The organism is Nonomuraea sp. NPDC051298, from assembly GCF_055586305.1.
Map to the genome: position 1 here is coordinate 1 of NZ_JBVJIM010000039.1, position 53123 is coordinate 53123.

Annotated in this window: 50 protein-coding genes and 1 pseudogene; 26 read left to right on the plus strand and 25 right to left on the minus strand. The window is 67.3% G+C overall.

Features of this window, described 5'->3' with window-relative positions:
- Positions 1-295: 295 nt before the first annotated feature.
- The 4 genes from ACZ6S0_RS49795 (at position 296) to ACZ6S0_RS49810 (ending at position 2486) form a co-directional block, all read left to right on the plus strand.
- Positions 296-1021: a hypothetical protein gene (locus tag ACZ6S0_RS49795; RefSeq protein ID WP_465927623.1), complete on the plus strand. Its 726-nt coding sequence runs from the start codon at positions 296-298 to the stop codon at positions 1019-1021.
- A gap of 22 nt (positions 1022-1043) precedes the next feature.
- Entirely contained in the window at positions 1044-1367 is a 324-nt protein-coding gene (locus ACZ6S0_RS49800) for a hypothetical protein (protein ID WP_465927625.1), read from the plus strand.
- Between the two features lie 9 nt (positions 1368-1376).
- The gene (locus ACZ6S0_RS49805; protein ID WP_465927627.1) at positions 1377-1841 is read left to right on the plus strand and encodes a hypothetical protein; all 465 of its coding nucleotides are present in this window, start codon (positions 1377-1379) and stop codon (positions 1839-1841) included.
- A 237-nt stretch (positions 1842-2078) separates the two neighbouring features.
- Positions 2079-2486, plus strand: coding sequence for a GNAT family N-acetyltransferase (locus ACZ6S0_RS49810; RefSeq protein WP_465927629.1), 408 nt, complete (start codon positions 2079-2081; stop codon positions 2484-2486).
- 21 nt (positions 2487-2507) lie between these two features.
- On the opposite strand, the gene ACZ6S0_RS49815 is transcribed toward ACZ6S0_RS49810, so the two are convergent.
- The 15 genes from ACZ6S0_RS49815 to ACZ6S0_RS49885 form a co-directional block, all read right to left on the minus strand.
- On the minus strand, positions 2508-3743 hold the full coding sequence (locus ACZ6S0_RS49815; protein WP_465927631.1) for an MFS transporter: 1236 nt from the start codon (positions 3741-3743) through the stop codon (positions 2508-2510).
- Positions 3740-4975, minus strand: a complete 1236-nt coding sequence (locus ACZ6S0_RS49820; RefSeq protein ID WP_465927633.1) for a BTAD domain-containing putative transcriptional regulator — start codon at positions 4973-4975, stop codon at positions 3740-3742. Before ACZ6S0_RS49820 ends, ACZ6S0_RS49815 begins: the two co-directional genes overlap by 4 nt.
- The gene (locus ACZ6S0_RS49825) at positions 4968-6203 is read right to left on the minus strand and encodes an FxsB family cyclophane-forming radical SAM/SPASM peptide maturase (RefSeq protein WP_465927635.1); all 1236 of its coding nucleotides are present in this window, start codon (positions 6201-6203) and stop codon (positions 4968-4970) included. Before ACZ6S0_RS49825 ends, ACZ6S0_RS49820 begins: the two co-directional genes overlap by 8 nt.
- A gap of 72 nt (positions 6204-6275) precedes the next feature.
- A complete protein-coding gene (locus tag ACZ6S0_RS49830) occupies positions 6276-6431 on the minus strand; it encodes a hypothetical protein (RefSeq protein WP_465927637.1) in 156 nt (51 codons plus the stop codon).
- Positions 6432-6596: 165 nt separating this feature from the next.
- On the minus strand, positions 6597-7298 hold the full coding sequence (locus ACZ6S0_RS49835) for an integrase core domain-containing protein (protein WP_465927639.1): 702 nt from the start codon (positions 7296-7298) through the stop codon (positions 6597-6599).
- A 189-nt stretch (positions 7299-7487) separates the two neighbouring features.
- A complete protein-coding gene (locus ACZ6S0_RS49840; RefSeq protein WP_465927641.1) occupies positions 7488-8225 on the minus strand; it encodes an integrase core domain-containing protein in 738 nt (245 codons plus the stop codon).
- Positions 8226-8560: 335 nt separating this feature from the next.
- Positions 8561-8977: a right-handed parallel beta-helix repeat-containing protein gene (locus tag ACZ6S0_RS49845; protein ID WP_465927643.1), complete on the minus strand. Its 417-nt coding sequence runs from the start codon at positions 8975-8977 to the stop codon at positions 8561-8563.
- Complete coding sequence (locus ACZ6S0_RS49850; protein ID WP_465927645.1) at positions 8974-9522, minus strand: right-handed parallel beta-helix repeat-containing protein; 549 nt, start codon at positions 9520-9522, stop codon at positions 8974-8976. Before ACZ6S0_RS49850 ends, ACZ6S0_RS49845 begins: the two co-directional genes overlap by 4 nt.
- A 5-nt stretch (positions 9523-9527) precedes the next feature.
- Positions 9528-9947 (minus strand): hypothetical protein, encoded by a 420-nt coding sequence (locus ACZ6S0_RS49855; RefSeq protein WP_465927647.1) that lies wholly within the window; start codon positions 9945-9947, stop codon positions 9528-9530.
- Positions 9948-10055: 108 nt separating this feature from the next.
- Complete coding sequence (locus tag ACZ6S0_RS49860) at positions 10056-11822, minus strand: alpha-amylase family protein (RefSeq protein WP_465927649.1); 1767 nt, start codon at positions 11820-11822, stop codon at positions 10056-10058.
- A gap of 11 nt (positions 11823-11833) precedes the next feature.
- Positions 11834-12697 carry a carbohydrate ABC transporter permease gene (locus ACZ6S0_RS49865; RefSeq protein WP_465927713.1) on the minus strand — a complete coding sequence of 288 codons (864 nt, stop codon included), beginning with the start codon at positions 12695-12697 and terminating at the stop codon, positions 11834-11836.
- Positions 12687-13748, minus strand: a complete 1062-nt coding sequence (locus ACZ6S0_RS49870; RefSeq protein WP_357753710.1) for a carbohydrate ABC transporter permease — start codon at positions 13746-13748, stop codon at positions 12687-12689. The genes ACZ6S0_RS49865 and ACZ6S0_RS49870 overlap by 11 nt, the downstream gene beginning before the upstream one ends.
- Positions 13749-13785: 37 nt before the next feature.
- Positions 13786-15036 carry an ABC transporter substrate-binding protein gene (locus tag ACZ6S0_RS49875; protein ID WP_357753712.1) on the minus strand — a complete coding sequence of 417 codons (1251 nt, stop codon included), beginning with the start codon at positions 15034-15036 and terminating at the stop codon, positions 13786-13788.
- Positions 15037-15059: 23 nt separating this feature from the next.
- On the minus strand, positions 15060-16436 hold the full coding sequence (locus ACZ6S0_RS49880; protein ID WP_465927652.1) for a hypothetical protein: 1377 nt from the start codon (positions 16434-16436) through the stop codon (positions 15060-15062).
- Between the two features lie 330 nt (positions 16437-16766).
- On the minus strand, positions 16767-17762 hold the full coding sequence (locus ACZ6S0_RS49885) for a LacI family DNA-binding transcriptional regulator (protein WP_465927654.1): 996 nt from the start codon (positions 17760-17762) through the stop codon (positions 16767-16769).
- A gap of 720 nt (positions 17763-18482) precedes the next feature.
- Between ACZ6S0_RS49885 and ACZ6S0_RS49890 the strand changes: the two genes are divergently transcribed.
- Together ACZ6S0_RS49890 and ACZ6S0_RS49895 are read left to right on the plus strand one after the other, a co-directional pair.
- Positions 18483-18653, plus strand: a complete 171-nt coding sequence (locus tag ACZ6S0_RS49890; RefSeq protein ID WP_465927656.1) for a hypothetical protein — start codon at positions 18483-18485, stop codon at positions 18651-18653.
- Positions 18654-18804: 151 nt separating this feature from the next.
- A complete protein-coding gene (locus ACZ6S0_RS49895; RefSeq protein ID WP_465927715.1) occupies positions 18805-19257 on the plus strand; it encodes an ISAs1 family transposase in 453 nt (150 codons plus the stop codon).
- On the opposite strand, the gene ACZ6S0_RS49900 is transcribed toward ACZ6S0_RS49895, so the two are convergent.
- The 6 genes and pseudogenes from ACZ6S0_RS49900 to ACZ6S0_RS49925 all read right to left on the minus strand — a co-directional run bounded on the left by ACZ6S0_RS49900 (position 19233) and on the right by ACZ6S0_RS49925 (position 24888).
- A complete protein-coding gene (locus tag ACZ6S0_RS49900; protein WP_465927658.1) occupies positions 19233-19538 on the minus strand; it encodes a 2-phosphosulfolactate phosphatase in 306 nt (101 codons plus the stop codon). The genes ACZ6S0_RS49895 and ACZ6S0_RS49900 overlap by 25 nt on opposite strands.
- A 46-nt stretch (positions 19539-19584) precedes the next feature.
- Positions 19585-19875 (minus strand): annotated as a pseudogene (locus ACZ6S0_RS49905) (2-phosphosulfolactate phosphatase); the annotation flags it as partial.
- A 411-nt stretch (positions 19876-20286) separates the two neighbouring features.
- Positions 20287-20661, minus strand: coding sequence for a peptidase inhibitor family I36 protein (locus ACZ6S0_RS49910; RefSeq protein ID WP_465927660.1), 375 nt, complete (start codon positions 20659-20661; stop codon positions 20287-20289).
- 372 nt (positions 20662-21033) lie between these two features.
- On the minus strand, positions 21034-21633 hold the full coding sequence (locus tag ACZ6S0_RS49915; protein WP_465927662.1) for a hypothetical protein: 600 nt from the start codon (positions 21631-21633) through the stop codon (positions 21034-21036).
- 648 nt (positions 21634-22281) lie between these two features.
- Positions 22282-23529, minus strand: a complete 1248-nt coding sequence (locus ACZ6S0_RS49920) for a cytochrome P450 (protein WP_465927664.1) — start codon at positions 23527-23529, stop codon at positions 22282-22284.
- 21 nt (positions 23530-23550) lie between these two features.
- Positions 23551-24888: a glutamine synthetase family protein gene (locus ACZ6S0_RS49925; protein WP_465927666.1), complete on the minus strand. Its 1338-nt coding sequence runs from the start codon at positions 24886-24888 to the stop codon at positions 23551-23553.
- A 159-nt stretch (positions 24889-25047) separates the two neighbouring features.
- On the opposite strand from ACZ6S0_RS49925, the gene ACZ6S0_RS49930 reads away from it, so the two are divergent.
- Both ACZ6S0_RS49930 and ACZ6S0_RS49935 read left to right on the plus strand, forming a co-directional pair.
- A complete protein-coding gene (locus tag ACZ6S0_RS49930; RefSeq protein WP_465927668.1) occupies positions 25048-25884 on the plus strand; it encodes an acetoacetate decarboxylase family protein in 837 nt (278 codons plus the stop codon).
- Positions 25885-26006: 122 nt separating this feature from the next.
- Entirely contained in the window at positions 26007-26579 is a 573-nt protein-coding gene (locus ACZ6S0_RS49935) for a MarR family winged helix-turn-helix transcriptional regulator (RefSeq protein ID WP_465927670.1), read from the plus strand.
- Between the two features lie 6 nt (positions 26580-26585).
- Here ACZ6S0_RS49935 and ACZ6S0_RS49940 read toward each other — a convergent pair whose 3' ends face one another.
- A complete protein-coding gene (locus tag ACZ6S0_RS49940; protein WP_465927672.1) occupies positions 26586-27281 on the minus strand; it encodes a gamma-glutamyl-gamma-aminobutyrate hydrolase family protein in 696 nt (231 codons plus the stop codon).
- 128 nt (positions 27282-27409) lie between these two features.
- On the opposite strand from ACZ6S0_RS49940, the gene ACZ6S0_RS49945 reads away from it, so the two are divergent.
- Genes ACZ6S0_RS49945 through ACZ6S0_RS49970 form a run of 6 tightly spaced genes read left to right on the plus strand, consistent with a single transcriptional unit; the run spans position 27410 to position 33466 of the window.
- Positions 27410-28864: an aldehyde dehydrogenase gene (locus ACZ6S0_RS49945; protein ID WP_465927674.1), complete on the plus strand. Its 1455-nt coding sequence runs from the start codon at positions 27410-27412 to the stop codon at positions 28862-28864.
- The gene (locus ACZ6S0_RS49950) at positions 28857-29804 is read left to right on the plus strand and encodes a DODA-type extradiol aromatic ring-opening family dioxygenase (protein ID WP_465927676.1); all 948 of its coding nucleotides are present in this window, start codon (positions 28857-28859) and stop codon (positions 29802-29804) included. The genes ACZ6S0_RS49945 and ACZ6S0_RS49950 overlap by 8 nt, the downstream gene beginning before the upstream one ends.
- Entirely contained in the window at positions 29797-30657 is an 861-nt protein-coding gene (locus ACZ6S0_RS49955; RefSeq protein ID WP_465927677.1) for a fumarylacetoacetate hydrolase family protein, read from the plus strand. Before ACZ6S0_RS49950 ends, ACZ6S0_RS49955 begins: the two co-directional genes overlap by 8 nt.
- Positions 30658-30661: 4 nt before the next feature.
- The gene (locus ACZ6S0_RS49960; RefSeq protein ID WP_465927678.1) at positions 30662-30850 is read left to right on the plus strand and encodes a ferredoxin; all 189 of its coding nucleotides are present in this window, start codon (positions 30662-30664) and stop codon (positions 30848-30850) included.
- Between the two features lie 6 nt (positions 30851-30856).
- Positions 30857-32041 (plus strand): NAD(P)/FAD-dependent oxidoreductase, encoded by a 1185-nt coding sequence (locus ACZ6S0_RS49965; protein ID WP_465927679.1) that lies wholly within the window; start codon positions 30857-30859, stop codon positions 32039-32041.
- Positions 32042-32050: 9 nt separating this feature from the next.
- On the plus strand, positions 32051-33466 hold the full coding sequence (locus ACZ6S0_RS49970; RefSeq protein WP_465927681.1) for an aminobutyraldehyde dehydrogenase: 1416 nt from the start codon (positions 32051-32053) through the stop codon (positions 33464-33466).
- Positions 33467-33491: 25 nt separating this feature from the next.
- Here ACZ6S0_RS49970 and ACZ6S0_RS49975 read toward each other — a convergent pair whose 3' ends face one another.
- Positions 33492-34244 (minus strand): SDR family NAD(P)-dependent oxidoreductase, encoded by a 753-nt coding sequence (locus ACZ6S0_RS49975; RefSeq protein WP_465927684.1) that lies wholly within the window; start codon positions 34242-34244, stop codon positions 33492-33494.
- 97 nt (positions 34245-34341) lie between these two features.
- Positions 34342-35040 carry a GntR family transcriptional regulator gene (locus ACZ6S0_RS49980; protein ID WP_465927686.1) on the minus strand — a complete coding sequence of 233 codons (699 nt, stop codon included), beginning with the start codon at positions 35038-35040 and terminating at the stop codon, positions 34342-34344.
- 336 nt (positions 35041-35376) lie between these two features.
- On the opposite strand from ACZ6S0_RS49980, the gene ACZ6S0_RS49985 reads away from it, so the two are divergent.
- The 8 genes from ACZ6S0_RS49985 to ACZ6S0_RS50020 all read left to right on the plus strand — a co-directional run bounded on the left by ACZ6S0_RS49985 (position 35377) and on the right by ACZ6S0_RS50020 (position 45623).
- A complete protein-coding gene (locus tag ACZ6S0_RS49985) occupies positions 35377-36453 on the plus strand; it encodes an ABC transporter substrate-binding protein (RefSeq protein ID WP_465927688.1) in 1077 nt (358 codons plus the stop codon).
- The gene (locus tag ACZ6S0_RS49990) at positions 36438-37298 is read left to right on the plus strand and encodes an ABC transporter permease (RefSeq protein ID WP_465927690.1); all 861 of its coding nucleotides are present in this window, start codon (positions 36438-36440) and stop codon (positions 37296-37298) included. Before ACZ6S0_RS49985 ends, ACZ6S0_RS49990 begins: the two co-directional genes overlap by 16 nt.
- Complete coding sequence (locus tag ACZ6S0_RS49995; protein WP_465927692.1) at positions 37295-38086, plus strand: ABC transporter permease; 792 nt, start codon at positions 37295-37297, stop codon at positions 38084-38086. The genes ACZ6S0_RS49990 and ACZ6S0_RS49995 overlap by 4 nt, the downstream gene beginning before the upstream one ends.
- Positions 38087-38097: 11 nt before the next feature.
- Positions 38098-39234, plus strand: coding sequence for an ABC transporter ATP-binding protein (locus ACZ6S0_RS50000; RefSeq protein WP_465927694.1), 1137 nt, complete (start codon positions 38098-38100; stop codon positions 39232-39234).
- A complete protein-coding gene (locus ACZ6S0_RS50005; protein WP_465927696.1) occupies positions 39231-40034 on the plus strand; it encodes an SDR family NAD(P)-dependent oxidoreductase in 804 nt (267 codons plus the stop codon). The genes ACZ6S0_RS50000 and ACZ6S0_RS50005 overlap by 4 nt, the downstream gene beginning before the upstream one ends.
- Positions 40031-42280: a N,N-dimethylformamidase beta subunit family domain-containing protein gene (locus tag ACZ6S0_RS50010; RefSeq protein ID WP_465927698.1), complete on the plus strand. Its 2250-nt coding sequence runs from the start codon at positions 40031-40033 to the stop codon at positions 42278-42280. Before ACZ6S0_RS50005 ends, ACZ6S0_RS50010 begins: the two co-directional genes overlap by 4 nt.
- A 206-nt stretch (positions 42281-42486) precedes the next feature.
- A complete protein-coding gene (locus ACZ6S0_RS50015) occupies positions 42487-44175 on the plus strand; it encodes a thiamine pyrophosphate-binding protein (RefSeq protein WP_465927700.1) in 1689 nt (562 codons plus the stop codon).
- Positions 44176-44210: 35 nt separating this feature from the next.
- Positions 44211-45623: a diaminopimelate decarboxylase family protein gene (locus ACZ6S0_RS50020; RefSeq protein WP_465927702.1), complete on the plus strand. Its 1413-nt coding sequence runs from the start codon at positions 44211-44213 to the stop codon at positions 45621-45623.
- A 166-nt stretch (positions 45624-45789) separates the two neighbouring features.
- On the opposite strand, the gene ACZ6S0_RS50025 is transcribed toward ACZ6S0_RS50020, so the two are convergent.
- Positions 45790-46032, minus strand: coding sequence for a hypothetical protein (locus ACZ6S0_RS50025; RefSeq protein ID WP_465927704.1), 243 nt, complete (start codon positions 46030-46032; stop codon positions 45790-45792).
- A 16-nt stretch (positions 46033-46048) separates the two neighbouring features.
- Here ACZ6S0_RS50025 and ACZ6S0_RS50030 point away from each other — a divergent pair, with 16 nt between their 5' ends.
- From ACZ6S0_RS50030 to ACZ6S0_RS50045, 4 genes are all read left to right on the plus strand, one after another.
- Entirely contained in the window at positions 46049-46957 is a 909-nt protein-coding gene (locus ACZ6S0_RS50030; RefSeq protein WP_465927706.1) for a hypothetical protein, read from the plus strand.
- Positions 46958-47338: 381 nt separating this feature from the next.
- Positions 47339-52129 carry an HD domain-containing protein gene (locus ACZ6S0_RS50035; RefSeq protein WP_465927708.1) on the plus strand — a complete coding sequence of 1597 codons (4791 nt, stop codon included), beginning with the start codon at positions 47339-47341 and terminating at the stop codon, positions 52127-52129.
- Positions 52122-52442, plus strand: coding sequence for a hypothetical protein (locus tag ACZ6S0_RS50040; RefSeq protein ID WP_465927710.1), 321 nt, complete (start codon positions 52122-52124; stop codon positions 52440-52442). Before ACZ6S0_RS50035 ends, ACZ6S0_RS50040 begins: the two co-directional genes overlap by 8 nt.
- Positions 52439-53035 carry a hypothetical protein gene (locus ACZ6S0_RS50045; protein WP_465927711.1) on the plus strand — a complete coding sequence of 199 codons (597 nt, stop codon included), beginning with the start codon at positions 52439-52441 and terminating at the stop codon, positions 53033-53035. The genes ACZ6S0_RS50040 and ACZ6S0_RS50045 overlap by 4 nt, the downstream gene beginning before the upstream one ends.
- The last annotated feature ends 88 nt before the right edge of the window (positions 53036-53123 follow it).

The following is a 53123-nucleotide window of genomic DNA, read 5'->3' on the forward strand; positions in this document are numbered from 1 at the left end:
AGATCAAACCAGGCGTCTACACCGCCGACCCGATCTCCGCAACGCTCTTGCCAGCAGCTCAGAAACCTTAACTACCTGGCCTTGGAGGAACGCCCGCTTATCGACCGAACACCGACATTGTGATCATCCTGTGGCCAGGACATTCGTCGGGGGGGCTGGAACGGTTCAGTACGGCCGATGCTATCGTCGTCGACGATCACGAGGTAACCTCGTTTCTTATCACGATCTTGGATGTGATCCCTCGCGATGCGTTGCCGGGATCAACGCAGTTTCAGGGCTGGGGGCACGAGTTCGGATGCGCGGCATCGGCGAGTCAGACCGCATCCGGGCGGTCGTCACCGATGGGCAGTTGACCTCGGTGGCCTTGGACGCGCGGTCGTTGCGCCTCACTTCGGAGAAGCTGGCCGTTCACGTCTTGGTGGCCGTGAACGCGGCCTTGGACGACTTCTTCGCTCAGTCCGCTGGGCTGGATCCCCTTCCGGCAATTGACCCGCTGGCTGTAGCCCGGCAGATGCGCGAACTCCGTGACGAAATCGGTGTGCGGATGACGGCCATCACGAACTCGATGCGGGCGAGCGCGGACAAGCTTCGGCAAGAGGCGGAAGTGGCCTCCGATGTGCCGGCCTTGGACTTGCGGCATGCGTTCGACCAGGTGGCCGACCTCTTGGAGACGATCGGTGGCGTGCCTGACGGCGAGGCGAGGGAACTGCTCGGCGAGGGGTCTGCCGCCCGGGGCATGGTCCGGGCGACCTGTGGGCCCGGACCGCGGCTCACGGCCATGATGATCGACGAGCGGGCGATGCGTACGACGCCGGAGTTGAGCGGACGTCTGGTGAAGGCGGTCAACCGCGCCATGGACGAGTTCGCGGCGAAGCTACGCGAGCATCGTAGAGCCGCAGGTGCCGACCCTGACCTGGTCGAGGCTCGGATCCACGAACTCAAGGAATCGGGGATCGCTCAGATGCGGTCGTTCGGGGAAAGGCTGAGTTCGTTCATGGAAAGCGTGCGTCCCCGTGAGTGAGGGCGATGAGACAGGAGCGCTCATGGCAGGCGAGCTGGAGCTGGACTACGCGCAATGCCGCAGATCGGGTACGGGCCTGGCCGACACCCATGCACAGGCATCGGCGCAGGTTCAGGCGTTCTTTGAGGAAGTGAAGTCCTACGGCCAGCCGTGGGGAATGAACAATGCCGTTGGTCAGGCGATAGGTATGTGCTACGACATGGCATTCGGGCTGATTAATGACTGCTTTCAGAGCAATCTGGATGACTACAGCGGCTACCCGGTGGGCCTGCAGGTCATGACCGCCGACTACGAGTCGGCCGAAACGGAGTCCGTTGCCGTCATCGACAAAAGCGGGAAGGTGTAGTGACGAACAATGGGTCTTGAGCCTCCGCACGGAGAACTGGCTGCAGTTGAGAGTTTCCTGGGTTGTGTTTTCCCGGACGGCGACGAGAGCGCCTGCATGGCCTTGGGCAGGGCCCACGATGTGCAGGCCGCCCGGCTCCACGAGCCACTGACCGACGGGGGCGGCCACGTGCAGGCTCTTGCCTCCACCAGCCGTGGGGAAGGCATCACCGCCTTTACCCAGGACTTCTCTTCTCCGGAAGGGTCGAGCAACAACCTCATCGACGCCACTACGGGAGTGCGCGTTGCCGGTCTGGGGCTTCATGCCGGTGCGCAACTCGTACTCGCGCACAAAGGGCTCACGCTTTACTACTACGGCTTGGCCGCCGCTGCGCTCGCGTCTGGAGGGGCCATGGCCGCGCCCGCGGTCCAGACGGTCTTCCGACTTGCTATCGACAGGATGACCAACACCGCGGCCAACGCCATCTTAACCTGACCCCACGTCACCCGTCCGGGTCGGCAGGGTGAATCCAACTGGTGAGCGTTGATACCGATGTCTACGATTCTAGGTCCTCTCTTCAAGGCCGTCGGAAGGTTTCTGCGTGCGCCCGCGAAGGCACGTGAACGCGCTACGACCGGAGTGCGGATAAGCCCGGTACGGCCCGATGACGCGACAGGTATATTGCGCGTCCACTTGGCCGCCTTTCAAGACACCTACGCCAGGGTGCCAGGGGTGGACGGCAAAGTTCTCGCCAGGTTCGTCAGAGATGACCTCGCGCCCCGCAAGAAGCTTGAATGGGAAGCAAAGGCGCGCGGTGAGGGCTTGTTCGTGGCTCGATCTGGCAAGGAGATCGTCGGGTTCTGCGAGGTTCTGCGCAACAAAGCCGGGGCAACGATCGGCGGCTTGTACATCCTGCCCGGCAGCCAATCCCGCGGGCTCGGACGGCAACTGATGGAAAGGGCCATGAACGACCTTCCCCGCCCTGCGACCGTAACTCTTCATGTGGCACAGGACACGCCCGCGGTCGGGTTCTACGAGAAGCTCGGTTTCAACGCCACCGAGATCATCCCGACTCCGCAACCGCTACGCAACGCAGGTGTCAATCTCCCGCTGATCGGCATGAAACTCGAACTACCGTAAGGTGACGTATGCGATCGCCGCTCAGACGGTGGATTCGGCCGGGGAGACCGGCGGCCGACGAACGGCGGGAATGGTGCTGGCCCAGCCGGCGAGGAGAAGCATTCCTGCGAACAGGATCAGCACGGTGATGTCGATGCCCACGCGCTCCGTGAGAAGACCGCCGCAGAGAGGTCCTACCGCGTTGCCGACGAACAGGGCCATGAGCGTGACGCTGGATACCCGACCCAGCAGGTGTGGGGGCGTCTGCTGCACCAGGTAGGTGTTCATGGCCACGTTTCCCACAGAGCCGACGAATCCGACGATCAGCAGGGTGACCATCATCGGGAGGATGTCGACGCCCACCAGTGGGATGGCCAGCGCGCCGGCCCAACTCCACATTTGTGCGAGGACCAGCGAGAAGTCGAAGCGCCGGAAGAACGGGGCCGCGACGACTCCGCCGATCACCCCTCCGATTCCCGGCATCGACAGCGTCACACCGATCAAAAACGGTGACGTCCCGTTCTGCTGCGCACTTGCCATGAAGGTAAGAATCAGGGCGTGCACGAGGATGCCCACACCCACCGTCGTAACGAGGCAGGCTCTGAGGAACGGATTGCGTCCCACCCAGGTGAGCCCTTCGACCATTTCCCGCAGAACATGCCGTCGCTCGTGAGCCGGCCGCCTGGTGGTCACCACCCGCATGGACAGCAGCGTCCCGACCGAGACGGCATAGGTGATCGCGTCGACGACGAAGGGGACGGCTCGTCCGAGGCTGAAAAGAAGGCCGCCCAGCGACCGGCCCAACAGCATGGCGGACTGGGCGCGTGTCTCGTTCCCTGCCATGGCGCTCACGACCTGGTCGGCGGGCACGATCGATGGGACGGAGAGCCGCTCGGCCAGGCGGTAGAAAACGCCAAGGGCTCCTTCGACAAAGGAGACCGCGATGATGAGGGCGATGCCCGGAGTCCCGAAGACCAAGGAGATGACAAGGGCGCAGATGGCCAGCCCCCGCCCGAGTTCGGACAGCAGCATCACCCTCCGCCAGTCCCACCGGTCGACGAAGGGACCCGCCGGAACGTAGAGCAGGAGATCGGGGAGCACCCCAGCCAACGCCACCCAACCCGCCTGCACGGGCGAACCGGTCAGTGCCAGAACGAGCAGGGGAAGCGCGACGCTGGAGGCCCGGCTGCCGAGGATGGTCACCCCGGATCCGATCCAGAGAAGGACGAAGTTCCTGTTCCGCCACAGGGAAGGGGACTCCTGGTGGTCTGTCGTCATTTCTGGAGGGTTTTCAGCCGCTCGTCCACCAGCTCGGCTGTGGGATCAACGCGTTGAGACAGCAGGTAATGGTCACGAGCGAGATCCGGCTTGCCCTGCTGTTCGTAGACCCAGCCCAGGTAGAAGGCCGCTTCGGCGACCGCGATGCCTCCTAATGGCAGCATGTGCTCGAACGCGTACAGCGCCTCGTCGATGCGCCCCGCAGCCGCGAGGGCCTGCCCGCGCGCGCTCCATGTTCTGCGATCGTTCGGCTCGAGTTCGACCAATCGGTCCGTCGCAGCGACGGCCTGCTCTGGTTGGCCGAAGACGAGGTGGGTTTTTGTCAGTGTCTCGTACAAGGGCATGGCGTGGTCTTCCCAGGCCAGGAGGTGCAACGCCTCTTGGGAGGGCCGTGCGAGAGTGAGACACTCCTCAGCGCGGTCGAGCACCGCGAGCGTGGCCTTGGAGTCCGCCTTGAGGAAGGGGAGGTAGGCCACCGCGCGCAGCCAGGTGTGCTCGGCGAGAAGTGCGGCCGATTCCGTGTCGTCGATGGAAGCCAGCGCCCTTTTGCCCAGTTCCCCCGCCTGGTGCGCCTGCGGGGTGTCGGCCCCTCTTTTGCCGTGGCGTACCACGACGAAGTTCGCCAGCATGAGACGCGCGTACGGGTCGATTTTCTCGTCCGCTGCCACGTTCAGCGCGATCTGGTCAAGCTCGGCCGCGCCAGCGTGAAGTCTGAGGAGAACGGACATCTCCTGCCGGGCCAGCTGCGGGCTGAAGCGATGAGCGCTGGCCTTCGTCTCGGACATGCCGAGGATCTTGGCCGCCCGTTTCGGATACCCCAAGCGGAGCAGCAGATCACCAGCGGCCCGCAGTTCAGGAGTCGTGAGGGAGCCGCTGCCATGACACACTTGATCGACCTGGAACCAGAGATCCGACGCCAGATCGGCGGGCATATCGCCGAACTCCTCGGCGCAGGCGTCCAGGCGGTTCCAACTGGCGGCGGTGAGAATGCGTACATCGCCGGGCGGCCAGGTGTTGAAGGCCGGCAACGCGGCGGCGTTCCCCTCCACCAGGTGCTTAGCGATGGCGTGCGTAATGATCGCGACCGTGCTGGAGAGCGGCCGGGGGGCCGCGAGGCCGACGTGCACGGGGCAGGCGGCGGGCTGGTTCGCGGACATCAGCGCGCGCAGGCGACGAGCGAACGGCTGCACTCCCCCCGAATTCCGATACCTGGGAATGAGGAGCTCAGGCATCTGACGCTGCACTGTCCGCAAGAAGTTCTCGTCTCATGTCCTGCCGAATATGCGTAATCAGCCGCAGCAGATCGGCACAATAAACTGATGGGTTGAGGAAACCTGACCCGCGGCGATATCTGTGTGTGTAGAATCCGCCGCCACAGGTGTCTCTGACTGTGCATTCTTGACACGTCGCGCTGAGGCCCGAGACGCCTATCTGCCTGGCGATGACCGCTGGATGAGCCAGGGCGGTGTCGAAGTCGTGCTCGAATACATTCAGCCCGGTCTCGGGTGCTCCTGGGAAGGCCGATTTGAGCGAATCGCCCTGCTGCAGAGTGCCGTCGGTGTCGATGACGATGATCCGGACCGGCAGGAGTCCAATGGATTCCAGGGTGCTGGGCCCGCCCAGCAGCAGCCGGAAAATGTTTTGGAAGAGACGTATCTTGGTCTTCTGCGAGCTCCCCCGCCAGTGTTCGTAGAGCTGGATCAACCAGTCCGCGTACGGTGTGGGACCGGAACCGTTCTGGGCAGGTGGCGGGGTCGTCCAGTTCGCGTGCGGGAGCAGGAAGTCAATGATTGGCGGCGAAAATTCAGCCAGCGCCTCATAGCACTCTATCGGGTCGTTTCTCAGGTCGATGGTGCAGAGGATGCCGCCGAAGGACGACCGGAACCGGTCGGAGCGCAGAAGCTCCACCGCGCGCGCCACGTCCGAATAGCTGCCCCGGCCATTGCGGTATCTACGACTCCGGTCGTTCGCCTCCATGCCGCCGTCCAGGCTGACCCCGACGCGAACACCGTGAGCGAGCAACATGTCGAGCATTCGCTCGTCAAGTAGCAGACCGTTCGTCTGCACGGTGAAGCGCACATCGGCCCTGCCCGCGACGGCGCCACGCACGGTACGCACGAAACGGTCGATCATGTCAGGGCCGGCCATCAGCGGCTCGCCCCCATGAAGGAGAAGGTCAACGGTACGCAAGTCGTGTGCATCGACGTGCTCGGAAATTCGCCTGGCGAGCGTCTCGACTGTTTCATCGGCCATGGTCATAGGCCGCCCGCGCCATGACTGGTCCGCCATTTCATACATGTAGCAGTATTTACACGCCAGATTGCAGCGTTCATGAATTTTGACGACAAACTGGCTGAACGGCAGCGGCCGCCAGCCCTCGGCGCGCAGCGCTGCCACGTCAAGGCCGTTTTCTGGCCACTCTTTGCGTCGCGGCTCTTCAATTTGAATCAGTTTCGACACGCCTTATCCTCCACCATTATGACAGTATCCCTCTCCCTAACGAAAGGCGGAGGGATACTGTGGTTTCAGCTACTAGACGCCGGCGTTAAAGCCGGTGCCATACGCGCAGCTGGCAAAACCTGCGGCGAGCTGCTCCAACTCGTCCACGAAAGGCGTGTCGAGCACCCTCTCGGAACCATTCGCCGTCTTCATGCTGTTCTTGATCCGAGCAATCTCCGCTGGATTCATAAACGCCTCCACAGACTATTACGGATGGACCCTAACCCTCCTTTTCGGAGGGCCATTCATCACCAACCGTACGATTAGTGATCACGACTGTCAATAGAGCTGATCCAACTCGCACGAAAGCGCTCGTGGCGGCTCTGCGCCTGCCGAAAACTACGTCCATCCAGCTCAAGCGGCATGTGAGTATTCGTGGAGAACTCCGCCGAATCGATCTCGCCGACGTATGTCCAGGTCGTCCAGTCGCTTCGGATCGATGATCGGATCCGGGACGGTACGCAGCGGTGCCGCTTGAGCCCGGGCCTGGTGGGCTCGGTGCTCGTTGTAGAACCGTTCGTACTCGCGTAGGGCGTGCCGCAGGTGGCGCTCGTTCCAGATCAGGCAGCGGTCCAGAAGTTCTCGGCGGCACGACTGCACCCATCGCTCCATGACCGCGTTCATGCGTGGCATCCGGATACCGGTGAGCACGGTCTCGATGCCGGCATCGGACAGGATCGTGTTCACACAGGCCGGGAACTTGGCATCCCGGTCACGGATCAGGTAGCGCGCCCGGCAGCCCGCATCCTCTAGATCCATCACGAGATTCCTGACCGCCTGGATGACCCAGCTCGCGTTCGGGTGCGCGGTGGTGCCCAGCACGCGCACACGCCTGGTGGCGTGCTCAATGACCGCCAAGATGTACTGGCGCTGCCCGTTCAACATGATGGTCTCGATGAAATCGCAGGCCAGCAGGGCATCAGCTTGAGAGCGCAGGAAGGCGGCCCACGTGGTGGATGCCCTCTCGGGTGCTGGATCGAGCCCTTCCTGCTGGAGGATCTCCCAGACCGTGGATGGTGCGATCTTGATGCCGAGCGTGGTGAGTTCACCGTGCACCCGCCGGTATCCCCACGCCGGGTTCTCGCGAACCAGTCGCAGGATGAGGACACGGATCGAGCGGACCGTGGGCGGGCGACCTCGCCTGTTCGGCCGGCAGCCACGGGCGTGACGCCGTTTCAACAGATCGCGGTGCCAGCGCAAGACGGTGTGCCGCTCGAATATTGAGTTACGTGTCCTGAGCTGCGGTTACGCGGCGTGGCGGTATTCGCTGATCATGCCTGCGACGACGGGTTTTCGGTGGATGGATCGCAGGTCGTTGAGGTCGGTCACGTCGCGGGCGGCCTGCGTTGCGGTGTCCGGGGGCCGTTGGTGCCGGGACTGGTGCGGCCGGTGCCCGTTGTAGTGGATCAGATACTCCTGGAGCACGAGGGCCAGGTGGCGTTCATTGAGGATCAGAATCCGGTCCAGAAGTTCACGGCGCAGGGTGCCGATGGCCCGCTCGCAGATGGCGTTCATCCTCGGCGTCCGCGGCAGGATGGTGATGGTCCGTAGCCCTTCTGCTGTGAAGACCTCCCGAAAAGCCACGGTGAAGAGCGGGGCCCGATCGTGGATCAAGAACCGTAGCCCGGCGATGCACTCCCCCAGGCCCATCACCAGGTTGCGGGCCTGCTGCACCATCCACGCCCCGGTCGGGTGCGCGCTCACCCCACCCAGATGCAGTCGCCGGGTACCGTGCTCGATGAAGACCAGCACATACAGCCGTTTGAGCAGCAGCGTCTCGACCACCAGGAAGTCACACGCGATGATCGCATGGGCCTGAGCGGCCAGGAACTGCCGCCAACTCGGCCCAGCCCGGCGGGGCGCCGGATCGATACCGGCCGCGCCCAGGATCTCCCACACCGTGGAGGCCGCGATCGGGAACCCCAGCCGGGCCAACTCGCCCTGGATTCTCCTGTGCCCCCAGGTCGGGTTCTCCCGCGCCATCCGAACAATCAGTGCCTTGACAGGCCGGCGGGTGCAGGGCCGCCCCGGGCTCCGCCTCCCGGTGAAGGTCCACTTCCGCGCCACAAGGTTGCGATGCCAGCGCAAGATTGTCGCCGGGGTGACTGGGAACACCTCCGCCCACCGGCGGCGCTGGACCAGCCGTGACAACGCCGCAAGCCAGAGCCTGTCGGCGTGACCCCGCTGCGGCCGGACACCGAGCTGACGTCGAAGCACCTGGTTCTCGTGACGCAGCACTAGTAGCTCAGCTTCCTTGGACAAATCAGAGCGGACCAGCACCGCCACAAGGCTGCACAAGCACCGAACCACCCTGTAGATCAGCGACAACGACACCCCGCGATGGTGACAGCCGCCGCACTGATCGCGCAGCAGAACCCCAGCTCAGAGCCCGAAACCGTGTTTTCGAGCGGGACAGCGTCGCCTGAGACGTAGATCGCGGCCATTCCCGGGCGTTCGAACCGGTTGTCCTCGATGACCACCGGACGCCGCGTGGTCACGAGCACGGCGCGCGTGGGCACGTTTCGGAAGACGTTGCGGGCGATGTGCACGGCGGGCGTCCGGGTCACGTTCTCCACCGCGGCCCGCCCGGTGGGGTCGCCGGGAAGCTCGGAGCCGACGGTCAGGACGATGCCCCTGAGCGGGTGGGCGCGGTCCCGCCCGCTCGGCTGCCGTACGCGCTCCACCGTCGCGGTCGCGATCGCCTGGAGCGTCTCCCGCTCGACGATCTCGATCATGTCGTCGGGCGAGAACTGCGGGAGTCGTGCGGCCCGTCAAAGAGGCACTCGCGAACGGCCGCGACTCCCGAGCATCCGGAGAACTGGACGAAGTCGACGAAACCCGCCGTGTGCCGCCCGCTGCCCGGTGGGCTTCGGAACTCACAGCCCTCGATCGTGACGTCACGGCTCGCCTGTGCCACGACGCCGAAGCCGTGCAGGAACCGGAAACGCAGCCCGAACAGCGTCACACCGGAGCTGTCGAGCACGAGCGCGCCGGGATGATCACGTGTCGTCAGGCGCATCTGATAGACGACACCGAGGTCGGCCGGTTCCTCGCTGCGGTCGTAGTCGATCCGGATCTCGCGGTCCCCTACCGCCTTGATCGACCAGACGTCGTCGAAGAGCGGGTTCGGGCCGCGCCGCGTCCTGTGGCCGGACGGATCACGGATCTGCGTGTACTCGAGCGCATCACGGCCCTCCCAGGCGACGGCGCCCGAGCCGAGGGCCTCACCGTGCCAACAGATCGAGCGTCCTTCGACGGAGAACAGCGTGACCTCGGGCACCCGGATCACCCGGTACGCCCGCCCGCTTCGACGCCCCCGTCCACGACAGTGGCGTCGACGACCGTCGGCACCGCGAAATCAAACTCGAGTCCCTCGACGCGCACCCGCCGCGAGTCGATGACGGCGAAGGTCGTCTGGAGCCCATGAAGGAGGATGCGGGCGCCCTCCCCCGAGATGAGGAGATCGTCGACCCCCTCGACGAGTACGGCGATCGTCTTCTCGCGGTACCGCGGATCGTCCCCCACCGTGTTGGCTACGTAAAGCTCACGACGTTGAGCGCCATCCGGCCAGAAGTGATAGTCGCCCGGAGGGAATCGGAGGACCACCGGTCCCGCCACGGCGCCGGCGGCCCGGAGGGACGCCGCGACCGCGGGCGCGGCATCGGAGCGGCTGCCGGGAGCCGTCCCGAAGTCGGTGACGTCCACCGTCGCCGGCACCGGGCTAGACCCCCTCGCCGGCGAAATCGAGCACAAGCCGTGCGTGCCGGGGAGGGCCGGGGGAATCGTCTGTGAACGTCGTCGCGCAGACCTCCGTCATGTCGAGGGCATCGACGAACGGGCCCGGCGCAACCGGGCGAGCCCGCCGGAGGGAATGGCCAGCGCGTGCGGCCCGGAGGCCAGCACGATGTCCCCGTCGACGACCAGTCGCCCCCTGGCGTCCCAGACCTCCAGGCCGACGCTGACCTCGTCCCCCTCGTTCAGCAGGATCGGGGAGCTGTCGTCGGCATTCGCGACCAGCAGTTCCGTCCAGTCACCGGCCGGAATCAGGATGGAGTGCGGCGCGTACCTCGCGACGAAGTGCCGGCCGCCGTCGTGAACGCGGACCACCGGGTACATCAGTTCGGGGCGCTCGGGCACCAGCCGACCGTGCAGCAGCAGGTCGCGGTGCTCGCGCCAGACACTGAGCCAGAACGTGAGCGCCTCGGACTGGTCACCGGGAAGCCGCGTCAGGTCCACGGACACCTGCGGCACGCCCAGCAGCGAGTTGATCAGATGATGGGCGACCCGCTCCGGGCTGTCGCCCTCGGCCCACATGATCGGGTCGCTGTGGATCGGCGTGCCCGGCCGGCTCAGGCGGAGGTCGAGGATGCCGACGCGGTTCTGAACCGCATTCAGCGGGCAGTCGCCGACGCGGATCATCGAGGCGTGCCGGGCTGCTTCCGGATGCACGTACGGCTCGCGGAACTCGATCAATGGCTCGACTCCGAGCCCTCGCAGCCTTTCGACGATCTCGGACACGGTGTCGACGGCCGCGGCCACGGACCCCGGCACCCCCTGGTCCTGGAACTCCTCCAGGAAGTCCAGCTTCAGGCCGTCGGCCGCCGTCCGCGCGATGATCTCCTCCATCCGCCCGACCAGGTAGGCGCGAGTGAAGGGGTCTCTCGGGTCGAGGACCTCCGCCTCCAGCTCGGGTTTGTCGCGCAGCGTCGAAAGCCCCAGGTCGCGGGTCTTCGCCCGATAGCCCAGGAATGGTGTGCCGATCCACCACACGGTGCGCAGCCCTCGGGCGCGCAACGCTTCGACCAGGCCGGCCGCATCGGGGAACTTGTCCTCCGTGACCTCCCAGTCGCCGCACGATCCGTATCCCCGGCCGTGCGAGCTCGTCTGCCAGCCGTCATCGACGATCACGGTGCCGAACCCCATCGCGGCCGCGCGATCGACCTGCGCGAGTACGGTGGCGGCCGAGACGTGCTGGTGCGCGAAATACCAGGTGCACAGGACCGGGTCCTCGGCCCCCGGCGCCCCGCGATGGCCTTCCTTACCCTGGAGCCAGCGCCCCGCCTCGGGAACGGCTTCCGCGAAGGTGGCGCCGGACACGTCCAGGAGAAGCCGCACGTCGCCCGCCGTACCAGAGCCGCCGACGGCGACCTTGATCACAAAGTCGGCGGTCTCCTCCACCAGGCCGGCCAGCACCTGGGTCTCACTAGGGCCGCTGTCGACCGCGTAGACCAGACGGGCGACGTCGCGCGAGCCGAGCAGGGCTCCGAGCGGAATGCCCCGCAGGGCCGTCACGTCGACCGCCGCCCCCCACGATGGCGGGATCGTCGCGTGCGGCACGGTGCTGCCCGGGCGCCACCACGCGCCCGCATCGGTCGCGGGGATCGTCACGGTGAGACCGAGCGGCTCGCCCAACGTGCTGAACACGACCTCGAAGACTCCGGCCCGCAGTTCGCGCACGTCGCCCGGCCGCGTCGCCCGCAGCAGGAGCCCTGCGCCGGAGTGGTCGGCGCCCAGCGGGACAGGCGCCTCAGGCTCCGAGCGCGTCCACCCCGGTAGCCAAGAGGCATCCGTGGCAGGCATTTCGATTTCCATTATTTGATCCCCGTGAATGATATTCCGCCGATGATGTGACGCTGCGCGAAGAAGAAAAGAAGAACGCACGGAAGGGTTACCACCAGTGTGGTGGCCATCAGCAGCGGAGTGTTCGTGCCGTGCACGGACTGGAAACCCGCGAGAGCGAGCGGAAGCGTCTTCCACCGATCCGTTGAAAGGTAGATCGCAGCCTGGAAGAAGTTGTTCCAGTAGGACATGAACTGCAACACTGCGGTCGCGATGATGATGGGCTGGGAAAGCGGCAGATAAATCGAGAACCAGATGCGGAACCAGCCCGCGCCGTCGATGACGGCAGCATCCGTCAGCGCGTCCGGCAATCGCAAATAGAACTGCCGGTACAGGAAGATGAAGAACGAGGAGCCGAAAAAGGTCGGGACGATGATCGGCCACAACGTATCGATCATATCGAGATTCTTGAAAAGAATGAACTGCGGAACGATAGTCACCTCCCCGGGAAGCAACATCGTCGACAGCACGATCGCGAACAGCACCCCGGAGCCCCGGACCCGGATCCGCGCGAACGCGAACCCGATGAGCGACGACGAGAAGACCACCGCGACGACCGGGACGAGCGTGCTCAGCACCGAGTTGCGCAGGTAGGTCCAGAACGGGAACGAGCCGAGACCGTCGGAGAAGTTGGACCACTGCCACTGGATGGGCCAGAGCGACGCCCCTCCCTGCGACACGCCCGCCTGCGTCCGCAGCGCGGTCGCGATCATCCAGAGGAAGGGGTAGATGAAGACGACGGAGCCGACCACGAGCAGTGTGACCGCGAAGACCTTGGGCCCGAGTGGCCGGGGTCGCGTCCCCTCCGCACGCACCGCTCCCGCGCTAGCTGACATGGACACGCCGCCTCCGCTCCTTCGGCCGTTGCGATTCGTAGTAGACCCAGAAGGCGCTCCCCCGGAACACCAGCGCCGTGAGCACCATGATCATGCCGAACAGGATCCAAGCCAGGGCGGATGCGTATCCCATCTTGAAGAAGGAGAACGCGTTCTGGTACAGGTACAGGACGTAGAAAAGGAGCGAGTCGGACGGGCCGCCCCCGTTGTGCGTGACCACGTAGCCCTGGGTGAAGGTCTGCATCGCACCGATGAGGCCCGTGACCACGTTGAAGAAGATAACGGGGCTCACCTGGGGAAGCGTGATGTGCCACAACGAGTGCCAGCGCCCGGCGCCGTCGATCGCGGCCGCCTCGTAGAGGCTCTTCGGCACGTCCTGTAGGCCGGCGAGATAGATGATCATATTCCCGCCGACCGTCCAGAGGCTCATGAGAATCACCGCGGGCAGGGCCCAGTCGGCGTCGAAGAGCCACTTGGGTCCTTCGACGCCGAACAGGCGGAGCAACCCGTTGACGAGGCCGTAACTGGGGTTGAAGACCCAGATGAACAGCACTGCCTGGGCCACTCCCGTCACGAGCGAAGGCAGGTACCAGATGGTCCGGAACACGTTGACCCCGCGGACCCGGACGTTCATCAGGAGCGCGACACCCAGGGAGAGCACCGTCTGCAGGGGGACGCTCACGACGGCGTACGTCAGGGTGACCTTGATCGCCTGAACGAGTTCGGGGTCCGAGAGCGCTTCCTTGTAGTTGGCGAGCCCCGTGAACTTCGCCGGATCGATCAGATCCCAGTCCATGAATGACAGGACCAGGGAGTACACCATCGGCCCACCCGTGAAGATCACGAAGCCGACGATCCACGGAGAGACGAAGAGCCAGAACGCGGCGGTGTTCCGCGAGATCCAGCGCGCCCGGAGTGCACCCCACAGACCGGCGCCGATGAGGCCGAACACGATGGCCAAGATGATGACCAGGGAGAGGATGGGTCTGAGCCCCTCAACGACGTGCAGTCGTTCGAGGAATCCCGCAAGCCCGTCCACGATGCCCGACATCCCGCGATCCCCCTCTACGCAATCCGCTCGGTGATCGTCACTGCGCCGCGTCCAGCAACTTCTGGCAGTCGGCCTGAAGTTGCGGCAGCACGACGGCCGGATCCTCGGTGCCGGACCCGATCGCGGTGCGCGAGTTCAGGTCATCCGAGAAGGCCTTCTCGATCCGCACCTTGTCCTTGACTGCGGGCGTGGTCACCGCGTTCGTGACGGCGTCGATGAAGGCCTGCAGGTTCACCTTCGGGGCGATGGATTTGAAGGCGTCGAGTGATCCCTGGATGACGGGGATGCCGAGCGCGGACGTCGTCGTCGCCAGCAGGTTCTGCGCGTCGGGGGTCGAGCTCATGAACTTCGTGAAGGTCTTCGCCGCGGCGGTCTCCGCCTCGCTCGCGCCCTTCGCGATGCCCAGGCTGTCGACCTCCATGGGCTCGCCCTTGCCGGGCATCGGCACGAGGAGGAACTTCGAGGGGTCCAACGCGGCGATCTTGGCGATGTTCCACGGGCCGAAGTCGGGCAGCATCGCGAGCTTGCCGTCGGCGAGCCACTGGAACATGTCCTGACCCTGGGAGTCGGCCTGGTTGGGAGCGAAGCCGCCGGTCTTCACGGCGTCCACCACGGTCTGGGCGGCGCGGATCCCATCGGCGTTGCCCATCGTGCACTGCTTGCCGTCCGCGCTGTAGTACGAGCCGCCCTCCGCGATCAGCCAGCCGTCATACCAAAGGGACGCGGAGCCATACACCTTCTTTGCGTCCGATCCCGACGTCAGCTTCTTGGCCGCTGACACGAAGTCCGCGGTCGTCATCGGCGTCGCGCCGGACGGGACGGGGACGCCGGCCTTGTCGAAGGCGTCCTTGCCGACGGCCATGACCTTGCTCTTCGCAACGAAGGGCACCGCGTAGTCGGCCCCGCCGAACGTCCCCGCCCGCTGGACGGCCGGCGAGTAGTAGACGCTTTTGTCGACCTCGACCTGCTTGAAAGAGTTGGCGAAGCTTGGCAGCGAGGTGTCGGAGATCTCCGCCACGGTCGGGGCGTCGCCGCCGGCGATCGACGTCTGGAGCTTCTGCTCGTAGTCGCTCTGGATCCAGTTGGGCTCGACCTTGATCGTCGGGTTGGCCTTCTCGAACGCCGCGATCATCGCCTTCATGGTGGCGGCCTCGTCTGTGGTTCCCCAGAAGGCGTAGCTGATCGTGGTGGTCCCGGCCGAGCCTCCTCCATCACTGGTCTCACTGCTACACGCGGCGAGCGCGAGGAACGAGACGGCGGTGACGGCGGCGAGTGCCTTCCGGTGCAAGGGGGGTCTCCTTTATCAGTGATCTATCGCTGCCCGCGAAGCACGACGACGCTGCCGTCGGCGCCTGCGCGCACGCGTGAACCGTTCGGCACGTCAACCGTGCTGACGTGCCCGTCGTCCCAGATGGAGGTCCAGGTCACGCCTGGTCCGCCGGTCACCTGAAACTCGGTGGCTTCCCTGCCCTCGTGCCGCAGCCCGACGACGGAACCACCGACTGGAACTTCTCCGACCTCGATCCACTCCCCGGACGGAAGGTGCGAGCGGGTGTGGACGACGCCCTCCTGGGTGCCCGGCTCCAGCCCGGTCAGGCCGACCGCGACGTGCGCGACGTGCGTGAAGGGGACCTCCGGATAGTCCGCCCTGGAGCCCGCGAGGTATCGCATCCACCGCAACGCCTCGTCGTCCCACCCGTACCGGAGGAACGCCTCCGGAAGGTAGGTGAAAGCCTCGATATTGGACGGCGGCGTCGCCGCGAGGCCCGATCGGAGGAAGCCGAGATGCGCGCTCGAGCGCTGGTCCTCGCGCATGATCCCCTTGAGTGCGGGGAACCATGTGCTCTCCAGCCGGAACCCGCCGGTCGGCCCGTCGGCGGTGAAGCCCGCAGCATAGTGCTGGTCGCCGGGCAACCACCATGATGTCGAGAAGTGCTCATCCAGTTGCTCGGCCCGCTCACGATTCCACGCGGCGAACTCCTCGTCGAGCACCGCACCGGTGACGGAGCCGAGCGCCAGGTGCGCCGCCCATTGGCTCGCGATCCCGTCGGCGGCGACCAGGAGGTGCGGTGGCCGCTCCCCCTCGTTGTAGGTCGCCGTTCCGCGGAAGATGTCCCCGCTGCCGCCTTCACCCGCGACACCCGTCCCGAGGGGATCGTGGGCGTCGACGAACGACGTCATCGTGTTGCGCACGAACGCCGCGATCTCCGGAGCGACCAGGAATCGGTCGTCCGCCGTCCAGCGATATTGCTCGACCGCCTTCTCGACGAGTTCGAATGGCGCCGGGACCTCTCGTACGAAGTCGTCATCCGAGTGGTAGTCGATGGCGGCCGGGGTGCCGTCGAACTCGAACGCCCACAACGGATACCAGCCGCGGGCGCCGTTCGACGATCCGGCGAAATGCCGAAGCATCGAAAGGTTCTCCGTGTCCAGTCTCAGCAGATGCGCGCCGAGCATTTGGTGGGCGAGGTCCCTCGAATAGAACATCGGCCGGTCCGTCAAACCGGCCCAGTAACTCGGGAGATATCCGGGCTCCCGTCCGGTCTGAACCCACTCACGCGAACGATATGACGCCCAAATGAAAGACTCGATAAGATCGTGCATGCTCGAATCAACCCAAAGGTGCCATGGTGGGTGATTTTTTCCAGCCCGTGCGGTGTGCTCCACAGGCGGTAACTGCCTCATCATGAAAACCGAGTGTCACATACACGTCATAGACACGTCAACAGTCGGGCAAAGCAGTGCGTAACAAGACGGCAACACGCTCAAGGAGCCCGCGTCCCGGGCGACAGGACGGGTCCGTCGTGGGCTCGGCAGGAGTCACACAGCCCGCCGTGGCGGCAGGCAGCCCCCATGATCCGGGCATCCATCAGCGGAGGACACATCCCGCGGGCAGACACGATCGCCGCCGACGCCGTCTCGCTGGCGGCATCGGGCGAATCCTGCGAATCAGGCGAACAGCAGCGGCAGCGGCAGCGGCAGCGGCAGCAGAGGATCAGCCTGCTGAGCGATCGGCGGCTATGTGCGTGGGGCGGCCGTCGAGCCGCGGATTATCAGCTCGGGGTCGAACATCAACTCCCCCGCCGGCACCGGCCGCCTGTTGACCAAATGCACCATGGTGGCGGAGATCGCCTGCGCGATCCGCTCGATCGGCTGCCGGACCGTCGTCAGGGGCGGATCGACGAATCCCATGATCTGGGAGTCGTCGTATCCAACGACGGACACGTCGCCTGGCACGGACAGACCGCGACGCCCCGCCGTACGAATCGCACCCAGGGCCATGTAGTCGCTCGCCGCGACGATCGCGGTCGCACCCTGGTCGAGCAGGGTCTCGGCGGCCGACATTCCGCCCTCGACGCTGTACACCTGGTGCGCGACGAGTCGCCGCGGATCATCCACGCCACGTGAGCTCATCGCCTCGACGAAACCGTCGAGGCGCCGCTCGCTGGGCCGGTTCCCCACCGGGCCGACGATCATGCCGATGTCGCGGTGACCGAGCTTCCACAGGTGGTCGACGGCCAGCGCCGCCGCCACTTTGTCATTCGTGGAGAAGCTGGGGGCTGGGACTCCCTCGATCGCACCGTTCATCGAGACGAACGGGATCTGGCGTTCCTGCAGCAGCCGGTACGGCGCCGGGTCCGCGCCGATCAGGGTGTTGCTCGCCGAGGCGAAGACCGCGCCCGCGATGCCCAGATCCATGGTGGAGGTGATGAAGTCGATCTCCTGCAACCCGCCCACCGTCGTGGAGCACACGACAGCCTTGAACCCCTGGGGTGCCAATGCCGACTCGATCAGCTCGCAGAGCCGGCCGAAGAAAGGCTGGGCGAGGCCCGGGGTCAGGACGATGACGAGCTGGCTCTGTCCTCCGCGGTCGTATCCCAGCTCGCGGATCGCGTCCTCCACGACACGGCGCGTGCTGGCGGCAACCACACCCCGACGGTTGAGCACACGGCTGACGGTCGCTTCGCTGACCCCGGCACGAGCGGCGACGTCACTGATTCCGACCTTGGCCATAGCTCCCTTTGATCATTACGGACGACGCGTGATGTCACTATACGGCCAGACCTACTGCGCGAGCAGTTCGGCCACACCGCGGCGATGGTGTCAATCCTGGACCTGCCGTGACCGTGTGGCGGCTGACCAGGCAGAGAGGGATGGGCGGGCTGTTGGCCGGCCGAGGGCGCGTTTTCGTTGCATGGCGGCGGTCAAGGGGCCACAGTCGGGTGGCCAGGCTCCGGACCGCGATGCCGAGGAACGCGGCCACACGCTTGATGTTGCGCTGCTCGGCATACCGCTCGAATATCGAGTTACGTGCTTTGAGCTGCGGTTAAGCGGCGCGGCAGTAGTCGCTGATCACACCTGCAACGGCAGGTTTTCGCCGGGTGGCTCGCGGGTCGTTCAGGTCGGTCACGTTGTGGAAGGGCCGCATCGTGGAGTCCGGGGGACATGGTGCTGCGGCATGAGGTGGAGGTGCTGCGGCGTCAGGCCGACCGGTCGAAGCCTCATTGGGCCGATCGAGCGGTCCTGGCCGCGCTGGCGCGACTCCTGCCGCCGAGATTGCGGGCTCACCGGCTGATGACGTCCGGCGCCCTGCCGGCTTGGCACACCGCTTGATCCGAGATCGGTGGACGTATCCGAGTCGGTCCGGCCGCCCGAGGATGAGCAAGGAGGGGCCCGGCTCCCCGAGACGCCGATACCTCGTGGAGGACCTTCCTACGCGCTCAGCCCAAGGGAATGCTGGCCGTCGATTTCTTCCGCGTCGACACAATTTCCTTGAGACGCCTGTACGGGCTGTTCCTGATGGAGATCGCCACCCGGCGCATTCACATCCTCGGCGTGACCGCCCCCCTGATCGTCTGCGCCCGTTGCCACACCGACATCCACCAGCGACCACGCACGCAGTAGCACCACCGGAGAGCCGCGATGCGGGGAAACTCGCACGTCCGGTTCGGGGAGGAGTCGCGCGGAAACGACCCGATCAAGGGCACCGCGCCGCGCGGCTTACTCCACGCCCACTCTCCTGCGCCGGCTCAAGGCCCTGCCCTGGCGCGAGGCCATCCTCAACAACCGTACCGACGAGACCGGACACGGCCGCCGCGAGATCCGCCGCATGAAGATCTGCACCGCCCGCCCCGGCCTGCCCTTCCCCCACGCCGCCCAGGCCATCCAGATCAAACGCCGCCGCACCGACCACCGCACCGGCAAAACCACCATCATCACCATCTACGCCATCACCAGCCTGCCGCCAGGCCGCATCACCCACGCCCAGCTCGCCGCACTCATCCGCGGCCACTGGAGCATCGAGGCCCTGCACCACATCCGCGACGTCACCTACCGTGAAGACGCCTCCCGCGTCCGCACCGGCACCGCACCCCGCATCATGGCCAGCCTGCGCAACCTCGCCTTCGGCCTGGCCCGCCTGATCGGCTGGGCCAACATCGCCGCCGCCACCGACCACTACCGCAGCTACCCCGCCGACGGCCTTCAGCTACTCGGTTTCACGACATGAGAACGCTTCGGCCCTGGGACACACCCCGACTCGGCAGCGCGGCGGAGGAACTCAGCAGCATCCGTCCCAGCCTCGGTGGCCCTCCGAACGATGTATTGAGCACAGGCCAGATCTTCATCGGCCTGCCCATCTTCGCCGGTGACCACGAACGTGACGCTGTCACTGTTGCGTGTCCGCAAGAGCCGAGCCGTTGCCTCCGCCACCACGATGCTGGCGCACAGCACCAGCGGCGCCTCGTTGACAGCAAGGGCGCCGACTGTTCCTGCCGTGGTTTTCTGCACAACGATTCGTCCCGCCAAGGTCAATCGACCGCAGCAGGCCCGGCGAGTTGACGGTGTCGAACCCGAGCGCCGACGGACCGTCTTTGAGCGCCACCCAATCCGGGGGGCGAGCCTTGAGCGCCAGGGCTTCGTCCAGCGACTCAGCAAGAACGATCTTTTCCGCCCCCTGGGCAAAGGCCCAAGCGGCCACGGTGAAAGCACGCATGACGTCGACCACGACCGCCACGGGCGGGACTTCGACCAGATCAGCAATACCAAGGAAACGAGCGTCCATTTCTGACATGATCGCATATGCCCGACCCGGGGACCCGCTCACCCCGGGGAGATCGCACTCCATGCACGCCTCCAGGCCCCTGCACCGGTCATCGCCAGAGGTTCGGCTTCCACGATGAGACCAACAGCAGAGTCGCCGCCGGCGCAGGCGGAGCTTGGAACTACTACGCACCGACCGACCACTCAGAGTGGCCGACGTCAGGGGACTCGGCTCGAATACAGACCACTTGATCAACGACTCATGCCAGTCTCGACCCCGGTCCTGACCACGCTGCCCATCCTGATCCTGTACGTGGTGGGCCGCCGCCAGCTGCTGGCCGGCCTGACCGCCGGTTTCGGCAAGTGACGGCCGCAATCCCGTACCGGCTGAGAATTCGAGTCGCCCGAGGGAGCCTCACCCTCGGGCGACTGTCTTCGCGGTCGAGCGCGCGTCCCGCGGCCAGGCGACGGCCGGCCTCTTCTCGCTTATCGCCGCCTATTCGGGACAGTCGAAATACAGCGAACTGGCCCGGTTATCGAAGCCGTTATTCGTGAAATCCTTGTCCGAGCTTCTCGGCTGAGCCCGATAGTCGTCGCCCGTCCATGATTTCCCGGACCAAAGAACAACCGGGCAGTTCGTGTTGTTGACCATCGAGCTCGCACCATCATTGACCGAGCGCCTCGTTCCCGCCCAGTAGTTGTTCGACAGGTCTCGATCGTAATTAGGACTGGTGCACCACTTGCCGCCCTTGAAGTCGTCGTGCTCGTAGAGACAGAAGGTTGCGGCAGAGACGGCCTGGGCGGCAGAGGAGCCCGGCAGGCACGCAAGGACAAGTCCAGTGAGCGCCATGCCCACAGCGATCTTCTTCATGACATCCTGTTCTTTTGTCCAACGCCTTTTCCTGAAAGGCAGAAGGGTTTGCGAAGCGCTACTCCGAGCTCTCCAAGCGAAAATCACAACTCGCGAGCACGCCGTAAAGCAGAGCTTATCAACAAGAAGAATGGCCGTCTGTCAGAAGAGTTGTCAATCAAGAACCAGCCACCGCCAGCGGGGCAGCTCCAGGACCAGGGTGACCAAGGCCAGCACTGACACCATCTTGGTCTGAACGGTTTCGAGCGGAGTTGTTCTCTCGGGAGAGGTCTCAAACGTCCCGGGTAGTCGATCGGCATGAGCACCGATGAGCCTGGTCTTGAACCCTGTGACTGGTGTGGCGTGGTCATCACGAACGGGTCGCAGACTTACTCAGGAGCCGCCGAGTTCCTTGCGCCACGAGTCGAAGTCGATCTCCTGGGATCCGAACTCCTCCAGCCAGTCCACGAACCGGGCGCCGTACTTCTTGCGTCCCGACTTGAGAATCTCATCCCTTTCCGGTTCGGTGGGAGGGGGCAGGCCGAACGTCTCCTTCAGCCAAGCCACGTACGCCTCGTGCCCAGGGGAGTGCTCCTCGTCGGGGTCCGCCTCGCGCTCCTCGTCCCAAGGGGTGAACCACTCGTCGTCGATCGCGAGCAACCGGAACAGGTTGCGCAGGCCCTCGATGATGTCGAGATCACCTTCGTCGCCGAAGCGGATGACAGGAAGGGTGGCGAAGTCGGTGCGGTCGTCGCAGTGCCACAGGGCGTAGAACGAACCCGAGTCGCTGGCCCTAGCGAAGGGGGTGAGCCGGGCGAGGTGTCCTCGTACCTCCTCTTCCCGCCCCTCTAGGCACAGCCACTCCACCAAGCCGGCGTTGGGTCGGTCGTACTCGCAGAACTCGAACCCGTTCGAGAAGTAGGCATCTCCAGGGCCGTCGGAGAACTCCTTGAGCAAGTTCAGTTCGGGAACGGGCGAGTAGGCGTCGGTCATATCAGCTCCGGTGCGGCGCGCAAAGCCGTCATGGCTGAGCATTCTGCCCCATCAAGATCGGCGCCGAAGGCGGAATCCGACAACTCAACCTGAACACCGACACGAGCACCGACAACAACACGCGAACACCGACAGCTTCAACTGCAACCGACAGCGCCACCTCGCGGGGGTCGAAGTACAGCGGAACGAAAACGTCCGCTAAGCCTGTATGCGCAGGTCAACTGCGACGGCTGACGGCGTGCCCAACGACATGGGTGACGGCGATCGGATCGCCGTCACCCCGTCGGGAGGTTACGCGGAGGGCTGGGGGACGACGACCACGTGGGTGGTCTTCGCCGGCTGCCGTCCATCGCGACGATGGCCGGGTACTCCCGGGCACGCGACATTTCCGTCAGGGTGCATCAGGTGCCGCGCCAGTTCCCGTCCCGCCGTCTGGCAGTGCCGGCCGCATACCGCCTCGTCAGCTCGCGGACTATCCTTGGCCTTGGACGTTTCGGATGTGGTCTGGACACCTCCGGCATGCCATAGACGCACTCGTGAGCCGGAGCCGTCCACGGATGTGGTGCACGAGTTCTCACCAGTGACAGGCGTCGTGAAATATCGCGTGATCCTCGATCAGCGGAGATCGAGTTCGAGGGAGAATTCCCGTCAGGCGAGTTGGACCGTGACCGGGAGGCTTTTGATGCCGTTCACGAAGCTGGAGCGGACGCGGCGCACGTCCCCGGCCAGCCGGATACCGGAGATACGCGGCAGCAACTCCTCGAACATGATCCGGATCTCCAGCCGGGCGAGGGCGTTGCCCAGGCAGAAGTGCGGGCTCCCCTTGCCGAAGGTGACATGGTCGTTGTCCTGCCGCGTCACGTCGAAGGTGTAGGGGGACTCGAAGACGCGCTCGTCGCGGTTACCCGATGCGAACCACATCACGACCTTGTCACCCTCACGGATCCGCTGACCGTGCATCTCGACGTCGCGGGTGGCGGTGCGGCGGAAGTGGTAGACCGGGGACGCCCAGCGCAGGAACTCCTCGACCGCCGAGGGCATCAGGCTGAGGTCCTGGCGGAGCTTCTCCGCCTGGCCGGAATTGTCGATCAGGGCGAGCATCGAGTGCGAGATGGCGTGGCGGGTCGTCTCGTTGCCGGCCACGACAAGCAGCAGGAAGTAGTTGTCGAAGTCGTGCCCCGACAGCGGCACACCGTCGGAGGTGGGCTCGTTGACAAGCTTGCTGACCAGATCGCCGCCGGCGACGCCACGCCGCTCGCGGGCGAGTCGCCTGCCGTACTCGAAGACCTCCAGGGAGGCCGGGCTGCGGAAGGGCAGGTCCTTGTACTGCTCGCTCTCCTCGCTGTGCAACAGGACGTCGGCGTAGTCGGGGTCGGTGTTGCCGATGATCCGGTTCCCCCAGTCGATCAGTCTCTGGGTGTCGTCCTCGGGGACGTCAAGCATCTTGGCGAGCACGTTGATGGGGAAATCGGCGGCCACCTCCTGGACGAAGTCGAACGTGCCCTTGGCCAGCGCCGCGTCCAGGGTCCTGGCGGTGAGGCCGCGCAGGAACACCTCGTATCCGGCCACCGCTCGGGGGGTGAAGTCCCGCGCCAGGATGCGGCGGAGCACGCTGTGCCGGGGACCGTCGGTCTCCAGCATGGACCGGCGGATGGTCGCCTGCCGCTCGTCCACCTCCTCCAGGTTGACGAACTTGGCGGAGGTGAAGGTCGTCGAGTCCCGGTCCACGGAAACGATGTCGGCGTGCCGGGTGATCGACCAGAAACCGCTGCCCTGTTCGCCCTCGTCCTGCCAGTGAATCGGCGCCTCCTGCCGGAGCACGTCGAACATGCGCCACGGGGTTTCGCCGTCGAGAAACGTGTCGTTGTTCGCCAGGTCGATGTCTTCCAGGCGCATATGCTCCTCCAGCCAGGTCGATTACAAGTGGTAGGCGTACTCGCGGAATTCCCAGTCGGTGATGAACTGGGTGAACCGCTCGATCTCATTGCGTTTGTAGGCGAGGTAGGACGTGGTGAACTCCTTGCCGAGGACCTCGCCGAGGTCGGCGTCGGCGTTCAGCGCGTCCAGCGCGGCGGACAGCGACATCGGCAGCACGGATGCCCTGGCCGGGTCGTAGCCGTAGCCCTCCAGCGGGTCCGGGGGCTCAAGGCCGTCCCGGATGCCCAAGTAGACGGCCGCGAGGAGGGCCGCGATACCGAGGTAGGGGTTGGCCGACGCGTCGCCGAGCCGTACCTCCAGGCGGGTGCCGGGCCCGCGCTCGGGGGGCACGCGCAGCATCGCGCTGCGGTTGTCCAGCCCCCAGTCGATCAGCCACGGCGCGAGCGTGTCGGGGCCGAACCGCTTGTAAGAGTTGATCGTCGGGTTGAGCAGCGCCGCCAGCGCCGGCGCGTGCGCGAGCACGCCCGCGATCGCGTGCCGGGCGGTCCTCGACAGCCCGTATGGCTCGTCGGCGTCGGCAAAGACGTTGCGGCCCTCGGCGTCCACGCACGAGATGTGGAGGTGGAAGCCCGAGCCGCCCTCGTCGTTGAACGGCTTGGCCATGAAGGTGGCCATCAGCCCGTCACGGCGGGCCAGCTCCTTGATCGCCGACTTGAAGCGGAAGGCGCGGTCGGCGGCGTCGGCCGCCTCGGAGTGGTGCAGGTTGATCTCGAACTGACCGCCGGAGAACTCGTGGTTGCCCATCGTCACGCCGAGGTCCATCTCGCGCAGGGTGCGCAGGGTGCGCAGCAGGTGTGAGCCACGATCGCCCTTGTGCCCCGCCACGTACACGTTGCCGGCCGCGTCGTCGTAGCGTTTCCAGCCCGCGCCGTCCGGCTCCAGCAGGAAGTACTCCAGTTCGGGGCCGACCACGCCGGTCAGCCCGAGTTCGCCGAGCCTGGCGGCGGCGGCGCGCAGCACCTCACGCGGCGATTCGGGGAGCGGTTCGCCGTCGGCGGGGTCCACGGCGTCGCCCAGGCACGCCGCCACTCCGGGCTCCCAGGGCAGGGGGACCAGGGTGGCGAGGTCGGGCCGGACGAGGAAGTCCGGAAGGCCGGTGTCGAGGCCCCCGGCGATCGGGACCACGTCGCCCTGCGGGGTGGTGTGGTACACAGCGCGGCAGAACGCGGCGCCGTTCTCGGCGACCTCCGGGAACCGTTCCACGAGGATGTCCTTGCCGCGCTCGGTGCCGATCAGGTCGGGGTAGCCGAGCCGGATCATGTCGATGCCCTGCTCGGACAGCCGCTCGACCGTCGACCGTACGGACTCTTCACTCACTGGACTCTCCTCGGGGGGATGGGACCTGCCAGGGCGCATGGTTCGTTTGGGGCCAAACCATATGCGCTCGACGTGCGGGTAACAAGGGGCTCCGCGGGGGAATGTGTCCCGGCTTCGGTCGTGACATCCCCCAGTTCAGGGCATATCGTATGGACCCAAATGAATTCCTGGAACCTGGGAGGCCCGGTGGCCGAGGTACGCGGCTTCTTCACTCCAAAGACGGCGACCGGCCGTTCCTCGCTGATCCCCGCGCCGCCCTGGTACTACTCCGGAGACCTCCTCACCGTGGAGTACCGCACCGACCCGGCGCGGGTGGCCGAGCTGCTGCCCGAGCCGCTGGCGCTCGCGGAGGAGGACCCGGGGGCGGTCGCGCTGATCTGGGCGGACTGGCAGTCCTGCTCCGGCGGGCAGGAAGAGCTCCTCGATCCGGTGCGTGCGCAGTACAAGGAGTGTTTCGCGGTGGTGCGCTGCTTCTACCGGGGGCGGACGTTCTCCCGCTGCGTGTACATCTGGGTGGACAAGGACTTCGCGATCGCCCGAGGCGCGCACCAGGGCTATCCGAAGAAGCTCGGTTCGATCCACATGACCCGCCCGCATCCGTACGGGCAGGCCGCGCCGCGCATCGGCGCGGGCGGAGTCTTCGGCGCCACCCTGGCCGCCGCCGACCGCCGGCTGGCCCAGGCGGTGGTGCGGCTGCGCGAGCCGAGCGAGACCAACGGTTTCGTCAACGGCCATCCGATGGCCCACCATCGCTGGCTGCCGTCCGTCGAGCCCGGCAAGGGGCTCGCCCTGGACGAGCTGATCGCCACCTCCGGCGCGTCCTTCGAGGGTGGGCCGGCGTGGCGCGGTGACGCGGACCTCGCGCTGTTCGACGCGCCCACCGAGGAACTGGCGGCCCTGACCGTGGACGAGATCATCGGCGGCTACTACCGCCAGGTCGGGGTGAGCTGGAACGGGGGCACGCTCCTGGAGTCCGGCACGTCGGGCGCACGCTAGGACGCGGAACAGGCATCGGGACAAGCCCGTCCGGGACTCCGCCTCATCCCCGGCCCATCGTTTGTGCCCGTATGATTTTGAGGGGCGTCGCGACCATCCGCGTGCCAACGAAGGGGGCTGGTGTGCCCGCGCACCACTCGTTGTCGGAGTCCGAGGAGGCGGTCAAGCGCCGTCTCGGGCCGATTCCGGTCAATCTCGAGGCGCTCGCCGCCGTCTCCAACCTCTACCGGGCCGCCACCGCCGTGCGGCAGCACCTGGAGAACTCCGCGCTGCGCGCCGCCGACCTGACCTGGAGCGCGTTCGTCGTGCTGTGGGTGGTCTGGATCTGGGAGGAGATGGAGACCCGGCATGTCGCGGCCGAGGCGGGCATCTCCAAGGGCACGCTCACCGGCATCGTCAAGACCATGGAATCGCGCGGGCTCATCAACCGCCGCCAGCACCCTGACGACGGCCGGCGGGCGCTGCTGCGGCTCACCCCCAAGGGCGCGGTGCTGATGGAGCAGCTCGTCCCCGCGTTCAACGGGGAGGAGACCTTCGTGATCTCCGCCCTCGGCCGCGAGGAGACCCACCGCCTGGCGGACATGCTCCGCGGCATCGTCACCCACCTGGAGGACCACGGCGAGCGGCGCCGGGAGGACCTCCGGCGCGAGTCCCCCGTCCCGCCGCGCCGAGGCGGACGGCGCGGCAGCGCCTGACCCGCGTCAGGAGCGCGCGGCGGTCACCAGGGCGTCGAAGACGCGCTGGTTGGCGGGGTCGGCGGACGCCGTGTCCTCAGGGTGCCACTGCACGCCGAGGAACCAGCCCGCCCCCGAGGCCAGTTCGACGGCCTCGACGGTGCCGTCCGCGGCGTGGGCGGTGGCCACGAGACCCCGGCCCGGCGCCGAGATGCGCTGATGGTGGTAGCAGGACGCCTCGACCTTCCCGGCTCCCGTGGTCCCGGCCAGCAGTGAGCCCGGCCGTACGGCCACGGAGTGCACCACGTGGCGGTGGTCGGGGTCCATGTGCTGATGGAGCCGTCCGCCGAGCGCGACGTTGACCACCTGGAGCCCGCGGCAGATCGCCAGCGTGGGAAGGCCCGTGCTCAGCGCGTGCCGCGCCGCCGCCAGGTCGAACGCGTCCTGCTCGGCGTCCACGTCGTAGACGCTGCGGTGCGCCCGGCTCTCGCCGTACGACGACGGAGCCAGGTCACCGCCGCCGGGGAGCAGCAGCCCGTCGGCGACGGCGAGCCGGGAACCGGCCGCGTCCGCGCCCACCGGATGCATCAGGAACGGCTCACCTCCCGCCCGGTAGACCGCGTCGGCGAGTGCCCGCGCGGTGACCACGGCCGCGTGGCGCAGTGCGGACGTGTTCGCCGAAAAGCGTGAGGGGACCGCGATGACCGGCCGGCGATGAGGCAATCCAGACTCCAGGCTCGGAGGGGCCGCGTCACCCCTCATGGCATTATTTGTGTCCAAACGATAGGGCATATTGACTGGCCAGCGGCAGGTCTTCTAGGTTGTTTGGGACCAAACGATTTGGAGGACGGATGTCCACTGTCGCCGATGTCACCGTAGACGGCGATCACTGGATCGGGGGCGAGCGCGTCTCGTCGCCCGGCACGTTCGCCGACGTCTCGCCGATCGACGAGCAGGTGATCGCGCGGATCGCCCGCGGCGGCGCCGACGAGGCCGAGACGGCCGTGCACGCGGCGGCCAGAGCCTTCCCCTCGTGGGCACGGACCGGCCGCGAGGAGCGGGCCAGTCTGCTCCACGCCATCGCCGACGGCGTGGAGCGGCGACTCGACCAGCTCGCGATCGTGGAGACGACCGACAACGGGGCGCTGCTCCGCTCCCATCTGCGCGGCGTTATGCCGAGGGTCGCGCACAACTTCCGCTTCTTCGCCGATCGGCTGCTCACGCTCGGCCACGACGACTTCGACACCCGAGGCCACCGCAACCACGTCTCGTGGGACCCCGCCGGGGTCTGCGCCCTGATCACACCATGGAACGCACCGCTGATGCTGGCCTCCTGGAAGATCGCCCCAGCACTCGCGGCGGGGAACACGGTGGTACTCAAACCGGCCGAATGGTCGCCGCTGACCGCCTCGCTGCTGGCCGACATCACCGCCGCCGCCGGGCTTCCCGACGGCGTGTTCAACGTCGTCCAGGGGTACGGTGAGGAGATCGGCACCGCTCTGGTGGCCCATCCCGACGTGCGCAGGATCGGCTTCACCGGCTCGGTGCCCACCGCCCGGCACATCGCCCGCGCGGCGGCGGCCAACCTGACTCCGCTCTCCCTCGAACTCGGGGGCAAGTCCCCGTTGATCGTGTTCGCCGACGCCGATCTCGGACTGGCCGTGGAACTCGCGGTGGAGCAGTACGACAACGCAGGACAGGTCTGCCTGGCGGGTACCCGGCTGCTGATCGAGGAGTCGGTCGCGGCCGAGTTCGCGGAGCGTTTCACGGCCAGGGCCCGCACGCTGCGCCAGGGCGACCCACGCGATCCGGACACCGAGCTGGGGCCGCAGGTGCACCGTGAGCACTTCGACCGGGTCGACGGTTTCGTCCGGCGAGCCAGACAGGCCGGGGCAACCGCCCTGATCGGCGGCGAGCCGAACGACGACCTCGGCGGGCTCTACTACCGGCCGACCTTGTTCACCGGAGCCGCCGCCGACAGCGAGATCGTCAACGAGGAGGTCTTCGGGCCGGTCCTCACCCTGCAGACCTTCCGCGGCGAGGACCGGGCCGTCGAGATGGCCAACTCCACCAGGTTCGGGCTTTCCGCCACTCTGGTAACCGGCTCGCCGGAGCGGGCGGAGCGGGTCACCAGGCGGTTGGTCGCCGGGACCGTCTGGGTCAACTGCTTCTTCGTCCGCGACCTCCGGGCACCGTTCGGCGGCGCACGCCAGTCCGGTGTCGGGCGAGAGGGCGGCGACTGGAGCTTCGACTTCTACTGCGACGTCAAGAACTCGGTGTACGCGCCAGGAGGCTGGAATGGGTGAAATCGTCGGCGCGGGCATGCTCGCGCACGCTCCTACGGTGATGCTGCCGCCGGAGATCCGCAGAGAGCTCAACGACGGCAAGGAGATCAGCATCGTCCCCGGGCTGCACCGGCTGCGGGAGGAGATCTTCGAGGTCGCCGACTATGACACGGTCATCGTGTTCGACGCGCACTGGGCGACCACCGTGGAGTTCGTCGTGGCGGCGCATGATCGCCGCTCGGGGCTCTTCACCTCCGAGGAACTGCCGCGCGGGATGTGCCGCATCCCCTACGACTACCCCGGCGACCCCGAACTCGCCCGCCTGATCGCCGCCCAGCAGGAGCGGCACGCCACCTGGATCACCGCCATTGACGACCATCACCTGCCGGTCTTCTACCCCACCATCAACCTGTGGAAGTACCTCGGCGTGCCGGGCAAGCGGTGGATCTCGATCGGCATGTGCCAGACGGCCGAGACGGAGGACAACCTCAGACTGGGCCGCGCGGTCGGCGACGCCGTCGCCGCGAGTGACCGCAGGGTCCTGCTGATCGCCTCCGGCGCGCTCTCGCACACGTTCTGGCCGCTGCGCCGGCTGCGCGCCCATGAGGCCAGCGACCCGGTGCACATCCGCACCCCACAGGCCCGAGCCGCCGACGAGGAGCGCATCGAGTGGATGCGCGCGGGTGACCACGCCCGCGTGCTCGACACGATGGACGACTTCTACCGCCACAAGCCCGAGGCCCGGTTCGGCCACTACCTCATGCTGGCCGGAGCCCTGGGCGAACGGGACCTCCGCGCGCCCGGCCGGTTGTTCAGCGACTACGAGAACGCCACCGGAACGGGCCAGGTGCACATTTGGTTCGACCGGCCGAGCGGCGGCTTCGCCGCGCCACGGGCCACGGACAGCTCCGGCGACCCGTACCCCTATCCGTTCAACCTCGAAGGGCCGGTCCATGCCTGAGTATCGCAGGATTCTGCTGGACGGCGCCGCGACCCGGGTGCGCCGCGAGGGCGGCGAACTGGTCAGCGCCGACGGCCGGGTGGTGGGCGTCGAGGAGGCCGTCCACCTGCCGCCGACCGTACCCACCAAGATCATCGCTGTCCACCTGAACCACCGCAGCCGGGTCGCCGAGTTCATGACCACGCTGCCACCCGCGCCCACCTACTTCCACAAGCCGACCTCCTCGCTCAACGCCCACAAGGGCGCGGTCGTGCGGCCCGAACGCTGCAGGTACCTCAACTACGAGGGCGAGGTGGCGATCGTCATCGGCCGCACCACGCGCAACATCTCACCGCAGGAGGCGGGGGCCCACATCGCCGGTTACACCATCGGCAACGACTACGGCCTGCACGACTTCCGCGACACCGACGCCGGATCGATGCTCCGGGTCAAGGGCTCCGACACGCTCTGCCCGCTCGGCCCGGGACTGGTCACCGACTGGGACTTCCGCGGCAAAGGGCTGCGGACCTCGGTCGACGGCGCCACAGCCCAGGAGGGCGGCACCGACGAGATGGAGTGGGACATGCACTACCTCGTCGCTGACATCGCGCGCACCATCACCCTCCACCCCGGCGACGTGCTGCTGTCGGGCACTCCCGCGGGCTCGCGTCCGGTCCAGCCGGGCAGCGTGGTCGAGGTCGAGGTCGAAGGGCTCGGCACGCTGGCCAACCACATCGTGCGCGGCCCGGCCCCGGTCCGGGACGACTGCGGCGCCCAGCCCTCCGAGTCGGAGGAGGTCCTCTCGACCGCCTTCGGCGGGGATTGGGAGTTCCGCGGCATCCGTACCCCCCAAGCGCTGATCACCAAGGAGTGAGGTCATGAAGGTCGTCGTCGACATGAACGTCTGCAAGGACCACGGGCAGTGCGTGTTCTCCGCGCCCGAGGTCTTCCGGCTCAGCGAGAGTGGCCGCCTGGTCTACGTGGCCGACCCGGACGAGGCGCTGCGCGACGCGGTCGAGGAGGCCGCCGACGTGTGCCCCCTCCAAGCCATCATGGTCGAGGGATAGGACGGCATGGTCCACCGGATCGTGATCGCGGGCGCCGCCATGGGCGGCCTGCGAGCCGCCGAGCGGTTGCGCGCGGGCGGTTTCACCGGCGAGATCGTTGCGATCGGCGACGAGACGTACCTGCCGTACAACCGCCCGCCGCTGTCGAAGGAGGCGCTCGCCACCAAGCCGACCCACGAGGCGGTCGCGTTCCGGCTGCGCCCGGCCGTCGCCGACGTGACGTGGCGGCTCGGCGTGCCGATCGCCGCCGCGGACCTGGCCCGGCGTGCCGTACGGCTGGCGGACGGATCGGAGCTGGCCTTCGACGGGCTGGTCGTGGCCACCGGGACCCGGGCCCGGCGGCTCCCCCTGCCGGAGCCCGCGCGGGACAGGCACGTGATCCGCACGCTCGACGACGCCTCGGCCCTCTGCGCCGAGCTGCGGCCAGGAAGGAACCTGCTGGTCGTCGGCGCGGGGTTCATCGGTTGTGAGATCGCCGCGACCGCGCGGCGGCTGGGCGTGGCCGTGACCGTGGTCTCCCCGGAGTCCGTGCCGATGCTGCGCCCGCTGGGCGTCGAGCTGGGCGCCGCGCTCCGGCGCCGGCACGAGGAGCAGGGGGTCCGTTTCCTGCTCGGCCGCACGGTCGGGCGCTTTCTGGGCGAGGCCCGGGTGACCGGCGCCGAACTGTCGGACGGCACCCTCGTGGCCGCCGACGTCGTGGTGGAGGCGGTCGGTGCGTCGGCCAACACCGAGTGGCTGGACGGCAACGGCCTGGATCTGTCCGACGGCGTGCTCTGCGACAACGCGCTGCGGGTCGGGGGCCACCCGGGCGTCGTCGCGGTGGGAGATGTCGCCCGGTTCCCCAACCCGCGCTACGACGGGGTGGCACGGCGGGTGGAGCACTGGAGCATCCCCACCGACACCGCCAGGCGCGCCGCCGCGACGCTGCTCGCCGGGCTCGGCGTCGCCAAGCACGATCCGGCGCCCTTCACCCCGCTCCCCACGTTCTGGAGCGACCAGTACGACCTGCGCGTTCAGTCCTTCGGAGCGCCCGCCCTCGGCGCCGATGACATCCGGGTGCTGGAGGGCGACCTCGACGGTGAGGTGGCCGCCGGGTACCACCGTGACGGCGACCTGGTGGGCGTCGTCCTCATCGGCCTGCCCGCCGCCGCCACCCGCTACCGCACCCAGCTCATGCAGACCCGCGCCTGAGGAGGCCCCATGGACGAGTTCCACAACATCATCGCGGGCGAGCGGCGCCGCGCCGCGCTCTGGATGGACCTGGTCAACCCCGCCACCGAGGAGGTGTACGGCAGGGCCCCGCGCTCGTCCGCCCAGGAGATCGTGTCCGCCGTCGGGGCGGCCTCGGCGGCCTCCGCCGGCTGGCGCAGGACGACCCCCGCCGAACGGCAGCACCTGTTGCTGCGACTGGCCGACCTCATGGAGGCGCACAGGAACGTCCTGGCCGACGCCGAAGTGCGCGCCACCGGCAAGCCGCGTCCCACCGCGCTGCACACCGACGTGGGCAAATCCGTCGACGCGATCCGCTACTTCGCGGGAGGGGCGCGGGTCCTGGAGGGCCTCGGCGCGACCGAGTACGCCGACGGGCACACCTCGTTCGTACGGCGGGAGCCGATCGGGGTGGTGGCCCAGGTGACGCCGTGGAACTATCCGCTGATGATGGCCGCCTGGAAGCTGGGCCCCGCCCTGGCGGCCGGGAACACGCTGGTCGTCAAACCGGCCGACACGACGCCCGGCACCACCGTGCTACTCGGCGAACTGTGTGCGCAGGTGTTCCCGCCGGGCGTCGTCAACGTCGTGTGCGGTGACCGGGACACCGGCCGGGCCCTCGTCGAGCATCGGGACGTGCAGATGGTGGCCATCACCGGCTCGACCCGCGCCGGCGCCGAGGTGATGGCGTCCGCGGCCGGCGACCTGAAGGACGTCCATCTGGAGCTGGGCGGCAAGGCGCCGGCCCTGGTCTTCGGCGACGTCGACCTGCGAGCCACCGCGCGCGCGATCGCCGAGGCCGCGTTCTTCAACGCCGGGCAGGACTGCACGGCTGTCACCCGGGTCCTGGTCGAGCAGCGGGTGCACGACCCGTTCACGGCCGCGCTGGCCGAGGCGGCGTCGGCGCTGTCCGTGGGCGGTCCGGACGAAGGCGCCTTCTACGGCCCCGCCAACAACGCCGCCCAACTGGAGCGGGTCATCGGCTTCCTCGACCGGCTGCCCGGGCACGCCCGCGTCGTCACCGGAGGCGTCCGGCTGGACCGCACGGGATACTTCTTCGCCCCGACCTTGGTCACCGGAGTACGGCAGGACGACGAGATCGTCCAGCAGGAGATCTTCGGCCCCGTGGTGACCGTGCAGCCGTTCACGAGCGAGGCGGAGGCACTGCGTCTCGCGAACGGCGTCGACTACGCGCTCGCCGCCAGCGTGTGGACCAGGGACACCGGGCGGGCCATGCGCCTGACCGCCGCTCTCGACTTCGGCGCCGTCTGGGTCAACTGCCACCAGGTGATCCTCCTTGAGATGCCGCATGGCGGGTTCAAGCACTCGGGCACCGGAAAGGACCTGTCACGCTACGGGCTCGACGCCTACACCCGGATCAAGCATGTGATGATCAGCCACACCTGACCGGGCCCCCGGCCGGTCAGGGCGGTCAGTAGCTCGCCCGGCCACCGGACAGGTCGAAGACCGCGCCGGTCGAGAACGAGCACTCCGGCGAGCACAGCCACGACACCGTGGCGGCCACCTCCTCCGGGCGGGCGATGCGTCCCATCGGTATCCGGGACGTCATGTACTCGAGCAGGTCCGCGGAGGCATGGCGGAGCATTGGCGTGTCGATGACCCCGGGTGCGACGGCGTTCACGAGCACGCCGCTGGTCGCGGTCTCGCGCCCCAGCGACTTGGTGAGCGCGATCATCCCGGCCTTGGAGGCCGAATAGGCGGACGAGTGAGGGTTCCCCTCCTTGCCCGCCATGGACGCGATGAGTACGATCCGGCCGGAGCCGCGCTCCAGCATCGAGGGGAGCACGGCACGGCACATCAGGTACGCGCCGGTCAGGTTGACCTCCAGCACCTCCCGCCACGCCCGCGGGTCGCACTCCCAGACGGGAGCGACCGGGCCTGGCACGCCATGGGCCACCACCACCGCACTCGGCGTGCCCTCCCGCAGCCGGACGTCCGCGACAGCGGCCTCGACGGCCCGCTCGTCCCGGACGTCGAACCGGATGCCGCGCGCGGGGACGCCCTCCGCGGCCAGTTCGCCGGCCACCCGCTCGACGCCCTCGTTGTGGTCACAGAGCACGATCCGCATGCCGTCCGCGGCGAGGCGCCTGGCCACGGCCGTGCCGACCCCGCCGGCGGCCCCGGTGACGACGGCGACCGGCCGGGCGTCAGGGGGCGCGCTCATGCGCCCGGTCCCGGATGGCGCGGCCTTCCTCGCCGGAGGAGTGTCGTGGCCGCCGTGCTCTCCCCGATCCGGGTGAAAGCCCGTGGGGTTCGTTCCGTCATGCGTGATCTCCGATCTCCTCGCCGCTGGACCGCTCGCGCTCCAGCCGTACCCGGGTGCGCGCGATGTGGCTGCGCACCAGCGCCCCGGCCTGCTCTCTGTCGCCCTCCTTGAGCGCCACCAGAATGAGGTAGTGCTCGGCGCGCATCACCTCCTCGTCGTCGGGGCGAAGCGTGTTGCGATAGGCCCTGCGCACGTGTTGCGTGGCGTTCCAGAAGTCGTTGACGAGCCGTCTCAGCCGGGCGGGCGCGCCCTCGTAGCAGGCGAGGTGGAACTCGCGGTCGAGTTGGAGGACCGTCTCGGAGTTGTGCAGGTTGGCCTCGATGCCGTCATGCAGGCTTCTGAGGTGCCGCATCTGCGTGTCGGTGAGCCGCGGCACGCTGAGCTCGATCGCGAGCGGTTCGAGTCGTTCGCGCATGAGGTAGATGTCGTTGACCTCGCCGAGGTCGAGTTTCGCGACCCGGGCGAAGCTGTTGGGCGTCAGGTGGACCAGCCCTTCGCTCTCCAACTGGCGCAGCGCCTCGCGCACCGGGATGCGGCTCACCTTGAGGGTGGCGGCGATCTGCTCCTGCGGGATCCGAGCGCCGGGCGCCAAGTGGCCGTTGACGATCGCCTCCCGGATCGCCCGTGCCGCGAAGTAGCTCAGCGACTCGCCCTCATGGCGCTCCGTCCGCCACTGCTGAGCGTCCAATGACATCGTTCTCCATTCCCCAGCCGACCCATCCCACACCGGATAATTGGATCCTAACGCGGGTCGCCGTCAAGGCGCAAAGAAAGATGATCTTCATCTTCACCACCCCCGGACTCGCCTCGGGCCACCCTCGCCCTGACCGGCATTCGAGCGTCTTCTCAGTGGTGAATCGCATGCAAGCGCCATCAGAGAGAGGCCGGGAGCCGGACTCCGCGCACCGCCGGATCCATCGCGAGGTATTGACACCCCTTTGGGCGAATCGGATACTCGGATCCAATTCCTTCATCTGGCACTCCCAGTAGACGGGGCCACCGCGGAGTGTAACGGCGAATAGGTGGAACCATGTTCGATCAAGAACACGAAAGATTTCAGCCGAGCCGCAGGCAGGTGTTGCGCGGAGCCCTGGGCGGAGCCGCCGCGCTGGCCGTACCCGGCCTCCTCACCGCATGCGGCGCCGGCGCGGGCCGCACGTCGATGACGGTGACCTTCGCCAGCAACGGAGGCGCCCTCCAGAAAGCTCAGGAGACGGCATGGCTCACCCCCTACATGCGGGACAAGCCCGGCATCAAGATCGTCCAGGACGTGGGCTCGACCGACTACGCGCGGATCGAGGCGATGGTCAGGTCGGGCAACGTCACCTGGGACCTGGTCGACGTGGGCGGCGACTTCGGCGTCGGCGACCAGGAGGCCCTGCTCGAACCGCTCGACTGCGCTCTCATCGACTGTACGGCCGGCGAGGGCGGCACCCGGTTCCGCGTCCCGCTGCACAGGTACGCCTGCGTCATGGGCCACCGGACCGACAAGACGCCCGAACCACCCAAGACCTGGGCCGAGTGGTTCGACCTGGAAAAGTATCCGGGAAAGCGGGCGTTCTTCAAATTTTCCGGCCCCACCGGGATCTACGAGCCGGCCCTTCTCGCCGACGGCGTGAAGATCGACGAGCTGTACCCGCTGGACATCGACCGGGCGTTCAGGAAGCTGGAGACCATCCGATCCTCGATCGTGTGGGCGGCCTCTCCCACGGACACCGTTCGACTGCTCGCCGACGGGGAGGTCACCCTCGCCTCCGTCTTCTCCAGCCAGGCCTACGCCATGGCCCAGGACGGCGCCAAGATCGGCGTCGCGTGGAACGAGTTCGGGCTGGGGAGCGACTACCTCGTCATCCCGAAGGGCGCGAAGAACAAAGAGGCCGCGATGGCGCTGGCCGCCTACATGACCAGCGCGGAGCACAACGCCCAGCTTTCCAACATCTACCCGGTCGGACCCGGCAACCCGAACGCCCGTCCTGACGAGTCGTCGCCGACGTACACGTTCCTCCCGTCGGGCAAGGCGGGCTCCTCCTACAACTTCGACAGCAAGTACTACGCCGAGAACCAGGCGGAGCTCACGAAGCGGCTCAACGAATGGCTGAAGCGATGACCGTGCCGTCCGCGGCGCCTCGCCGGACGACGATGAGGTGGGGGCTGCTGGCCGTCCCCGGTACCCTCTTCCTGCTCCTGTTCTTCGGCTGGCCAATCATCGACATAGCGACGCTCAGCCTCACCGAACCGTCACCGGCCAACTACGCGGTCTTCGCGGACCCCGTCTACCGCGACGCGTACGTCAGCACCTTCCTCGTCTCGGTGATCACCACCGGCGTCTGCCTGCTGCTCGGATATCCCTACGCCTACGTCATGCACGTCAGCGGTCGCCGGACGGCCCTGGTGCTGGGGTTCTTCGTGCTGTTGCCGTTCTGGTCGAGCATGCTCGTGCGCACCTTCGCCTGGTCGGTGTGGCTCCAGGACAGCGGCATCGTGAACTCCGCGCTGATCGGCGCCGGCGTCATCGACGAGCCGCTTCCTCTCATCCGCAACACGCTCGGCACCATCATCGGCATGAGCCACGTGCTGCTGCCGTTCATGGTGCTCTCCCTCTATGCGGGCATGCGGCGGATCGATCCCGACCTGACCCGCGCGGCGATGAGCCTGGGCGCGTCCCCGGCGACCGCGTTCCGCCGGGTCTTCCTGCCGCTGAGCAAGGCGGGTGTCTACGCGGGGAGCATCATCGTCTTCGTCATCTCGCTGGGCTTCTACCTCACCCCGGCGGTCCTCGGCGACCCAGGCGAACCGCTCGTCGGTCAGCTCATCGTCGAGCAGGTCAACGGCCAACTGGAGTTCGGCGTGGGCAGCGCGCTGGGCGTCGTCCTGCTGGTCGCGACACTGATCATCATCTGGTTCGGCACGCGGCTCGTGGATCTGCGCACCGTCATGGGATACGAGGAATGATGCGCCGCGACCTGTGGCCCGGGGGGCTGCGCCTGATCGTCGTCTCGTTGATCGCGATCTTCCTGCTGCTGCCCACGCTCATCGTCATACCGCTCTCTTTCACCGAAGGCAGTCTGCTGCGCTGGCCGCCACGCGGGTTCAGCGCGAAGTGGTACGAGACTCTCCTCACCGACCCGACATGGCGCGACGCCGGCCTGAAGAGCCTGGAGGTGGGACTCTGGACCGCGCTCGCGGCGACGGTCCTCGGCACCTTGACCGCGCTGGGGCTCACCCGTGGGCGCTTCCGCGGCCGGGAGTTCATGAGCTCGGCGTTGCTGAGCCCGCTCGTCGTGCCAACGGTCATCACCGCCATCGGGACGTACTTCGTGTTCGTCCGGCTCGGCATGATCGGCACGATCACGGGCCTGGTGCTGGCGCACACGGTGCTGTCGCTGCCGCTGGTCATCGTCTCCGTGACCAACAGCCTGCGTTCGTTCGACCGCAACCTCGAACTGGCGGCCCAGAGTCTGGGCGCGGGACCGTTCACCACGTTCTTTCGCGTCACACTGCCACTGATCGCGCCGGGCATGGTGGCGGGCGCGCTCTTCGCGTTCATCACCTCGTGGGACGAGATCGTCGTCGCGCTGTTCGTGACCGACCCGGTCGTCCGCACGCTCCCCGTGGTGATCTTCAACCAGTTGCGGAGCGGAGTCGATCCGACGGTCGCCGCGGCGGCAACGCTGCTGATCGCGGTCACCGTGCTCCTGCTCGGCGTCGCCCTGCTCGCCCGGCGACGGGCAAAGACATGAAGGACAACGGCATGACCAGAACGACGTCATCCGGCCGGCTCGAACTGCGGGGGATCGGCAAACGCTACGGCAGGGTCCACGCGGTGGACGATGTCTCCATAACGATCGCTCCGGGCGAGTTCCTGACGATGCTGGGGGCCTCCGGCTCCGGCAAGACGACGACCCTGAAGATCATCGCCGGTTTCGTCGAACCGGATTCCGGCGAGGTCCGGCTGCACGACCGGGCCATTACCAGGCTTCCCGCGCACCGCAGGGACATCGGCGTCGTCTTCCAGAATTACGCGCTCTTCCCGCACCTGACGGCCGAGCAGAACATCGCCTTCCCGCTACAGGTGCGCGGCATCGCGAAGGCGGCACGGCGCGCGCGGGTGGCGGAGGCGCTGGCCACCGTTTGCCTGGAGGGCATGGGCGACCGCTACCCGCGCCAGCTCTCCGGCGGGCAGCAGCAGCGGGTGGCGCTCGCCCGGGCGATCGTCTTCGAACCTCAGGTCCTGCTGATGGACGAGCCGATGGGCGCGCTCGACAAGAAGCTCCGCGAGGCGCTCCAACTGGAGATCATGCGGATCCACCGTGAACTCGGCATCACGATCTGCTACGTCACGCACGACCAGGAAGAGGCGCTGGTGATGAGCAATCGCATCGCCATCTACGACGAGGGCCGGATCAGGCAGATCGGCACCGCCGAGGAGCTGTACGAGCGCCCGGAGTCCGTCCACGTGGCTCAGTTCATGGGCGAGTCGAACATCTTCCACGGCGTCCTCCAGGACGACGGCGGGGTCGCACGGCTCGTCACGGACGAGAACCGGCCCATCGTGCTGTCGGGCAGGGCCGGTCTTCACACCGGCGCGCGCGCCGCCGTCGTCATCCGTCCCGAACGCATGCGCGTCACGAGCGACGAAGCGGCCGAGGATCCCAGGCTGGACTCCGGCCACAATGTGCTCACCGGCATCGTCCAGGACGTGATCTACCTGGGATCCGGGCGCAGGTACCTTGTCGAGCTACCCGACGGCAGCCTCCGCCAGGCCCGGGTCGGCGCCGCGGAGGCGGACCCCGCCATCACCCGTGGCGACCGGGTCCGGCTGTCGTGGCACTGCGCGGACGCCGTCCTGCTCGCGGGGGAAACCCCGGCCCGGCAGGTGGCCTCGTGAGCGCCGCGCTCACCGGCCAGGTGGCGATCGTCACCGGCGCGGGACGCGGCATCGGGCGCGGCTACGCGCTGCGACTGGCACGGCTGGGCGCGGCCGTCGCGGTGGTGGACCGTGACCTGCACTCCTACGAGGAGTTCGCGGCCGAGCGCGAGCTGATGACCGCCGCCGGCACCGCCGAGGAGATCGAGGCGCTGGGTGGCCACGCGCTGGCGATCGAAGCCGACCTGAGCGACGCGGGGGCGGCCTCGCGGATGGTCAGGCAGGTCGCGGAGGTCTTCGGCCGCGTGGACGTCTGCGTGTGCAACGCCGGCGGCGGCACCGGCGACCTGTCGGGGAACACCGCCTCGCGCCTCGACCTCGACCAGCTCACCGCCGTCTTCGACGGCAACCTGCTGACCACCGTCAACACCTGTGTGCCGGTCGCCGAGGTCATGCGCGGGCAGCGCTCGGGCAAGATCGTGAACGTGTCGTCGGTCTCGGGGCTGGAGCCTCGCGCGGACGGCGGGTACGCCCACTACGCCGCGGCGAAGGCGGCGGTCATCATGTACACCCGATCCCTGGCCCAGGAACTGGGCCCGGAGGGCATCACCGCGAACGTGATCGCGCCGGGCGCGATCGGCACCGGACGGCTGCTGCCGAAGATGCGCCGGCAGGGCCTCGACGAACTGACGCGAGACATCGCGTTGAGGCGGCTCGGCACCGTGGAGGACTGCGCCGGCGTGCTCGAGTTCCTCGCCACGAATCTGTCGGACTACATCACCGGCCAGGTGATTCGAGTGGACGGAGGTCTGCGCGGATGACCGCGTTCCCCGCGCTACGCCGTACCGGGCGGCTCATGGGCTATGCCGATCGCTGGTCGGTCGCTCCCGGCGAGGCGATCACGTTCATGGTGAGCTCGGAGCCCGCCCAATACCGGGCCGAGATCGTCAGGCTGACCCGTGGCGGCCCGCGCACCGGCGGCGCGGCCGAGACGTTCCGCTACGAGCACGTCGGCGCCGCCCTCGACGGTGTCCATCCGGGTGGCGTCCAGGAACTGCGGCCGGGTTCCTACGCCGTGGTCCCCGACGGCGGCCGGTTGCTGACCGGGCGCGGCTTCACCGTTCAGGTCTGGGTCTGCCCGACCGCGCACGGCCGCGGGCGGCGCTCGGGGATCCTAGCGAAGGGGGAGGGCTTCGGGCTGCTGCTCGACGAGACGGGCGCGCTCGCCTGCCGGGCCAGCGGCGCCCTGGTCAGTACGGGAGTCCCGCTGCTGGCCGGGCACTGGTATCTGGTGGCGGCGGCGGTCGATTTCGACCACGGCACAGTCCGCCTCCTCCAGCGGCCCGAGCGGCGCTACGCCGGTGACCCCGACCGCGCCGCCGGGACGTGGGACATCGCCGCCCAACCTCGGGTGGAGGGCGACGCACCCGTTCTGATCGGCGGCGACACGCTCTCCTGCGCGCAGGGAGAGCGGCCGCGTCCCCGCGTGGAGGGCGGCTTCAACGGCAAGATCGACAGTCCGTGCGTGCTCGATCGCGCGATGACGGCCGATGAGATGGCCCTGCTGGGCGAGGGCGCGGACGGCAGGCGGATCGCGGCCCAGAGCGTCGTAGCCGACTGGGACTTCAGCCTGGACCTGGAGCATCGCCGGATCACCGACGTCTCGGGTCGAGGCTTCCACGGCGAAACGGTCAACTCGCCCCTGCGCGCCGTGACCGGACACCGGTGGACCGGGAGATACCGCGATCACCGTCTGGCGCCGGAGGAGTACGGCGCGATCCACTTCCACGACGACGACCTCGACGACGCCCAGTGGGAGCCGGCCTTCTCCTACGAGGTGCCGAACAACCTGCCCAGCGGAGCCTACGCCGCGAGGCTCAACTCGGACGACGAGGAGTACTACGTCGTCTTCTTCGTACGCCCGCCGAGAGGGGGCGCCGGGCGGCGGGTCGCCTTCCTGGCCTCGACGTTCACCTACATGGCGTACTCGAACATCCAGCAGAACCCGGCGCGCATGCGGGAGATGACCGGATTCGCGGAGGTCGAACTCGACGAGATCGACTCGTTCATCGGGGAGCGGAGCGGAGACCTCGGGCGGTCGCTCTACAACCTGCACTCCGACGGCTCCGGTGTCGCGCACGTCTCACGGCTGCGGCCGATGCTCAACGTGCAACCCACCTACCGCTGGTTCCTGAGTGGTGGCGGGGGGTGGTGTTTCAGCGGGGACATGTATCTCCTCGACTGGTTGCACGCGCGGGGCGTCGACTACGACGTAATCACGGATGACGATCTCCACGAGGAGGGCGCCGAGCTGCTGCGGCGGTACACCGTGGTCTTGACCGGCATGCACCCCGAGTACGTCAGCGAGGAGATGCTCGACGCACTGACGGACTACACGGACACCGGTGGCCGCCTGATGTACCTCGGCGGCAACGGGTTCTACTGGGTCACGACGGTCCTTCCCGATCGCCCGCACGTGATCGAGATCCGGCGCGGCCACGCGGGCACGCGGGCGTGGGCAAGCCCGCCGGGCGAAGAGCACCATTCCAACGGGGAACCGGGCGGGCTGTGGCGGCACCGCGGGCGAGCGCCGCAACGCCTCGCCGGCGTCGGTTTCACCGCACAGGGAGGCGGCCCCTCGGTGCCCTACCACCCCACGCCGGCGAGCCGGGATCCACGCGCCGCCTTCGTCTTCGAGGGCGTCAGTCTCGACGAGCCGATCGGCGATTTCGGTAACAACGGGGGTGGCGCCGCGGGCGAGGAGGTGGACCGGGCGGACGTCTCGCTCGGCACGCCACCGCACGCCCTCGTGCTCGCCACGTCCCAGGGCGCGCACAGCGACCTCTTCCAGCATGTCGTCGAAGAGGTGCTGGCGATGAAGCCGGGACAGGGCGGCACCGAGTGCGCCGACGTGCGTGCCGACCTCACGTTCTTCGAGACGCCGGAAGGCGGCTTGGTGTTCTCGGTCGGCTCGATCGACTGGGTGGGCAGCCTTTCCCACCACGACTACGACAACAACGTCTCACTCATCACCGAGAACGTGCTGCGCCGTTTCCTCGACTCCTGAGCGACAGCGATTGCAGCCAACTATCCCTTTTGTCAGATATATCGCACATGTCGGACATGGCGGCGAAGCCTTGCCGCCCTCACGGGGCGGAAGTGGACACGAGGGGTCCGGCGCGCCCGGACCCGAAGGAGACCTTGACCAGATGACCGTTCGTCACCTCACGCCGACGAAGGCCGGCACCACCCGGTCGCCATGGGCGGCGGCCCATGTCTGAGAGCGGCGCGCGCAACGCCGGTCACTCCGTCGCGGACGAGTTGCGCCGCCACGGAGTGACCGAGATCTTCGGCCAGGATTCCCCGGAGTGGCTGTACGAGGCGATCGACCCGGAGATCATCCGGCCGGTGATCATGCGGGACGAACGGTCGGCGGGCTTCGCCGCGGACGCCGTCGCCCGGCTCACCCGGCGACCGGCCGTCGCGTGCGGCATCCACGGTCCCGGCGCGCTCAACCTGACCACCGCGCTGTTCGAGGCGCGGGAGGCGAACTCACCCCTCGTCGCGCTCGTCAGCGACGTCGAGACCACGGTACGCGGGCGCGGGGCCTTCCAAGAGGTCGACATGCTGGGTGTGGCCGCGCCCATCGTCAAGTGGGCGGTACGCCCCGAACGTGCCGCCGACGTGGCGCCGGCGGTGGCCAGGGCCCTGCGCACCTCGGTCAGCGGCTGCCCCGGCCCCGTGCTGGTCGCCCTGCCCAATGACGTGCTCGGCGCCGCCGTCGAGCCGGACCGGACGTCGCGCAACGCGCCGTTCGCCGCCCCCGCCGGCATCGCGCCGGCGATAGCGGCCCAGGCGGCCACGATGCTCGGCCAGGCCCGCGCACCCGTGGTACTGCTCGGCAACGGGGCCCGCATAGCCGGGGCCGGAGCCGCCGCCACCGAACTGGCCGAAAGGCTGGCCGCTCCGATCACCCTGACGGCGATGGCCCGAGGAGTCATCGCGGAGACCCATCCCCTCTACGCCGGTGTCGCGGGGTTCATGAGCGACGGCCCCGGCGGATCCGGCAGCGTTGCCAACCCGTGGCTCGCGTCCGCGGACGTCGTGCTCGTGGTCGGATCGGATCTCGACGGCGCCACCACCGACGGCGGCCGGCTGCCTGGCCCGGGGGCCGTCGTCATCCGCGTCGACGTGGATCCGGACCGCTTGGCCCGCTCGCCTCGAGACCAGTTCCCGATCGCCGCGGACGCCCGCGCGGCCCTGGAAGCGATCAACAGGGAACTGGCCGCCGTCCAGGGCGCGTCCCGGGACCCATCGGCGGTCACCGGGGAGCTGAGCCGGAGGTGGGCGGAGGTGGAAGCCTCCCAAGCCGCCCTGGCGTCGGCCGGCCCGCTCCTCTCACCCGCGCGCGTGTACGCCGAACTGCGTGCCGTCCTCCCGAAGGACGCGCTGGCCGTCTGCGACGCCGGATACTCCAGCATGTGGGCGCTCAGCGCGCTGAACGTCGGCAGGGACGTCTCCGCCATCACCTACGGACGCGCGGCGGGGACCCTCGGGTTCGGTCTCCCAGGAGCCATCGGAGCGCAGGTCGCCCACCCAGGCCGGCGGGTGGTGGCCATCGTCGGCGACGGCGGCATGGGATTCGGCTGGGGCGAACTGGAGACCCTGGCACGGGAGCGGCTGCCAGTCGTCGTCGTGGTGCTCAACAACGGCTGCTTCGCCTACCAGCGCCTGTGGCACGACCTGAACGACAGACGCCCGCGCTGGCTGGACTTCGCCGACGTCCGGCACGATCGCCTCGCTTCGGCGGTGGGCATCCCGGGCAGACGGGTGACCGATCCCAGCGAACTGTCCGGTGCCCTGCGCGCGGCCTTCGCCCAAGACGGCCCCACCGTGATCGACGTCGCCATCGACCCCGACGCGATGCCGCCGTTCAATGCCGGACGACACGTAGGCCGCTGACCTCCTCAACCCCGTACTCCCGAGAATGGTGCCCCGTGACCACGACCGACCTGTCCCCCGTACCCCCGTCGCTGGTACACGCCGCGGACGGCTCCGTCACGTTCGACGGCGTCGACCTGGCCGGCCTGGCCGCCCTCCATGGCACACCCACCTGGGCGATCTCCGGGTCCCAGCTCGAACAGAACTACCGCACGCTGGAGAACGCGCTCGGCGTGCGGCTGGCCAAGCCGGTGATCGCGTACTCCATGAAAGCGAACAACAACCAGGCGGTCGTGCGGACCATGGCCGGGCTCGGCGCGGCACTGGACTGCAGCTCCGAATACGAGCTGGCCCTCGCCGTGGCTGCCGGCGTACCGGCGGACCAGGTGATCGTCAACGGTAACGGGAAGTCGCCGAGCTACCTCACCGCCGCCGTCCGCCTGGGCGTGTGGCAGATCAACGTCGACTCGATCGCCGAGGTGAACCGGCTGGAGTCGCTGGCGAGCCGGCACGGCACCCGGGTGCGGTGCGCCGTACGGCTCAAGCTCTCCTACGCCCGCCTGCTGGAGAACGACCCCAGCTACGAGCGGACGTTGCGCGTCGCCGAGGGGAAGTTCGGGTCGAGTGTGGAGAGCGGCGACGCCGAGGCCGTCGTACGAGCCGTCGTCGCGTCCGAGCATCTGGAGTTCGTCGGGCTCAGCCACCACGCCGGATTTCCCGGGTACCGCGCCGACTTCACCGCCGAGCGCCAGCTCATGCACCAGACCCTCTGCGCCCAGGAGGTCGTGGAGTTCGCCCGGCTCCTACGCGACCGGTGCGGAGTGGTCCCCCAGCGGATCGACCTCGGCGGCGGGCTCCGCTCCGGCCGCTCGGTGTACCTGTCCACGCCGGGGAACGGCGCCGACGGGGAGTTCCGGGCGCTGCCACGTCCCGAGGACTACGCGGAGGCCGTCGCGGCCGGACTCGCGCGGGCGGACTGGAACCCGGTCGTGCAGTTCGAGACCGGCGGGTTCCACGTGGCCGACGCGGTGATCCTGCTCACCGGCGTGCAGGACGTGAAGGACGTGACCCACCCCAGGGAACGGCGTTACGTCACGCTCGACGCCGCGATGACGATGTTCGCCGGACGCGGGCTCAACCGGGTCGGCCATCCGGTGGTGGCCGTCGGATACCCGCCGGACGCCCGCCAACACCCGACACCGACGGAACTGGTGGGTCCCACCTGCGCCTACGACAGCATCGCCGAGGACATCGGCCTCCCCGACGTGCGCGAAGGCGACCTGCTGGCGCTGCTGAATCAGGGCGCCTACTGCGAGGTGCTGTCAACCCAGTTCAACGCCCTGCCCCGGCCGGCGGTGGTGTACCTGAAGAATGGCGACGCGCGGCTGGTGCGCAGACGTGAGACCCTCGCCGACATCTGGGCACGCGAGTCCGCACCCCTTGACCTGGGGGGAAGAGCCGGCGCCTGACGCGGAAGCCGTCGAGGAGCGCACGCTCGGCGCCGAGCGTGTCCAGCGGCACGACCGCCGGGGCTACCGAACACGGTGTGGACGGATAGGCGGGTGACAGCCAGGACGGGCGGCCCTGAGAGCTCGGGACCGCCGCCAGCACCCGCCGAACGGCGGCCTCCAGCAGTTAGGCCCGCTCTTCCTCCGGCAGTTCCTTCAGATTGGCGCGGCCGATGCCGGCGATCTTCTCCATCGCCTCGATGTTGTCGTCGAAGTTGCGGATCACCAACGGGTCGACTGCGGGCGCACGGTGGCGCTGGGCGCGCTGATCGTGGCCGCGGCCACCGGGAACGCCACCGTCGCGTGGATCTACGCGGTGGCGTTCCTGTGCCGGCGTGGGTGAGACCCTGTGCGACACCGCCACCGCCACGATGCTGCCTCCCCTCGTGGCCGACACCGACCTCGAACGGGCGAGCGGACGTCTGGTCAACGCCGAAGTGGCGGGCAACGAGCTGATCGGCCCGTTCGTCGGCGGCTACCTGTTCGGGGTCGCGGTGGTGCTGCCCTTCGCGGTCAACGGCGGCGTGCCGGCCCTGGCCGTGGCGCTGATCTTCAGCCTGCCGAACGTGTTCGCGCCCGCCTGGGACGACTGGGTTGCGACGCTCGTGCCGGTTGCTTCCCTCATAGCTGGAGCTGTTCTTACTATGCTCGGCCAATCGCTCACAGACCGGAGAGCATTGCGGCGCGAACGAGAGGCAAGAAAGGAACAATTTCACTCAAAGAATTTTGAGATCCACAGGGATGCCCTACTTAAACTACAAGAGATAGTCGTAGATTTTAGCTCAAAGATTAAGCAAGAAAATATTCGACGAGAGCGCGATGGGGACTATGAATTCTGGGACTCCCGGCCAACGAAACCCATAAGTACAGCACTTTTCAAGCTTCAACACTTTGTTTACGACACGCATGCGGCAACCGGAGACCTGAGGGACGACTTAACAAGAGAGGAGACAAAGACGCTCTTCAGGAGGTTCATGCTCAATGCTAGGGCAACAAGGCGCCAGGCCAAGTCTATTGGCTCGCAATTCCGAACGATGGGAAGCGTATTTACAAGGAAGCTCGCCTTTGCCGCAGCACACGACGAATTCAGTCAGCAACTTCACGTACACATGTACAGGAGTGGCTCCGACCGTGTCATCGAGGCGGCAAACAACCATCTGTCTGCAATATCCGAATGGGAGAATCAACTAGTATCAGAGAATCGCGACGAGCTATATTACCAAATTGCCGAGACTCGACAAGACTTGCTGGTAATCCTCGGAGAGGTCCTAAAAGACGGGCCGTTCGGCAATTAGCCCCACGTCCACAGATCCGAACGCTTCAATCAACCGATCCATACCGAGGCTCAGCATGCAAGGTCCGAGCTTCATCGATGAGACAGACGAATCCGACGAACTAGGCCGTCGGGTAAGCAGCCAAGTCTCGACTCACCGCACTTTGCCCGTTCAAACTCATGCTCAACCACCCGGCGGAGGCGATCCCCAGGGAACGACTCCAGTCCATCCGCCAGCTACATACCGCCGTAACGGAATCCGCCCCACCTGGTACCCCTCCTCGAACAGATCTTCACCTGGGTCACACCGATACCTCTATCATCATGCGCGCCCCTGTCGAACACCGAACCACGACCCCGACTTCTCTCGTACAGCGGTGAATCGGCATGGCATGGTATTCGCATGACGGTGCGCCATGCCTTGCTGATCGGTGTCCCCCGGTGCGACGACGCGGCGTTCACCGACATCGGCGACATCGTCAGAATGGACGTACGCGCAATGCGCCAGTCGCTCGACCAATCGGGGTACGCCAGCGTAGAGACCTTCGGCGTAGAGGGGCCAGAAGAGCCCACCAGCAACCGCATAAGAAACCGCATCAAACGCGCGTGTGAGACAGTCCCCGACGGCGGTGTCCTGCTCCTCTACTTCTCCGGGCACGGCATCACCGTCAACGGCACCGACTACTTGGTCCCCAGCGACGCCGACCGCGATCCCGGGGCGGCCGCACCCTCCGCCGAGGACCTCGTCCCCCTCGTCCCCCCTCAGGTGCAGAAGTGCCGGGCCAAGCTGGTCATCTTCTTCGTCGACGCGTGTAGGGACGACCCCGCTCAGGCGCACGCGCCTGGCGTGCGCGGCGGCATGCTGCCCTACCTACAGGGCGGTGACTTCGTTGTAGTCACGGGCTGTGGGGCAGGACAGCGCTGCCACTATGGTGAGTCAGGCAGTTTCTTCTCTCAGGCGCTGGCCCAGACGCTTGACCGCCGTAATCCAGCGCGTACGTTGCGGCAGGTCCTGGACGACGTTCAACGACAGATGGCACGCAAAACCGGCCTGAGCCACAACAGGCAGGAACCCGAGGCCCACTTCGTGGGGGCCACACTGCCCGGGGGCGACGTGGCCGTGTGCGACGGCGACGAACTGACCGTCGCCTGGCGCAGGGCGGTGGAGTCAACGCCGTTGTGGAACCGCGCCCAGGCGAATCTCGATGATATCTCTGCGGTCCGTGACACCGTGAAGGACGTTGTGGACAGGTGTGCGCGCCGGTGCGGCGAGGCCAGGACCGAACTGCTGCAATCTACCGGCATCGACGACCCTTGGACCGACCAGAACTACCCAGTCCGCGTCCTCGACCGAGTCCCGCTTCTGCTGACAGAGTCCGTGGAGCTCTCCCTGGCCGAGGTGGCCATGCTGGTGTCCGCGCCATTCCTGCGCGAGCGGGTCATGGCGGAGGGGGTACGCCAGGCGGCACGCATCGCGCCCACTAACTTTGAGCGAACATACGTCAGCGGTCCGCGCAGCGACCTCGAAGTGACTCACGAGATGCACCAGCACCTGGTGCAACGCGCCGAGGGTTTGGCAGCTCGAGGCGAGCACGAGGCTAGGGACGCGCTGGCCATGTGGCTGGTCCACCAGTGGCTAGCGGCCGGATCGTCGCTCTGGCGTGGCCCGGACGCAGAACGGGCTTTCAACGACGGGGTATCCCTGCTCAACGACCTCTGCCCTGCCACTACATCGGGCGAGCTGGCCAAACTGGTCGAGGCCGTCGTCCGAGCGGTAGGCGCCGACCCGGTCGACCATCAGGTGCATGAACAGCTCCGGAAGGTCTACGTGGACGACCGGTGGCGCGGGCTCGCATCGGTTGCGTGGCTGGCCGGGCTCCTAGCGGCCGACGCCCGCCGGATGCCCTCGGTCATCGCCGACCATCTTGGCACGCGACTCGAGCTGCCCCTGGCAACCGTCAGATCGGCTGCGGAGCGGCTCGACTGGAGGCGGTCGGAGGATCAGCTCGACCTGTACTTTATCTGCGATCACCCGGCACTCCACTTGGCCATGCAGGACCTGGCCGACCGGGCGACGGAGGCAGTGGAAACTGTACGCGAGCGCCTTCCAATGGCACAGGAACTGGCCAAGGCACTCCCAGAGCGGGTTACTACCGAGGGCCTGCGGCCCGAGCAACGCGGCGAGGAACCTGCCTACGCCACGCCGGTCACCACGTTCCGGCTGGCCGAGGAGAAGGTCCGCGAGCTCCTCATGGGGCGCCAACTCTATGACGATCCGGCGATGGCCATCCGCGAGGTCTACCAGAACGCGCTGGATGCGTGCCGTTACCGGCGCACCAGGATCGATTTCCTGCGCTCGAAGAAGGTGCCGTCGGGGACCTGGCAGGGACGGATTACGTTCCGCCAAGGCGTGGACGAGGGCCGCGCGTACATCGAGTGCACCGACAACGGTGTTGGCATGGATCCCGACACGCTACTGCATGTGTTCGCCAGCGCTGGGGAGCGCTTCGTGTACCGGCAGGAGTACCGCGCGGAGCAGGCCGACTGGCAGAGCGTCGTTCCACCACTGCGGATGGTATCCAACAGCCAGTTCGGGGTTGGGGTGTTCAGCTACTTCATGCTGGCCGACGAGATCACCGTGGTCACCCGGCCGGTCGGCAGGAATGCGATCGTGTCGCAGCAGGCCTACCACGTGCACATCGCCAGCAGCGGCAGCCTGCTCCAGATCACCCCGTCGGCGTCGGGGATGCCGGAGGGCGGCACGATGGTGCGCCTGTACCTGACGGGCGATGAGGACATCTCGGTCCTGCGTACGTTGCGGCAGCTGTTGTGGGTGGCGGAATTTGCGGTCGAGGCGGTCGAAGACGGGGTGGGCGCTGAAACATGGGAACCGGGGCAACTGCGCTACCAAGACGAGACGGTGGAGTCATTGCGGTGCGGAGACGATCTTTGGTGGGTGTCGGGGGAAGGGGGATTGATCGCCGACGGCGTTCGTACGAACGAGGAGATCTTCGGCCTGGTAGTGAACCTCAGGGATATGAGACGCCCCCAGTTCAGCGTTAGCCGCAAAGAACTGAGTAAGTGGGATAAGAACTGGGTGGAGGCAGAGATCGAGCGCTCGCTTCCCGCCCTGATGTCCTGGCCAGGGCTCACGCTGACGTGGTTATGGGAGGTGACGGACTCGGCCCCGCAGGTGGCTCAGCACATCTTCGACCACATCGTCCGAACCAGTGGGCAGCTTCCCGTAGGGGGTGCCCTGGCCGGTGGGGCTGTCGTCCGCTCGCCGGCGCTCGGTTGCCTGCCAGCTGACGAACGGCTCCTTGACCCCGTGGGGTGGGGAATGTTCCACGCCCGATGGTTCGCTGCATGGCGGGTTGGTGCCTGGATTCGTCACGCGGGCACTCGGCCGACCGGTACGCGCGTCAAGGCGGCAACCGAGGATCCCACCGGCTTTCCCACACTGGGTCCCATGGACGCAGACCTGTTGAAGCGTTTAGAGAGCTTCAGGTCCGATCTGCCCCTCAAGGTCAGTGAGCTCGTCCAAGCCCTTGCCGACGAGGATGAGGATGTCGCCACACGACTGAAGCGTCTGCGACGTTACGCGATCACCGGTCTCGACATCACAGCGACGCGCGATATCCCGCCCGTAAGGCACAGCTTCGATGACAAGACCCTCCCATTGTTCTGGGCCTTGGCCGCGTGGTTCCCTTCGGGCGAGCCCTCGCGACGGTACATCGCCCACCTCCTGGTGAAGGCGTCCAACGCACTAGACCAGCCGCTCGGGCAGGTGCTTGTCCGAGCGGCTGCCCTGGCGCCCGAGGGCTGGGCACCCCCGGAACTGGAGCTTGGGCCGCTTGCCGATTACACCTGCACAGCGGCCGACACTCTGTTGGCATGGCGGACCACTTGGCAGGAGTTATCGGGCGACATAACCATATGCCCCGCTCTGCTGGTCGAGATCGCCGCAGACACGGGCAGGACTGTCGACCAGGTTCTGCTGATGTGCGACAGGCTTCGGCCATTGGGCGTCGAGGTTGCTGAGCGCGCCCGCTACCCCCAGGAGTTGGACCTGTTGGAGGTCGAAGCGTTGCGCCAGGTGGAGTACGCGGGCCTGCAACTCGAGCCCTTGCATCTCGTGGTGATCGCCGCCAGGGCGGGGATCACCGTGCACGAGGCGCACGCGGGATTGGCCAGGCTTGCTGCGACTGGCCTGTTGGCGCTACCCGACATAGCCGGGCTGCCCGACATAGCTCCCGGCGAGGCGGAACTGGAGCTGATCGATGGTGATCTTCGGCATCGAGGCAGGTACGGGCGGCAAGTGTTGTGCAATCGCACGTCAGTGGTCACGGAGCTGATGTGGGTGTTGTGTGGCCGAGGGAACAGGGAAGGACGCTTGGTTGCGACAGCTCGCTCGCTCCTACCCTTTGTCAGGGCCGAGTTGATCGCGCCCGCCGAACTGTTTCGGGTGGCCCGACTCCTCCATTGTTCGATCGCCGAGGCGCGCGAGCATGTGTTGTCCATCTTTCCAGGGATCCGGCTTCCTCCGGAAGCTTGCGAGGAATCCGTTCTCATTCCGACAGACGAGCAGGGCTACGCGCTGGCAGGTGACCGATGGCCAAGTCGGTTGGAATCGGACTGGCATCTCGCCCCCGGTGAGATTGTCTGGGGCGCACTCGACGCAGGCCAAACGCTGGGCGAGTTCCTCAAGGCTTTGGTCCCCTACCGGGGGCTCGGTGCACCTGTTCCTGCCCCAGACGAGCGGGCAATGGAGAGCTTGGACGGCTACTACCCCGACGTCTATGACGCCTACCTGCTGTTTACGATCAATGGTGACCTCACCCAAGGCCCGGCTCTTCGGCGGGTGGCCGCGCTCGACCTGGTGCGGATCGCCGGACGTTATGGCTGGCCGGTCACGAAGGCCGATGAGCGGCTGCGTAGGCTCGAGACGCTGGGACTCACCCTCGATTACCCGGCCGATGCCTGCCCTGACGCGATTGTGTACTGGCAGGACCTGCTCGCGCTCACGGTCCACCTCGACGGCCATGCCCCCGCCATCGGTCCTACCGTCACCATGCATCACCTGACCCAAGCGGCCGACCAACTCGAAGAATCCCCTGCTCAGGTGTGCGACCGCTTGCGACGCTACACGGCCCTGTTCTGCCTCACCCTTCCAGAGGAGGAGCTTCTTGGCTGAAATCGAAAACCACCAAGTCATCGACTACCAGCTCACCGACCGCGGCCTGCAAGAGAAGGGGTTCACTGTAACCGAAGCGGCCGCTGGCGACCTGGAGGTTGTGGGGACCTGTCCGGCCTGCCTCGGCAGAACCGCCTCTCCCTGGACTTACGGGATAGCGGGGAGCAAGGGCGTGTTCAAGCGACAGGAGAAGGCCAAACCGAGCGGTCCGCGTACCGTCTACTGCGAGTGCGGGTACATGCACCCCCATCGTCCCGACGCCGCTTGGGATCTCGGGTGCGGTGCGTACTGGCAGGTGGAGTTGCCCTCGTGAGCGTTGACCTGTGGCGCTGGGCGCAACGTGCTCAGCAACTGCGTTTCCAGCAACTGGAGATCGCCAGAAAGCAGGCAGAGAGCTGGAGAACCGGGCTGGCCGGGATCACAACGCTCCTAGCGGCGGTGCTCGTCGTCAAGGGCAGAGAGACCATCGACGCGCTGGCACAGCCATTCTTCTGGCTGGTGCCGCTGCTCCTCGCCATCGCACTCGGCCTGATGGTCTGGGCGACACTGACCGCAGTGGGCGCTGCCTCCGGCTCCCCGTCGGACCAGACGTTGCTCACCGGCGAGGACCTGCGCGACTGGACGCGCGGCGAGGTCGAACGAGTGCAGGACGCTATCGTCAGGGCGCGGGTGCTTACCGTGTCCGGAGTGACGGTGGTCGCGCTCGCGCTCGGCCTGTCCTGGCTTGGACCGAAGGCAGCGCTCAATGCCCCACTGATCGTGGTGGAGTCGGCCGGCGGCCGGTTGTGCGGCTCGCTTGTTGACACCGCAGGCGACGGACTGATCATCAAGGTCGGTACGGATCACCAGATCGTCCAGTTGAAGGCTGTCACTCGGATCAGGCCGGTGCCTGCCTGCCCCGCCTAGATGATTGATGCCAAGGGGGATGGCTACGGTTAGTGGTCGTAGGCGATCAGGGATCGCTTGATCGGCTGGCCGGTGTTGTCGTTGAGCC

Coding starts and splice junctions, on each gene's coding strand:
- ACZ6S0_RS49920 (WP_465927664.1), bottom strand. CDS start 23,529: ATGCGCCTGGAAGACATCGACCTGGCGAACAACGACACGTTTCTCGAC.
- ACZ6S0_RS49965 (WP_465927679.1), top strand. CDS start 30,857: ATGGTCCACCGGATCGTGATCGCGGGCGCCGCCATGGGCGGCCTGCGA.
- ACZ6S0_RS50000 (WP_465927694.1), top strand. CDS start 38,098: ATGACCAGAACGACGTCATCCGGCCGGCTCGAACTGCGGGGGATCGGC.
- ACZ6S0_RS49880 (WP_465927652.1), bottom strand. CDS start 16,436: ATGATGAGGCAGTTACCGCCTGTGGAGCACACCGCACGGGCTGGAAAA.
- ACZ6S0_RS49950 (WP_465927676.1), top strand. CDS start 28,857: ATGGGTGAAATCGTCGGCGCGGGCATGCTCGCGCACGCTCCTACGGTG.
- ACZ6S0_RS49795 (WP_465927623.1), top strand. CDS start 296: ATGCGCGGCATCGGCGAGTCAGACCGCATCCGGGCGGTCGTCACCGAT.
- ACZ6S0_RS49985 (WP_465927688.1), top strand. CDS start 35,377: ATGTTCGATCAAGAACACGAAAGATTTCAGCCGAGCCGCAGGCAGGTG.
- ACZ6S0_RS49960 (WP_465927678.1), top strand. CDS start 30,662: ATGAAGGTCGTCGTCGACATGAACGTCTGCAAGGACCACGGGCAGTGC.
- ACZ6S0_RS49805 (WP_465927627.1), top strand. CDS start 1,377: ATGGGTCTTGAGCCTCCGCACGGAGAACTGGCTGCAGTTGAGAGTTTC.
- ACZ6S0_RS49990 (WP_465927690.1), top strand. CDS start 36,438: ATGGCTGAAGCGATGACCGTGCCGTCCGCGGCGCCTCGCCGGACGACG.
- ACZ6S0_RS50035 (WP_465927708.1), top strand. CDS start 47,339: ATGACGGTGCGCCATGCCTTGCTGATCGGTGTCCCCCGGTGCGACGAC.
- ACZ6S0_RS49820 (WP_465927633.1), bottom strand. CDS start 4,975: ATGCCTGAGCTCCTCATTCCCAGGTATCGGAATTCGGGGGGAGTGCAG.
- ACZ6S0_RS49800 (WP_465927625.1), top strand. CDS start 1,044: ATGGCAGGCGAGCTGGAGCTGGACTACGCGCAATGCCGCAGATCGGGT.
- ACZ6S0_RS49970 (WP_465927681.1), top strand. CDS start 32,051: ATGGACGAGTTCCACAACATCATCGCGGGCGAGCGGCGCCGCGCCGCG.
- ACZ6S0_RS49870 (WP_357753710.1), bottom strand. CDS start 13,748: ATGTCGGGCATCGTGGACGGGCTTGCGGGATTCCTCGAACGACTGCAC.
- ACZ6S0_RS49815 (WP_465927631.1), bottom strand. CDS start 3,743: ATGACGACAGACCACCAGGAGTCCCCTTCCCTGTGGCGGAACAGGAAC.
- ACZ6S0_RS49995 (WP_465927692.1), top strand. CDS start 37,295: ATGATGCGCCGCGACCTGTGGCCCGGGGGGCTGCGCCTGATCGTCGTC.
- ACZ6S0_RS49945 (WP_465927674.1), top strand. CDS start 27,410: ATGTCCACTGTCGCCGATGTCACCGTAGACGGCGATCACTGGATCGGG.
- ACZ6S0_RS49845 (WP_465927643.1), bottom strand. CDS start 8,977: ATGATCGAGATCGTCGAGCGGGAGACGCTCCAGGCGATCGCGACCGCG.
- ACZ6S0_RS49840 (WP_465927641.1), bottom strand. CDS start 8,225: ATGGCGCGGGAGAACCCGACCTGGGGGCACAGGAGAATCCAGGGCGAG.
- ACZ6S0_RS49865 (WP_465927713.1), bottom strand. CDS start 12,697: ATGTCAGCTAGCGCGGGAGCGGTGCGTGCGGAGGGGACGCGACCCCGG.
- ACZ6S0_RS49860 (WP_465927649.1), bottom strand. CDS start 11,822: ATGCCTGCCACGGATGCCTCTTGGCTACCGGGGTGGACGCGCTCGGAG.
- ACZ6S0_RS49910 (WP_465927660.1), bottom strand. CDS start 20,661: ATGAAGAAGATCGCTGTGGGCATGGCGCTCACTGGACTTGTCCTTGCG.
- ACZ6S0_RS49915 (WP_465927662.1), bottom strand. CDS start 21,633: ATGACCGACGCCTACTCGCCCGTTCCCGAACTGAACTTGCTCAAGGAG.
- ACZ6S0_RS49930 (WP_465927668.1), top strand. CDS start 25,048: ATGAATTCCTGGAACCTGGGAGGCCCGGTGGCCGAGGTACGCGGCTTC.
- ACZ6S0_RS49890 (WP_465927656.1), top strand. CDS start 18,483: ATGCTGGCCGTCGATTTCTTCCGCGTCGACACAATTTCCTTGAGACGC.
- ACZ6S0_RS49975 (WP_465927684.1), bottom strand. CDS start 34,244: ATGAGCGCGCCCCCTGACGCCCGGCCGGTCGCCGTCGTCACCGGGGCC.
- ACZ6S0_RS49980 (WP_465927686.1), bottom strand. CDS start 35,040: ATGTCATTGGACGCTCAGCAGTGGCGGACGGAGCGCCATGAGGGCGAG.
- ACZ6S0_RS50010 (WP_465927698.1), top strand. CDS start 40,031: ATGACCGCGTTCCCCGCGCTACGCCGTACCGGGCGGCTCATGGGCTAT.
- ACZ6S0_RS50015 (WP_465927700.1), top strand. CDS start 42,487: ATGTCTGAGAGCGGCGCGCGCAACGCCGGTCACTCCGTCGCGGACGAG.
- ACZ6S0_RS49885 (WP_465927654.1), bottom strand. CDS start 17,762: ATGGCCAAGGTCGGAATCAGTGACGTCGCCGCTCGTGCCGGGGTCAGC.
- ACZ6S0_RS49830 (WP_465927637.1), bottom strand. CDS start 6,431: ATGAATCCAGCGGAGATTGCTCGGATCAAGAACAGCATGAAGACGGCG.
- ACZ6S0_RS49955 (WP_465927677.1), top strand. CDS start 29,797: ATGCCTGAGTATCGCAGGATTCTGCTGGACGGCGCCGCGACCCGGGTG.